The organism is Alistipes sp. AF14-19 (assembly GCF_003461645.1).
Taxonomy (GTDB): domain Bacteria; phylum Bacteroidota; class Bacteroidia; order Bacteroidales; family Rikenellaceae; genus Alistipes; species Alistipes shahii.
The window spans coordinates 57,672-115,342 of sequence record NZ_QTXM01000009.1 but is presented as its reverse complement, the minus strand read 5'-3'; the positions used below and the strand labels follow the sequence as shown (position 1 = coordinate 115,342).

The following is a 57,671-nucleotide window of genomic DNA, read 5'->3' as shown; positions in this document are numbered from 1 at the left end:
CTATCACGCGGCCGTCGTGGAAGGTCGAAATGTCGGGAAAAATCGTGTGTCCGATCAGGAGCCGGTCGGCGTCGTAACGGCGCAGCAGCGCGTCGGTCTGTTCCGGCGTCAGCGGATCGTATTTTTCATCCGTGCAGACCATCCCGCGGTACCAGACCGGCCCGGCCGAGCGGTACAGGAATTCGAGCGTCGGGTCCTCCCTGCGCTCCTTCGAGGTCCGGTAAAGCCCTTCGCTCATCCGGGCGTTGAGCGTATCCATTTCCAGATTGCGTTCGAGCAGTCGGGCGCTCAATCCCGCGTGTACGAAGAGGTTGCGGCCGATGCGCAGCATCGTGTTGCGGGTCGCGAGCCAGCGGCCGAGTTCCGTGTCGGGCGAAAACAGTTGGCGGTAATTCTCCATGCCGAGTTGCCGCGCCGTTTCGAGGTACTTCCCGCGCGTGTAGCGCACGTCGCCGGCCAGCACCATTCCTTCGTGATTGCCCAACAGCAACACGGCGGCGCCTCCCGCGTCGGCGGCCTCCTGTTCGAGTTTGTACATCAGCCACAACAGCGGCAGCACGTCGTAGCCGCGGTCGAAAATGTCGCCGATCACCGCCAGCTGGTTGTTTCCGTAGCTCCACCGGCAGTCGCCGTCGATCACGCCGTGGGCCTGGAGGAGCGTCGCAAAACTCCGGAAATCGCCGTGAAGGTCGGACGTGACGAACAGTTTCGGGGCCTGCGGGAGTTCCCGGGGACCTCGCTCGACGGCGTGCGGCGTGACGCTGAAGAGGTATGCGCCCCGGCTCGAACGGACCTCGACCGGGCCGCCTCCGTAAGGCATCACGCGGACGCGCCCCCGCTTGTCGGCGGTCGCTGCATAGGCGCCCTTTTCCGCGTCGTAGACGATATAGGGTCCGTCGGCCGGGTGTTTCCGGCAGAGGTTGTATTTCGTCGGTTTCGGCTGTGCTGCGGCGTCCGCCGCCGGGAGGGTGCAGAGCGCTGCGGCCAGAAGCGCTCCGAACAGCAGGGTCAGGCGTTTCATCTTCCGGTGCGATTCGGGGGCGTTATTCGGCCTCCGTCTTGAACAGGTTCACTTCGCCCCGCTCGACCTTGCCGTGCATGTCGGCCAACTCTGCGATTACGGGGGATATGTATTCCAGCGTGTCCGTCACGGCCGATTTGTCGCCCTCGCCCTTGATGCGGTAGAGCATCGCGGCGTAGAGCGCGCGGAAGCAGAGTTCCGTGTCGTTCATCCCCGGGTTGCCCAGAACGCTCCGCAGGCGCGGCAGCTCGGGTTCGAGGCGGGCGTACGTCTGGCGGTAATGCGCGCCGACGGGGAGTTTCATCAGCTGGAGATGCAGGTCGTGCAGGTCCTGAATCAGGTGGAGCGTATGTTCCAGATGCCCTTTCTCCTCCTTGCCTTCCTGACGGAGCAGGTTCGCCAGATCCATGTACCAGAGCAGGAAGACGTGCTTCTGCTCCTCGCCGATGTCCTTGCGCGGGGCGATCAGCGTCGAGAAGATGGCCTCGGGGCTGAATTGCAGCGCCCGGAGCAGATCCTCCAGCTGCCAGAGGTAGAGAATGTATTCGGCGATGTTCTCCCGCCGTTTTGCTTTTGCAATGTCCATAGTTAGAATTCATAATTCACAATTCATCATTCATAATTTTACTTTGCTGAAATAATCAGCATCCGCAAACTCAACAATTGTGAATGATGAATTGTGAATTTTGCATTATTTAATCCACGTTTTCGGTCCCGTGAGGTGCTTGAGGAAGTACTGCTGCGATTTGAGGAGGTTGCGCGACTGGAGCACCATGTTCTTGGTCTCGGTCAAGATCGTGAGGTACAGCATGCTCGCCTTGGTGTTCGAACGGGCCTCGTTGATACGCGTAAGCTCGGATTTGATGGCTTCGGCGATCGACTCGAACAGCTGGTCGCGCATCGTCAGCACCGTTTCGATCTCCGAGAAGTCGCCCTCGCGCAGCATCAGGTTGATGTGGCGGTAGATCGACTCCACGTCGTCGTTGATCGACATCAGGTCGCGGGCCTGCTCCTTCGAAAGCCCCTCGTGGTTGTTGTCGATATGTTCGAACGCCGGGCGGGTGATGTGCATCAGCGCCTTGGTCATTTCGTTGAGGTAATCGACCACCTGCACGTAGTAGTGGGCAGTGTTGACGTCGCCGCCCTGGAGCTTCTTGAGCGTGGGGAGCAGCGAGTATTTCCGTTCGCGCGACTGGTAGAACAGGTCGTTCGACTCCTTGACCATGTCGCGCAGCACCTTGCGGTTCTCTTTGAAGACGGCGATCAGCGTGCGGTCGTAAATCTTCGTGGCGCACTCCATCGTGCGGCACACCTCGTCGCGCAGGTTGGCGATGATGTCCTCGTTGGTGTCTTCATGCTCCTTGACGATGGCGCTCTCCTTGTTCTTTTTCAGGAAATTGCTGTGGATGAGCATGTACCCGCACAACAGCGTGATGACGATGAAGGCCGGGGTCCCGCCGTAGATCAGCGCCAGCCCCACCACGAAGGCGATCAGGAATCCGCCCAGCGCGGTGATGAACCACCCGGCCACGACGGTCATAACGCCCGAAATGCGGTACACGGCGCTTTCGCGTCCCCACGCGCGGTCGGCGAGCGACGAACCCATCGCCACCATGAAGCAGACGTAGGTGGTCGACAGCGGGAGTTTGAGCGAGGTGGCCATGGCGATCAGCAGCGCCGAAGTGGTCAGGTTGACCGTGGCGCGGATCATGTCGTAGGGCGCGCCGCTGTGTTCCACGTCCTCGTATTCGAAACGGCGCGAAATGCTCTCCCGGAGGTGTTTCGGGACTACGCGCTCGATGCCTGCGCTGACGTTGAGGGCTGCGCGGACGATCGTCCGCGAGAAGACCGACGAGCCGTACTGCTGCTGGCCGGCGTCGTCCTGCGCCGAGAGCGAAAGCTCGGTTTCGGAGACGTGCATGGCCTTCTTCGAAGTCCACAGCGTGAGGATCATCAGGATGCCCGCCGTCAGCAGGATCAGGAAATTGGCCGGGACATTCTCGTTCAGCGCGCCCATGAGCATCTGCGTGTCGCCCGCTTCCCGGGCGATGGTGTAGGCGTCGAACCCGGCCACGGGCACGCCGATGAAGTTCACCAGGTCGTTGCCCGCGAAGGCGAGGGCCAGCGCGAAGGTTCCCGAAAGGATCGTGATGCGCAGGATGTTGACTTTGAAACGCTGGATGAAGAACAGCAGCAGCGAGCAGACCACCCAGCAGATGGCGATGGCCGAGGGCAGGTGGTTGTCGATCAGCTGGATGAAGGCATGGTCCGCGAGTATGGATTTGAGACCCTTGAAGACGGCGAAATAGACGATCGCCGTCAGCGAGGCCCCGCACCAGAGCGATCCGTAGCGGCGGAAAAGCGCCGTGTAGCGGAACGAAAAGATCATGCGCGAGACGTACATGACCAGCGTGCCGCAGGTGAAGGCGATCACCACCGACAGCAGGATGGCCGAAACGATACCCATGGCGCGCGAGGTGTTGATGTAGTGTCCGAGCGAGGAGACGCTCTGTTCCGGGTCGTTCGAGATTTTGTAGATAGACACGGCGATCGCTGCGCCCAGCAGGCAGAAGATCAGCGATACGGTGGTCGAGGTCGGGAGTCCCCACGAATTGTAGAGGTCCAGCAGGATGACGTTGGCGAACATGACGCCCAGGTAAAGCATCATCACTTCGTGGAAGGTGAACAGTCCGGGGTTGAACATGCCGCTGCGGGCGACCTCCATCATGCCGCTCGACGTGACCACGCCGATGATGATGCCGACGGACGCCACGGTGAGGATAATCTTCATCGAGGCGGCTTTGGAGCCGATAGCGGAGTTGAGAAAATTGACTGCGTCGTTCGTGACGCCGACGAAAAGACCTGAAACAGCGAGGATTCCCAGAATGCCGACAATGACGGTGTAGATTTCGCTCATGTTGGGGTTTTAGTGCAAATTGTGAACAAATTTACGCCATTTTTTCCGATGAAATGGTTATGACATGGATTGTTAACATTAATTTAACACAGCGTCCCGGCGGAAGATGCCGGATGTTCCCCTGACTGCCGGCCCGCTGTCTGCTGCGGGGCCGTTTCCCCTCCTTTGCTCGGGGCTTTCCCTATTGCCGGAGCCTGTTCTCGCGGCCGCTTCTGTTCCGCCTGTTTTGCCTCTTCGGGTTGCGCGTTCGATTCGCCCGGCGCCCGCGATCCGCAGGTCGTGGACAAACTTGCGGCCCTGCGGCGAAACCTTGCCCCCCCGGCTGACGCAAAAAAGCGGCGGACCGATGATTCGGTCCGCCGCTTTTGCATTATCGGGCGCAGCGCCGGATGGCGACATCCGAAGCCTGTGTGCCGCCTCCGGACCCGGCTCTTTGCGGGGGGCGTGGAACCGGACGGTACGCGGAGGGCCTGCTGCGGTCCCTGAAGCCGGTCTTTTAAGCGGGGCCGGGCGCAGAATGGGCTGTGCCGTTCCGACTGGCCTCTCGCCTCCTGAAGCCCGGCCTTTGCCGGGTTATTCGTCGTCGGTGTCGGTGTAGGCCTTGAGCAGTTTTTCCTGCACGTCGGCGGGAACCTGCTCGTAGCTGCCGAATTTCATCGAGTAGGTGGCCGAACCCGACGTCAGCGACGAAAGGGTCGTCGAGTAGCGGTACAGTTCAGCCAGCGGAACCAGCGCGTTCAGCCGGTCGAATCCCTTGTCCGACTCCATGCCGGCGATCATCGCGCGGCGGTTCTGGAGATCCGACATCACGGCGCCCATGTATTCGCTCGGCACGAGTACCTCGACGCTGTATATCGGCTCCATGATCTTGGGTCCCGCGTTGCGGAAAGCCTCCTTGAAGGCGTTGCGGGCCGCCAGCTTGAACGAGATTTCGTTCGAATCCACCGGGTGCATCTTGCCGTCGTAGATCACCACGCGGATGTCTCGGGCGTACGATCCGGTCAGCGGGCCTTCGTCCATCTTCTCCATGATACCTTTCAGGATGGCGGGCATGAAGCGCGCGTCGATGGCGCCGCCCACGATCGCCGAGTAGAATTGCAGTTTGCCGCCCCACGGCAGGTCGTATTCCTCCTTGGTCTTGGGGTTCAGCACCATGTCGCCCTTGCCGGGTACCTTGTAGTTCTTCGGTTCGCCGATGCCCTCGTAATAGGGTTCGATGATCATGTGCACCTCGCCGAACTGGCCTGCGCCGCCCGACTGCTTCTTGTGGCGGTAGTCGGCCTGCGCGACCTTGGTGATGGTTTCGCGGTAGGGAATCTTCGGCGCGATGTATTCATAGGCGAGTTTGTTCTCCTTCTCGATGCGCGAGCGCAGGATGTTCAGGTGGTGTTCGCCCTGACCCTGGATGATGGTCTGCTTCAGCTCTTTGGAGTATTCGACCAGAATGGTCGGGTCTTCGAATTTGGCGTCGTTGAGCACCTTGCCCAGTTTCTCCTCGTCGGCCTGGTCCTTGCATTTGATGGCGGCGCGGTAGCGGGGCTCGGGGAAGACGATCGGTTCGATCGTCACGGGAGCCGACGGGGCCGAAAGCGTGTCGTTCGTCCGCGTGCCCTTCAGCTTCACCGTGCAGCCGATGTCTCCGGCCATGAGTTCCGTGACCTTGATCCGGTTCTTGCCCGCCACGGCGAACAGCTGCGAGAGTTTTTCCTTGTTTCCGGTGCGGGTGTTCACCAACTCCGCTCCCTCGGCGATCCTGCCTCGGATGACGCGGAAATAGGTGATCTCGCCGATATGCTGTTCCACCTGGCTCTTGAAGACGAATGCCACGGCGGGTGCGGTCTCGTCGGCCGTGATCTCCTCGCCTTCGGTCGAAAGGAATGCCGGGGCCTTCTGCGGACCGGGCGCCACGTTGATGATGAACTCCATCAGACGCTTGGTGCCGATGTCGCGCTTGCCCGAGGTGCAGAAGATGGGCATCACTTCGCGTTTCGAGACGCCGATCTTCAGGCCCGAGCGGATGTCGTCCTGCGTGAGCGTGCCTTTGTCGAAGTAGAGTTCCATCAGCGCCTCGTCGTGTTCGGCGGCCATCTCGACCAGCTCCTTGTTCAGCTCCTGGGCCTTTTCAAGCTCTTCGGCCGGAATTTCCAGCTCCTCGCGGTGGCCGTCGTTGTCCTTGAAGCGGTACATCTTCATCAGCAGTACATCGATGAAGGCGTTGAACTCCGGACCCTGGTTGACGGGATACTGCACGATGACGGGTTTCACGCGCGACGAAGCCCGGATCGACTCGACCGTGGCCTCGAAGCTGGCCTTCTCGGCGTCCAGCTGGTTCACCACGCCGATCACGGGTTTTTGCAGCAGCCGGGCGTAGCGGGCCTGAATCTCGCTGCCCACCTCCCAGCCGTTCTGGGCGTTGAACAGGAAGACGCCCACGTCTCCGACCTTGAAGGCCGAGAAGAGGCTTCCGCAGAAGTCGTCCGAGCCGGGGCAGTCGATGATGTTCAACTTGCGGTCCATGAATTCGGTGAAGAGGATCGTCGAATAGATCGAGCGTTTGTATTCGTGCTCGATATCCGTGTTGTCCGAGAGCGTGTTGTTCGCCTCGATACTACCCCTGCGGTCGATGACCTTACCCTCGAAGGCCATCGCTTCGGCAAGGGTAGTTTTACCCGTGCCGGGCGCGCCGATGAGTACGATGTTCTTGATCTCTTTAGCTGAATAATTTTTCATATTCTCGTATGGTTTTAAGGTTTTTCGGTTAGCCGACTATAAATATACAAATTATTCGTGAAAAACAACTTCGGGAATGAAAAAATCGCCCTTTGAGGGCGATTTTTCGGTCTGTCGGAACCGCGGATTCACTTTGCGGCCGCGGGACAGTAGTGCGCCAGCGCGGGCAGAACGATCCGCTCCATGACGTCGTATCCTTCGGACGTGGGATGCACGCCGTCTTTGGTGTACTCGCTGCGCATCGAGCCGTCTCCGGCGTCCATCGCCGTGTAATAGTCGACCCAGATCAGCCCGCGGTCGGAGGCGTACCGGTGCAGCCGTGCGTTCAGGTCCCGGATTTTTTCGGGAACCGACTCGATCTCGGTCCTCCAGGGGTATTTTCCGGCCGGGAGCACGGAGCAGATGATCGGCCGGATGCCTGCGGCCATTGCCAGCTCGGCCATCGAGATGATGTTTTCGACGATGTGCTGGGTGGCGATCGGCCCGTTGTTTTGCGCCAGGTCGTTCGTCCCGGCGAGGATCACCACCGCCTGCGGATGGAGGTTGATCACGTCGGCCCGGAAGCGGCAGAGCATCTGGCCGGTGACCTGCCCGCCGATTCCGCGGCAGGCGAAATTGTTCGCCGTGAAGAATTCGGGATGGGCGTTGTCCCATCCGTCGGTGATCGAGTTGCCCATGAACACCACCGCGGGCGGGGTCGTGAGCTGCGCATTGGCTTCGGCATAGCGGCCGTAGTTGGCCCAGTCGCGCTGTTGGGCCGTCAGCAGGGCCGGAAGTGCGAGCGCGATCAGCAGAATCAGTTTTTTCATGGAGGTCGTTACTTTTTTTGAGCTTGGGTGATGTTGCGTGCGTTGCGTTCGTCGTCGCTGCGGCGGCGTTTGCCTCCGAAACGGCCGAAGAGCCATCCCGCCGCGAAGGCGGCCAGCAGGAGAATGATGTCCACGAAGACGCTCGCCAGCCACCGCTGGATGGCCGGAGCGAAATTCCAGAGCAGCAGGAAGACGATCAGGATGCCCAGCAGGCCCAGGCCGATTGTCCATTTTTTGTCCATAGTCGTATTATTGAGATTATTCTTTTTCCGCTCCGGCTAAAAGCCGGGTTTTAAAGAGGACCGAAGCGCGGTACAGGCTCCGATATGCAATTCCTGCCGTCGCCCCTAAAAAAGGCTTTTTAAGCCTTCCAGTTCTTCGACTGTGACGGGGATTTTCCGGTCGCCGATGATGCGGCTGCCCGACTCCGTCACGAGGATGTCGTCCTCGATGCGGATGCCGCCGAAATCGCGGTAGGCCTCCAGCGCGTCGTAGTCGACGATGCCCTTGTATTTCCCTTCGGCGCGGCACTTGTCGATCAGCGCGGGGATGAAGTAGAGACCCGGTTCGTCGGTCATCACGGTCCCCGGTTCGATCCGCCACGCCGCGCGGTAGACGCAGGTTCCCGACTCGGCGGCCCGTTCGGCGATCGAGCCGTAGTCGAACGACCTCTCGCCCATCGCCTCGCAGTCGTGCACGTCCATGCCCAGCCCGTGGCCCAGTCCGTGGGGCATGAGCATCGTCATCGCCCCTGCGGCCACGGCGTCGGCGGCCGGGCCTTTCAGCAGGCCCAGTCCGACAAGCCCTTCGGCGAGGGTCATGTAGGCGGCATTGTGCACCTCGGTGTACATCATGTGGGGCTTCACGATGCGCGCCACGTGGTCGTGCGCGGCCAGTACGATGTTGTAAATGTCTTTTTGCTTTTGGGTGAAGCGTCCGCTCACGGGATAGGTGCGCGTGTGGTCCGAGCAGTAGCCTTCGACGGTTTCGCCGCCGGCGTCGCACAGCAGCAGCCGGCCCTCCTCCAGCACGCCGTCGGCGTTGAGATTGTGGAGCGTCTCGCCGTGCTGCGACACGATCGACGGGAATGACACGCCCTGTCCCTGCGATTTGGCGACGCCTTCGATGGCTCCCGCGATCTGGCGTTCGACGACGCCCGGGCGGCACATCCGCATGGCCGTCGTGTGCATCTCGTAGCCGATCCGGAAGGCGCGTTCCATCTCCTCGACCTCTTCGGCGCTCTTCTTCTCGCGCATCTCCGCCACGGCGAACATCAGGTCCACCGACTTGTAGTCGTGCAGCAGCGCGGGTTTGATGCCCAGCAGCGCCGACAGCTGGAGCTTGGTTTCCCCGCGGTAGGGCGGCAGGTAGTGGACCCTGCGGCCCAGGGAGATCGCCCTGCGCAGCCGTTTTTCAAGCTCCGCCATCGGGAACGTCGCCGTGACGCCCGCTCCGGCGCCCATTTCGCGCAGCGTGGGCTGCGGTCCGGTCCAGATGATGTCCTCGACGGTGAAATCGTCGCCGTACAGCGCCTCTTCGCCCGTGTCGGCGTCGATCACGCCGACGACCGACGGCACGTTCAGCCCGAAATAGTAGCGGAACGAGGAGTCCTGCCGGAAGTAGTAGGCGTTGTTGGGATAATTGTTCGGCGAGAGCGAATTGCCCGGGAGCAGGATGATGCCGCTTCCGATCTTCGTGCGCAGCTCGTGGCGGCGCGCGGTATAGGTTTTTGCTGAAAACATAGTGTTGCTGTTTTCAGCAAATATACGAAAAACTAATTTTTAATTCTTCATTTTTCATTTTTAATTCTCTTCAGCCCTTCGGGCAGGGGCAGGCGGATGCGCGCGAGGCTGACGGCGGCCCCTGCGACGGCGAATCCGCCCGCCAGCAGCAGGGCCGTGTGGGTGCTGTTTTCGGGCACGACGTGGAACAGCAGGGCCATCAGCGCGGCGCCGGTCGTTTGTCCCGCGAGGCGTGCGGTGGCCAGCATGCCGCTCGCCGAACCGCTTCGTTCGGGCGGGGCCGAGGCGATCAGGATGCTGTTGTTGGGCGATTGGAACAGTCCGAATCCCGCGCCGCAGAGCACCAGCCGCCAGATGATGTCGAAATCGGTCGGATGCTCCGGCAGGAAGGCCAGCAGGAACAGTCCCGCGGCCATCATCGTAAGCCCCGTGCCGCCCAGCAGCCCGGCGTGAATGCGCTCGACGAGCAGCCCGGCCGCCGGGGCCACGACCATGATCACGGCGGGCCAGGCCGTCAGCAGCAGTCCCGTCTCGACGTCGTTGTAGCCGCAGGCCTGTTGCAGGTAGAAGGGCAGCGCCACCATGGCGAGCATCTGCCCGAGGAACGAGCAGACCGACGTTGCGACCGAGACCGAGAAGATCGGGATGCGCAGCAGGTCGAACGGCAGGATCGGATACGGTTCGCGCAGCTGGCCGCGGATGAAGAAGAAGCCGACGACGATGAGCGCCGCGACGCCCAGCGAGAGCACGCGCGGGTCCAGCCCGTGGGAGAAACCCTCGACCGAGGCCATCATCAGTCCGAACGTCAGGGCGTTCATCACTGCGTCGCGCCAGTCGAAGCGGTGTTCGCGCACCCGTACGGGATTCTCCGGCAGGAACCGGCGGCTGAGCGCCAGGGCGGCCAGCCCTATCGGGACGTTCACGGCGAACAGCCACGGCCAGTCGGCCGCGGAGAGGATGCCCGCCGCCAGCGTCGGCCCGGCCACCGACGAGGTGGCGACCACCGTGGCGTTGACGCCCATGCCGCGTCCCAGCCGGGCCTTGGGGTAGATGAAGCGGATCAGCGAGGTGTTGACCGAGGTGATGGCCGCGGCTCCGAACCCCTGCATGACGCGCGCCAGCACGAGGGCCTGGAGCGACCCGGAGAGCGAACAGCCCACCGACGCCACCGTGAAGAGCATCAGCCCGCCGATGTAGACCTTGCGGTAACCCACCACGTCGCCCAGCGCCGAGAGGGAGAGCAGCGAGACCATGATGGCCAGCTGGTAGGCGTTGACGATCCAGATCGAATCGGCCGCCGAGATGCCCAGCTGCTGCCCGATGGTGGGCAGGGCGACGTTGGCGACGGTCCCGTCGATCACCGAGAGCGATACGCCGAAGGCCACGGCCAGAATGGCTCCGAGCCGTTGGGGCATGGGCAGTCCGTCCGCAGGACGCTGGGGTATGTGGGGCGCGGCGTGCATTGCGACAGCAAAAGTAGGGATTTTTCCGGGCTTTTCCGGCAAAAGGCCCGGAAATTCCGGGCCTTCGTCGCACAACTGTCATATGGGCTTTTCCGTCGCGGCGGCCGGTAAGAGAGCCGTCTTCCGGGTCGGCCCGGGTTTGAACTTTTTATTTTGAATGGTTGTGGTTCACAGATTCTGTTTCCGCTGCCTTTATCGGCGGCAGCTTTCGGGGACGATGTCGCCCTCGGGCCGGACGCCCTTGAGGTGCTTGCCGAAGAACTTCTCCATGGCGCGGTAGAAGTCGAAGCGGTTCTCCTCGTTGTGGAATCCGTGGCCTTCGTTGTCCTTGACCATGTAGTCCACCTCCACGCCGCGTGCGCGCAGCGCCTCGACCATCTGGTTGCTCTCGTTGATGTTCACGCGGGGGTCGTTGGCGCCCTGAACCACCAGCAGCGGGGTCTTGATCCGCCCGGCGTTGAGCGCCGGGGAGTTTTCGCGCAGCATTTCCTGCTGCGTTTCGGGATTGCCGACCATTTCGTACATCTGGTCGAGCAGCGGCTTCCAGTAGGGAGGAATGGTGTTCAGGAACGAGAAGAGGTTCGAGACGCCTACATAGTCGATGGCGCAGGCGTAGAGGTCGGGGTCTTTGACGATGCCTTGCAGCGTGGCGTAACCGCCGTACGAGCCGCCGTAGATGGCGATCCGGGCGGGATCGGCGATGCCTTTCCCGATCAGCCAGTTCACGCCGTCGGTGATGTCGTCCTGCATCTCCTGCCCCCACTTGCCGAAGGCGATCTCCGTGAAGCGGCGGCCGAAGCCCGTCGAGCCGCGGAAGTTCATCTGCAATACGGCGTAGCCGCGGTTGGCCAGGAACTGCGCCTCGGGGTTGAAGCCCCACGAGTCGCGCGCCCACGGACCTCCGTGGGGATTCACCACCACGGGCAGGTTTTTGGCGTTGCGCAGGGTCTTGCCCACGGGCAGCGTGAGGTAACCCTCGATGCGCTCGCCGTCGCGCGCGGTGTATTCGATGGGGAGCATTTCGGCCATCTCCTCCTGTTTGATCCACGGACGCAGGTCGGCCAGTTTGGTCATCGTGTCGGTGGCGACATCGTAGATGTAGTAGGCGCCCGCCGTGCGGTCGCTGCCGGCGTAGACGATGTATTTGTCCTCGGCCTTGTCCGAACCGACGATGCCCAGTTCGTAGCCGCGCAGGTGGCGCTCCATGCGGCCGAACAGCTCGCCGGCCTCACGGTCGAAGAAGTGGCGCGTCGTCCCCTTGTGTCCTTCGTACGATACGCCGAGCAGTTTTTTCTCCTTTTCGCTGTACCAGACGCCCGCCAGGTCGTAGGTGTCGTTCGTATAGAGCACCTCTTTCTCCTCGCACGTCGCGGGGTCCATCAGCACGAGGGCGTCCTTGTCGCGTCCGAGGTTGGTGATGGCGTACACCATCCTGTTGTCGGGGGTGAACGTCGCGAAGCTGACCCCCTCCTTGAAATTGGTCGTCAGCACGGGGCGGAACTCTTCGGCCTCGCTCTCGCGGTAGCGGATCTGGGTGTTGACGCCGTCGACGATGGCGTAGGCCACGCGCAGCTTGCCGTCGTGGTCGGTCTGCCAGCCCTGCACGTCGCCGGGATTCTCGCAGAGCAGGGTTTTCTCCCCGGTGTTGAGGTTCAAACGATAGGGGTCGAATATCTGCGGGTTGCGCTCGTTCGTGCCGATGATCATCAGCGAGTCGATCTCCTCCAGCGGGTCGATGATCGTGGTCCGCACGCCCGGAACGGCGGTGTAGGCCTTCGGGTCCGTGCCGTCGATGTTGACGCCGTAGAGCTGGAAATTCTCGTCGCCGCCCGTGTCCTTGAGGTAGAGGATGCGGCTGTCGTTGGCCCAGAAGTATCCGGCCAGGTCGCGTTCTCTCTCCGAGGTGATGCGCACGGCCTCGTCCGACCCGACCTGCTGTACGAAGATGTTGCGGCGGCTCTCCCAGGGGGCCATGTAGGAGAAGTATTTTCCGTCGGGCGAAATCTGGTAGTCCGACTTTTCCGAGTTGCGGAAGAAGGTCTCCATCGGCAGCTCGGGGGCTGTTTTCGGGGCGCAGGCGACGGCCGTGGCGGCCATTGCGGCGATGATCAGGAGTTTTTTCATGGGATTTATTCGTTTGAGTTCTCTTCTTGTTTTCCGGTTTTGCGCCAGATGTTCGTCAGGCAGAGGAGCAGGCCGATCGCGATCGGCAGGTTGAACCCGTGCGGCGACTGGGGGAACATCAGATGTGTGGCGACCTTCACGGCGAAAGCCGCGACGACGAGAAAAACGGTCAGAATGCGGATGACTTTTTCGATTTCCATGGGGTGTCTTTTTTGTTTTCGACACTGCAAACATACGAAACAATTTTTGAAAAACAAATAATATTTATTGAAATTCGATAAATAATTTTCGATAGTTGGCCGTTTTCGGTTTTCGTGTCACGAAAAAAGGCGCACCTTTCGGATGCGCCTTCCCGTCATTGGGGGGGGGACGGTCAGATCTTGAGGTATATCTTTTTCCGGTCGAGGAACCACAGCAGCAGCCAGCAGACGGCGACGTACCCCGCCGAGAGAACCACGGCGGCCGCCTCGGGCGAGAGTTTCGAAGCCAGCCCGCCGAAGAAGAACTCCGAGGTGTAGCTCACGCGGACGATCCGCTGGACCATGTAAATCGTGATCGAATTGACGCCGATGACCTTGAAGAAATAGGTCCACCGCCGCCATTGGCACACATCTATTATATAATAGAACAGCGCGAACATGCCCAGCGAGTAGGCTCCGGCGGCGAATACGAAGGCCGGAGTCCAGAGCTTCTTGTTGATCGGCTGTAACGGGTCGAGGCAGAGCGCCAGCGCCAGCAGCGCGACCGCCCCGGCGGCCATCCAGAGCGTCTTGCGGCTGCCGGAGGTCCGCTCTTCGGAGCGGCGGACGAACTCGCCCGTGAACATGCCCAGCATGGCCGTCACGATGGCCGGGAGGGTGCTCAGCAGTCCTTCGGGGTCGAATCCCCTGCCGCCCAGCAGGTGCGAGGGCATGACGATCCGGTCGACGTAGCCCACGATATTGCCTTCGAGGGTCAGCGGCCCGGCCCCTCCGGCGTCGGGCGCGGCGACGAATTGCAGCAGCAGTCCGTAGCCGAGGAGGATCGCGGCGGCGATGACTGCGCGCGTGCGCACGTTGAAATTGACGAACAGCAGCGCCGCGAACATCCACGCCAGACCGATCCGGCCCAGCACGCTCGGCAGGCGCAGCGTGGCGAAGTCGAGCTTGAACAGTCCGCTGTAAACGAATCCCAGCGCCACGAGGGTCAGGCCGCGGCGGATGACTTTCAGGTAGATGCTTCGTTCGCTCATCCCTTTTTCGCGCTGTTTGGCGAGCGAGAAGGGGAACGAGATGCCCGCGATGAAGAGGAACAGCGGGAAGATCGTGTCGTGGTGGAAGAATCCGTTCCAGTCGGCGTGACCCATCTGGGCGGTCATCCAGTCGGAAAATTCTCCGGGACAGAGCTTGCACAGGGCTGTTACCAGTCCTGCGAATCCCATGATGAAGAGCATGTCGAAGCCCCGCAGGGCGTCGAGCGAAAGAAGCCGCTGCGAGGCGGCCGGTTGGGTCGGTTGAGGTTTCATCGGTATTGGGTTTCAGGTTGTTTCGGCGGGGACGAATTTGTAGAGCTGGTCGCCGCGGCGGACGACGCCGGGCGTGCGGATGGCGCAGAGTTCCCCCTGGGCGACCGACTCTGCCGGCTGTCCGTCGGGTCCGTGCAGTTCGGTGAGCGTCTGTTCGGCGACGCCCGTGGTCGCGCCGAGAAAGAAGATCGGTTCCCCGACAGCGAGCGGAGCCGCTTCGACCGACACCTCGGCTACCGAGAGCTTTCGGTAAAAGTTCGTCACCTTTCCCACATACACTTTGCGTTGGGTGGCCGACGATCCGTAGGCGGGGCTGTGCTCCACGACGGGGCGTCCGGCGTAGTAGCCTTCCCAGAAACCGCGGTTGAAAACCGTGCGGAGCCGCTCTTTCAGCTCCGCAGTTAAAGCGGGAGTGTAGGTCCCGGACTCCATCGCCTTGAGCGCCTGGTCGTAACACTCCACCACGCGTTTCACGTACTCCGCGCCGCGGGCGCGTCCCTCGATCTTCAGCACCCGGACCCCCGCGGCGATCATTTTGTCGAGGAAGTCGATGGTGCATAGGTCTTTGGGCGACAGGACGTAGCGTCCGTCGATGTCCAGCTGCGCGCCCGTCTCCTTGTCCGTGACGGTGTATTTGCGGCGGCACAGCTGGCGGCAGGCGCCGCGGTTGGCCGAGCAGTTGGTTTCGTAGAGCGAGAGGTAGCATTTGCCCGAGACGGACATGCACAGCGCGCCGTGGGCGAACATCTCGATCTCGACCAGTTCGCCCCGCGGGCCGCGGATGTCGTCCTCGACGATCCGGCGGCGGATCGCCGCCACCTGCTCCAGCGACAGTTCGCGCGCCAGCACCACCGTGTCGGCCCACTGGGCGTAGAAGCGCACCGCCTCGGAGTTCGAGATGTTGCTCTGGGTCGAGATGTGCACCTCCTGCCCGATCCGGCGGGCGTAAAGGATCGCCGCCATGTCCGAGGCGATCACGGCGTCGACGCCCTCCTTTTTGGCGCGGTCGATCACGGCGTGCACGTCGGCGATCTCGTCTTCGTAGACGATCGTGTTGACCGTCAGGTAGGTCTTCACCCCGGCCTTGCGGGCCGAGGCGACGATCCGTCCCAGGTCGTCGAGCGTGAAGTTGGCCGCCGAGGCCGAACGCATGTTGAGTTTCCCGACGCCGAAATAGACGGCGTCGGCCCCGGCCCGGATGGCGGCCGCGAGCGATTCGTAACTCCCGACGGGAGCCATTATTTCAATGTCGTAGCGTTTCATCGTTCAGTTTTTCCGGTCCATCAGGCTCATGGCGTAGTCGCGCATGCGCTGCGTCCGCGAAGGGGCCACCGAAAGGGTGTCGAGGATCGACAGCGCACGTTCGAAACGCAGCTGGATCTGCTGCTCGGTCAGGCGCGGCACGTCCAGTCGGTCGTAGATCGACTTCACCTTGCCGATCTTCTCGGCGTCGGAGAGCGCCGGGTCGCGGTAGGCCGTGCGCAGCATCTCGCGCGTCGCCTCGTCGGCATGGCTCATCGCCGTGATCATCAGGTAGGTCTTCTTGCCTTCGAGGATGTCGCCCCCGATGGCTTTGCCCAGCCGCTGGTCGCCGTAGCTGTCCAGCAGGTCGTCCTGCAACTGGAATGCCAGCCCCAGCTCGACGGCGAAGCGCCGCAGGCGGCGGCAGTCCTCGTCCGAAGCGCCGCCCAGCATCGCGCCGATCACGACCGATCCGGCCAGCAGCACCGAGGTCTTCAGCTCGATCATGTGCATGTATTCGACCACCGAGACCTTGGGTTTCTGTTCGAAATCCATGTCGTACTGCTGTCCTTCGCACACCTCGAGCGCCATGGTGTTGAAGGTCGAGAGCACCTGCGGCAGCAGGTTGGCCGGGACGCTGCTCAACAGGCGGTAGGCGTAGATCATCATGGCGTCGCCCGAGAGGATGGCCACGTTCTGCCCCCATTTGGCATGGACCGAGGGCTTGCCCCGGCGCACGGCGGCGTTGTCCATGATGTCGTCGTGCAGCAGCGTGAAGTTGTGGAACACCTCGACGGCCGCAGCCGCGGGCAGCGCCTGTTTCACGTCGTCGGAGAAGATGCCGCAGGAGAGCGTCAGCAGCATGGGGCGGAGGCGTTTGCCGCCCCCGGCGAGCGAATAGCCGATCGGGGCGTATAGGAGTTCCGGTTCGGCCGGAAATTCGGTCTGGGCGAGGTAATTTTCGATGGCGGAGAGCATCTGCTCGTTGGTCTGCATAGTCTTGAATGGTACTTTTGGGTCGGAAACTGTCCCAAAAATAGGAAAAAACTTTGGAGTAGCCGAATTTTCGATTAACTTTGACAGGATAAAACTAACTTTTAACCTGAAACACGATATGAAAAAACTCGCGATCGGCGTGGACATCGGCGGCATCAACACCGCTTTCGGCCTCGTGGATGAAAACGGCGACCTCTATGCCGAATCGGTCATCTCGACCAAGAAGTACCCTTATGTTGACGACTATCCGGCTTATGTCGAGGACCTTTGCGACTCGATGCGCGCTCTGGCGCAGAGCCTTTCGTTCGAGTACGAACTGACGGGCATCGGCATCGGCGCGCCCAATGCCAACTACCACAAGGGCACGATCGAAACCCCTGCGAACCTTTGGAAGTTTAAGGAGGGCGACCCCAATCCCGACGAGTCGCGCCGCGTGTTCCCGCTGGCGGACGATATTTCGAAGTGTTTCGGCGGCGTGAAGACGCTCATTACCAACGACGCCAACGCGGCGACGATCGGCGAGATGATTTACGGCAACGCCAAGGGCATGCGCGATTTCATTATGATCACCCTCGGCACGGGGCTCGGTTCGGGATTCGTCGCCAACGGCGAGATGGTCTACGGCCACGACGGCTTCGCCGGCGAGTTCGGCCACGTGATCGTCGAGCGCAACGGCCGTGAGTGCGGCTGCGGGCGCAGGGGCTGTCTGGAGACCTACGTGTCGGCGACGGGCATCAAGCGCACGGCGTTCGAGCTGATGGCGAAGATGAACGCCCCCAGCAAACTGCGCAGCATCGCCTTCGACGACTTCGACGCCTCGATGATCTCGGCCGCCGCCGAGCAGGGCGATCCCATTGCGCTGGAGGCGTTCCGCTATACGGGCGAAATGCTGGGCCGCGCGCTGGCCGACGTGGTGACGGTGACCTCGCCCCAGGCCATTTTCCTCTTCGGCGGACTTTCGAAGGCCGGCAAGCTGATCTTCGAACCGACGCAGTGGTACATGGAGGAGAACATGCTCTTCGTCTTCAAGAACAAGGTGAAACTGCTTCCCAGCGGCATTCAGGGCAAGAATGCCGCCATCCTCGGCGCCTCGGCGCTGATCTGGCAGGAAGCCGCCAAATAGCCGGATACGGCTTGTGCCGCAAGGGCGAAGTTTCCGGACTTCGCCCTTTTTTGAAAACCGAAAACTTTAAATTCACAGCAATGAAACGTTTCTTTCTTCTGACCGTCGCGCTGCTGACGGTCTGGGCCGCGGCCGCACAGATGCGGTTCGTGGATGCCACCGAGTTGAACCTCATCGGCAAGGCCCTGCCGACGCCGCATCCCTACCACCGGATCGACACGGTCGCCTACAAGGGCTTCACCAAGGGCGAGAACCAGCAGGTGCGCTGCTCGGCGGGTCTCGCGCTGGTCTTCAAAACCAACTCCACGCGCATCGACCTGGAGCCGCAGTACACCTCGTTCGTCTACGCGGGGGCAAGCACCCCGCGGGTCGCTTCGGAGGGTTTCGACCTCTACATCCGCAAGGACGGCGAGTGGCTTTACGCCGCGTCGCGCGCCCCGAAGAAACGCGGCGAGGCCTACACGATGATCAGCCGCATGGACTCTTCGGAGAAGGAGTGCCTGTTGTACCTGCCCAATTACAGCGAGCTGACGTCGCTCCGCGTCGGGGTGGACGAGGGGGCGACGATCACCCCGATGGAGAATCCCTTCCGGCATAAGATCGTGATCTTCGGGTCGAGTTTCACGCACGGCGTCAGCACCAGCCGCGCGGGCATGAGCTACCCGATGCAGATCGGCCGCAACACGGGCCTCTACTTTTGCAGCATCGCGTGCAGCGGCAACTGCAAGCTGCAACCCTATTTCGCCGACTACCTCGGCGACGTAAAGGACGCCGACGCGATGGTTTTCGACGCCTTTTCGAATCCCGACGCGAAGATGATCGAAGAGCGGCTGATTCCCTTCATCGAACGCATCCGCGCGAAGCTGCCTTCGACGCCGCTGATCTTCGTGCAGACGATCTACCGCGAGAGCGGCAATTTCGACCTCCGTTCCCGCAAAATCGAAGAGGACAAGCGCGACATGGCCCGTCGGCAGATGGCCGAAGCCATGAAGCGTTTCGACAACGTCTATTTCGTCGACAAGGCGGACCTCACGGGAACGGACCACGTGACCTCGGCCGACGGCACGCACCCTTCGGATCTGGGCTATTGGCGCTGGGCGCAGAACCTCCAGCCCGAGTTGCTGAAGGTATTCAGGAAGTGCGGCATCCGCTGATACGGCGGGTTTTACCGGAAACAAGAGGAGGAGGCTCGCAACGAGCCTCCTCCTCTTGTTTTGCACGTGTCGGAATCGCTTTTGCTGCGACACCTTGAACCCGTCGGTCCGCAGGCGGCAGTCGGTCTCTTCGCCGACCGGCGTCGGCCGGGTGTCGCGGGGCGCTCCCGCGGCGGTTGCGGCGGTTGCGACGGTTGCGACGGTTGTGACGGTTGTGACGTTGCGGCGCCGCAACGTCGCAATGCGGTCCGCTCCGGAAGTTCTCCGCTCCGGCGGTCCGGGATGCTCCGGCGGGCAGCTCTGAAGCGAAAAAGCCGGACGACACGACTGTCGCCCGGCTTATGAACGGAGGTGCGCCGACGTTATTTCATCACCACCTGCGTCTGGCCGATCAGGCGGCCTTCGCAGTAGAGCTGTATCTGGTAGGTTCCGGCGGCGAATCCCGTCGAGTTGTAGTAGATGCCCACTTCGAGGTCCTGGTTCTGGTAGTCGACCTCGCGCATGGCCGAGTAGCTCAACCGTTCGCCCTCGAATTCGAAGGTCGGCATGGCCTCGGTGGTCAGCACGTAGCCGTCGGGCGAGGTGATGCGCACGTAGACGGCCTTGTTGCCCGGGGTGGCCAGCTCGTTGGCCGCGAGCGCGAAGTCGACGCGCAGGCGTGCGGCGTTCTTGACCCGCGAAACGGGCTTGCTGCGGTCGTTGAGCGCCGAGAGGCGGATGTCGCGGGCGCGGAGCACCGAACCCACCTTGACCTTGTTGTCCAGTTCGGCGGCCTTCTCTTCGGCCATGTCGGCGCGCAGCTTGGCCGACGAAATCTCCTTGCGGAAGCCGACGTTCTCCTTGATGAGCTTTTTGTTGAGCGTATTGAGCGAGTCGATCTGCTTCACGTAACCTTTCATAATCGTGCGCAGCGTGCCGACCTCCTTTTCATACTGTTTGATCTTCGCGAGGTTCCACGAACGCTCCTTCTTGAGACGCGTCATCAGCGAGTCGGCGCGTTCGCGTTCGAGGGTCAGCCCGGCCGAAATCGAGTCGTTCGAGATGCGCAGCCCGTCGTAGTCGGTCATCAGCCGCCCCAGGTCGTTCTGGATCGAGTCGCGGTCGGCCTGCAACAGCTCGTTGTCGAGCATCTGCTGGCGGTGGATGCTGAAGTAGAGCACCGAAAGCGCAGCCAGGATCACCGAGAGGATGATGATGACGATGCGGTAGCCGCGGATGGATTTGCCCGCATCGGGCTGCGGGGTGGTGTAGTCGTCGTCTTCGAATTCCGAAGGATCGTATCCCTGTTTGTTTTCCATAGTGATCCGTTTTTATTACAAAGATAGTACGAACCGGGGTGCAACGCAAATTTATTTGCTATGCCGGGAGCGCCTATCCAGGCAGGTGGTTATCTTTGGCAAAGATAGGAAAAAATATGAAAATCCAATGCGGGATAATGACATAACCTTATTGTTTTCGGTCTCGTCCGATGATGGTCTCGTAGTTTCCGGCGGGTTCGAACCCCATCAGCAGCGGTCGGGGGCGGGTGGTGTCGAAACGCTCGCCGATCAGGCTGCGCGCCGGGTCGTACCATCGGCATCGGATACCCGCCAGGTCCAGCAATAGATGGGAAAGGTCGTCCGCCGAGAACGGCCGGTCGAGCGCCCCGGCGACCTGTGCCGCTACATCGGGGCGGTTGCGGCGGTAGGTGTCGGACATCCAGATCATAAACGGGATTTCGAACTGGTATTTGCAGACCTCGGGGGTGAGCGGCAGGTCGTGCGAGCGGCAGAAGAAATCGCGGTAGTCGTAGACCTCTTCGCCGTGGTCGGAGAGGTAAACAGCGATGGCGTCGCGGTCGGTAAAACGTGCCAGGATCGCATCGACGACCTGGTCGTTGTAGCGGGTAGCGTTGTCGTAGTCCGCGACGACCTGGCGTTCCTGCTGCGTCAAATCCTCGCGGCGAATATCCCCGGGCGTGAAATACGCCTCCTCCTTGGGGTAGCGGTCGGAATAGCTGACGTGCTGTCCCATCAGGTGGAAGACGACCAGTTCGGGGGTGTCGTCACGGGAGGTGAGCCGGTCGTAGTCGTCGAGCAATTCCAGGTCGTAGGGATGGCGGTTCTCATTGTGGACCGTGAACAGGAGCGGTGTGCTGCGGGCATTGAAAAGCGCTTTCAGTCCGAGATCGTGGTAATCATAGTCGTTTCCGGCGGCCTGGTTGTCCAGGTGACAGGTGGTGTATCCGGCTTTTTTGAAGAGGGCCGGGAAAAGGGGGCTGTCTTTCCAGGACTGTCCGGAGCCGAGGCTTGCAGGCGAAAAGAGGTTTGACAGCACGGACGTGGTCAGATTCGCCGGGGAAACGACATCCCGGAAAACGAAGAGTTCGCCCCGCCGAAGCCGCTCTTCGAGCCGGGGGTTGGTCGGCAGCGGATAACCGTAAAGGCTCGAATGGTGCTTGCTGAACGACTCTCCGATAATGATGACGATGCAGGGCGAGCGGAAAGAGCAACTCTCTATTTCGACCGATTCGAGCGTGCGGAGCAGTTGCTCTGCGTTTTCGGCGGAGAACTCATGCCGAAACCAGAAGAGCGATGTGTGAAGCCGTTCGAAGGGGGTGAGGGTTGCGGTTTGGCGCATCATCTCTCCCGGAAAATCGCCGGTCCGGGTGAGCGCATACTGAAAGTGCAGCCGGCTGACATAGAAGGCACCGCTGCCGGCCAGCAGGAATAGGAGCGATATGCGTACCTTGCGGCTGTGCAGTTCGAACCGAATCTTCCGGTGTTCCGCCAGCAGATACCCTGCGGTCAGCAGGACGCATGCGGCGGCCGGAAGCAGGAATGCCGGAGTCGTACAGTAGGTTTTCAGAAATTCGAGGCTTTCGCGTCCGTCCGTTTCCCAGAGAAGCTGGATGACGGAGAACGAAAAGGGCGTTCCGAAACGGATCAGCAGAAAACTTTCAGCCAGCGAGAGGAGGCCGAGGCACGACAGGACAAACACGCGATAGATCGCTTCGGCGATCCGGACTGCGAGAATCTCCCCCCCCCTGTCGTGCTGTCGCAGGCATAGCGGCAGTACCAGCAGCCAGGCCCGGAAGAGGGACAGCAGGGTTCCGTAGAACAGGTTTCTTCCGGGCACGAACGACATTTCGTTCAGGAAGAAACGAATGATGTCCGGGACCAGCGGCAGGAGTGCCGTGAGGACCAGAAATGCCGGGTACTCGCCGAAAGGCCGCACGAGAAACGCGGCAATATGTTTTGCGAAACAGGAGGTTGCGGAGCGTTGCATGGAACAGTGACGTTTTTCTCCGCAAAGATAGGGGAAATTTCCCGTGTTGGTGCCCGATGAAAATCCGGCGTCTATTTCATCAGGCTCGACACCGGGTATTTAAGTCCCTTGTAGCCCGAAATGTAGGCGTTGATGCTGCCGATCTTGACCGGCGATTCGATGTAGAGGGGGATTTTGTTGTCGTCGTCCGAAATCCAGATCGTGAAGATCGTGCCGTCGGTGAACGAGTAGCCTTCGGTCGTCCCTAACTGGCACTCGAACTTGAGCGTGCGGAAACGCCCCATGTTGCGGATCTTCTTGTTTTCGCGCCCCAGGTAGCGGTAGTGCAGGTGGCGGATGGTGTCTTGCAGGACCATTTGAAGCGTCGCCGGCTCACCGACGCGGAAATTCTCCGCTTGGGCCGACCGCAGGTTGAAGAAGAGCGCGATGGGGTCCATGCTCTCGGCCGTCAGGGCCATCTGCTTCTCGCTGAAGGGGTTTTTGCGGCTCCGCCAGCGGGTGTGGATGGTCGAGTCGGGCCAGAGGTAGGTGTAGTAACTCTGGAAGGTGTAGTCGCCTTCGCGGATGTCGCTCTCGAAGCGCACGGGGCGCAGCGACGCGGTGTCGATCCACACGGTGTAGACATCCTCCAGGTTGAAGAACCAGCGGTAGGTGGGCAGCGTGCGCCCTGCGCCTTCGACCTTGTAGTAGGACTTGCCGTCGGCCGTATCTTCCGAGGTCTTGACCTCCACGGTCCCGACCTCCGTATTGGGGAACATCTTGGCCTTGTAGCTCACGCGGTAGAAGAGCTGTTCGCCCGGATGGTAGAGCTGCGCGGCGAGGGGCGAGAGGGCGCCGAGCAGGAATATGGTGAATAGAAACCGTTTCATCGGACAGGGTTTTAATGGGTTAACGTTTTTTCGGGACGGAATATTACGAAATGCGTGAAAAATCAATCTCTTCGCGGCCCGAGTAGCGTCGCCGCAGAGCTTCGAGCCCCCGGTTCTGCGGGTGCGCCAACGCCGGGTCCGCGGCGAGTATTTCTGCGGCCGCCTCGCGCGAGACGGTGAGTATCTGCACGTCGGCCGTGGGGCTGGCGATCTTCAGATCAAATGCCATGCCGCTCTGCAACGTGCCGTTGATGTCCCCCGCGCCCCGCAGCTTGAGGTCGAGTTCCGCCAGGCGGAACCCGTCGTTGGTCTCGCACATCGCTTCGAGCCGCGCCCGCGACTCGCGCGAGAGTTTTTCGCCCGACATCAGGATGCAGTAGGACTGCTCGCCGCCGCGGCCCACGCGCCCGCGCAGCTGGTGGAGCTGCGAAAGCCCGAAACGCTCGGCCGACTCGATGACCATGACCGTCGCGTTGGGCACGTCGACGCCCACCTCGATCACCGACGTGGCCACGAGAATGTGGGCTTCGCCCTGTTTGAACTGGCGCATCGACTCCTCCTTGTCGGCGGGCTTCATCTTGCCGTGGCAGATCGCCGTGACGTACTGCGGCAGCGGGAAGTCGCGCGAGATGGCTTCGTAGCCGTCGGTGAGGTCCTTGTAGTCCATCGCCTCCGACTCCTTGATGAGCGGATAGACGACGTAGACCTGCCGCCCTTTGGCGATCTCCTGCCGCATGAAGCCGAACAATTTGAGCCGTGCGGCGTCGGTGTAGTGGAATGTCTTGATGGGCCGCCGTCCCGGAGGCAGCTCGTCGATCACCGACACGTCGAGATCGCCGTAGAGGGTCATCGCCAGCGTGCGGGGGATCGGTGTGGCGGTCATCACGAGGATATGGGGCGGCTGGAGGTTCTTGGTCCAGAGCCGCGCGCGCTGCTCGACGCCGAAGCGGTGCTGTTCGTCGATCACGACGAAGCCCAGGTTCGAGAACTGCACGCGGTCCTCGATCAGCGCGTGCGTGCCGATGAGTATGTCCACTTCGCCCGAGGCGATGCCTTCGAGCGAAGCCCGGCGTTCCCTGGCCTTCGAGGCGCCGGTCAGCACGGCTACCTTCACGTCCATTCCGTCGAGCATCTTGCAGACGGTGGCGTAGTGCTGGCGGGCGAGGATTTCCGTCGGGGCCATCATGCAGGCCTGGAAGCCGTTGTCCACCGCGAGCAGCATCGACATCAGCGCCACGAGGGTCTTGCCGCTGCCCACGTCGCCCTGAAGCAGGCGGTTCATCTGGAATCCCGTCACGGTGTCCCGGCGGATCTCCCTGATGACCCGTTTCTGCGCCCCGGTGAGCGGGAAGGGGAGTTTTTCGGTGTAGAAGGTGTTGAACACGCCCCCGACCCGGGTGAAGAGGAAGCCGTTGCTTTTCGCGAGGCGTTCGGTGCGCCGTTGCTGGATGTTGAGCTGCACGCCCAGCAGTTCGTCGAACTTCAGCCGGTACTGCGCCTGCCGCAGGGCCTCCTGCGATTGCGGGAAGTGGATATTGTAGATGGCGTCGCGCAGGCCGATCAGTCCGTACCGGGTGCGCACGGCCTCGGGAAGCGGGTCCGCGATGCGGTCCTTCACGAGCGTCCAGGCGTTGCAGATGATCTGGTACATGCCCTTCGCACCCAGCACATTGCCCAGCTTCTCGGTCGAGGGATAGATGCCCTGCATGCCGCTTTCGGCCTTGCGCGAGAGGGCCTGCTCCATGGTTTCCAGCTCGGGATGGGCGACCGACAGTTCGCCGCGGTAGAACGACGGGCGGCCGAAGACGAGGTATTCGCGTCCGACCTCGATCCGTTTCTCGATCCACTTGACGCCCTGAAACCACACCAGCTCGGCCTGTCCCGTGGGGTCCTGCGCGAAGGCCGTGAAGCGGCGTTTGCGCCCTGTTCCGGCATAGGCGACGCCCGTTATGCGGGCGCGGAACTGGACGTAGGACAGGCCTGCGGCCTCGGTGATCTCCGAGATGCGGTAGATGCGTGTGCGGTCGATATAGCGGAACGGATAGTGGCTGAGCATGTCGCCCAGCGTGCGGATGCCCAGCTCCCGTTCGAGGAGTTTTGCCCGGGCCTCGCCGACGCCCGCTACGAATTTGATGTCGTTATCGAGTGTATCCACCCGGCAAATATAGTGAAAGTAGAGCGCAATGCCAAACTTGTTTGGGCATTGCCGAGACGCATCCTATGTTCTGTAAATATAGTGAAAGCCGGGCGCAATGCCAAACTTGTTTGGGCATTGGCGGGGTGCGTTTTTCCGTCCCGGGAGACGTGCTGGTCGGGAGCAGGGGCTACTCCTTCTCCTCGAGGGCGATGTCGACGCCCGATTTGGCGAATGCCCCTTGATCCCAGTCGCCGTCTCCTTTGGCCGTGCGTTCGGCCTCGGTGAATTCGATGTCGACGGTCTTTGCGGCGAAGTCGCCGCCGTTGGCCGGGCCGTCGGTGTCGGTGAGGGTGACTCTTGCCGTGTTGCCGACTCCCTTGCCCGAAAGATCATAGGTCCCGTCGGCTGCGGTCGTCGCCTCCGGTGTCGGCAGGTAGGCGTTGCTCCGGACCTCGATGCCCTTGATCGGCCGTCCGGCCTTGTCGGTCACCTTGCCCTTGATCTTGTAGTTGTTGTACGGGACCCCGTACATAGATACCACCTTCGGTTGATCTTCCTCGTTGTTGCATGCCGTTGCAAATCCGAGCAGCGCGGCGGCTGCCAGCAGTAGTTTCTCTTTCATGGCGTTCGCATTTTAGAGATGTCCCGAAATATAACGATTATTTCGCCGTTCGCCAAATCGTTGCTATCTTTGTACACTGTACCGGCTGTCGAGAGCGTTCATTTTGCCGCTGCTTCCTGAATCTGTTGCGGGGTGATAACGGCTCTCGGTAGTGGGAGGCAGTACGTTGTACTGCTGTCCGATGCGTACGCCATCTCCCTCCCTGGGGGAGGGCTGGGGTGGGGTCGGATTTGTAAACGTCGCCGAAGGCGGCGATAACGCCGCCCGACAGCGGAAAGTGATGTGAGGAAGTGCGTAATTACCTAATTGATAAACCGATGAATCTTTCGAAATTCATGCGCCGGACAGCGAGCGAAGTGCGCATCGGGCGGACGACGATCGGCGGCGGGCATCCCGTCGCCTGCCAGTCGATGACCAATACCGACACCAACGACACCGCCGCGAGCGTGGCCCAGATCGAGCGGATCGACCGCGCCGGGGGAAAGATCGTGCGCCTTACGGCGCAGGGCCGGCGCGAAGGTGAAAATCTGGAAAACATCGTCCGGCAGCTGCGTGCCGACGGTTTCCGGACAGCCGTTGTGGCCGACATCCACTTCGTGCCCGAGGTCGCGGCCATCGCCGCCAGGTATGTGGACAAGGTGCGTGTCAATCCGGGAAATTACCGCCTCGACCGCGGTGATCTTCAGGCGCTGATCGCGCAGTGCCGCGAGCGGGGCGTCGCCCTGCGCGTCGGCGTCAACCACGGGTCGCTGGCGAAGCGCGTTTTCGACGAGTGGGGCGACACGCCCCAGGGCATGGTGGTCTCGGCCATGGAGTTTTTGCGGGTGTGCCGGGAGTGCGATTTCGATCAGGTGGTGGTCTCGATGAAGTCGTCGAACACGCGCGTCATGGTCGCCGCCTACCGTCTGCTGGTCGAGGCGATGGATACCGAAGATATGCACTATCCGATCCATCTGGGCGTCACCGAGGCCGGGAACGGCATCGAGGGGCGCGTGAAGAGCGCCGTGGGCATCGGGGCGCTGATGGCCGACGGCATCGGCGACACGATCCGCGTCTCGCTGACCGAGGCCCCCGAAAATGAAATCCCCGTGGCGCAGCTGTTGGTCGAACACTTTGCCGACCGTCCCGGCGAGTTCGAGGTGCTCCATCCCGAGCGTTATACCCCGACCGAATACCGCCGCCGTTCGAAGGTGACGGTTCCCGTCGTGCACACCGAGCCGCTGGAGGGTTTCCGGGTGCTCGAAGCCCTTTCGGGCAACCCGACGGCCGAGTTGCGCGCCGCGATCCTGAATCTCGACATCCCCGACGAACCGGTGGTCGTGAAACGCCGCTACGAAGAGCGTTCGCTGGAGACGCTCGCCGTGAAGGGCGCCGCCGACCTGGGGCCGCTGCTGCTCGACGGCCTGGCCGACGGCATCTGGATCGACGCTCCGGGATTTGCCGAAAGCGAAATCCGCGACATCGAGCTGATGATCCTGCAAGCTGCGCGCGTGCGTTTTTCACACACCGAATACATCGCCTGCCCTTCGTGCGGGCGCACGCTCTACGACATCGAGAAGGCCCTCGCCGACATCAAGGCCCGCACGTCGCACCTGAAAAACCTCCGCATCGGCGTGATGGGCTGCATCGTCAACGGTCCTGGCGAGATGGCCGACGCCGACTACGGCTACGTGGGCGCCGGACCGGGCCGCATCACCCTCTACAAGGGCCGGACGGTCGTCGAGCGCAACATTCCGCAGGAGGAGGCCCTCGACCGGCTGGTGGAGCTGATCAAAAAGAACGGGGACTGGACGCCCGCCTAAAAGGCGCCGGCGTAAGCCGCCGGTTTTAAGAGGCGGCAGGAAGTTTCGTTCTGCTTCCGCTCCTGTTCTGCGCTCACACGCATAAAAACGGTGTTTTGCGTCGGCAGGACGCAGCTCCGTCCTGCGGAGGTCTGCTACGCGTCGCTCCATAGCAAAGCCCTGCGCGCTGCCGCCCGCCCGAGAGGCGGGGTTCATCCGATTCGACCGCTTCGTTTCAGGTGATTTTTAATTTTGAATTTTTACTTATGTCTACTATACTGCCTCTTGCATACCTTCCTTCGGTGGAGTATTTCACGCACCTCCTGCGCGGCGGCTGCGTCGTGGACCTCGGCGAGCACTTCGTGAAGCGTTCCGAACGCAACCGTGCGCGGATACTGGCCTCGGACGGCGTGATGGAGCTGACCGTGCATGTCCGCAACGCCAACCGTCCCCGGCAGCCCGTGTGCGACGTGCGTCTCGACTATTCCAAACGCTGGCAGCACCAGCATTGGGGCGCGCTGGTGGCCTCCTACCGCTCGTCGCCCTATTTCGATTTCTACGCCGGGCGGTTCGAGCCTTTCTACTGCCGGGAGTGGGAGTTCCTCGCCGATTACAATCTGGGTCTGCTGGAGGTGTTGTGTTCGCTGGCCGGAGTGCCGATGCCCGAACTCTCCCGGACGTATGTCGAGGCGGCCCCCGGAGACCTCGACCTGCGCCCCAAACGCAAAGAAGGCCCGGCGCTGATCGCCGAGCCTTATTTCCAGGTCTTCTCCGAAAGGATGCCTTTCGTCCCTAATTTGTCGTTTGCGGACCTGCTGTTCGCCGAAGGACCTGCGTCTGTTTCGGTTTTAGGACGTTGCCGACAAGGATAGTCACGCTGTCGCGCAGATCCCCCGCCGCCGCTTTCACCTCAATCATCCCGTGTATGGCCACCGAATCGGACCGGTACTGGAAGGGGGCGTATTCGCTCATCGCCAGCGTGTCCCGGCCGACGATGAGCGTCGGCGTCCCGGCCGACGAGTAGACGCGGAACGCCTGCTTCTCATAATCGCGCAGACGCCGCCGTTTGTCGACGATATGCAGCGTCGGCTCTGCGCCGTTCCACATCGCCTTGTACAGATAGTAGGCGTCCTTTTTCTCGCGGCGGTTGAGCGTCACGAGGCCTGCGCCGTTGATCCCGTAGGGACGGCGCGAGGAGCCGTAGTCGAACATGTTGTCGATCCACGCGCCCCAGAACAGCGAGTCGTTTTGCAGGTTTTTGGCATACTCCTCGTGGAAACGCGTCTGCTTCTCCTCGGGCATCCAGTTCGAACGAGGCTCGGACTGCGCCGTGTAGCTCTTGTGTCCGAGGAATCCGCTGCCGCCGTAGCAGACGCCCGAACGCAGGTGGGACCAGTTTTTTTGCAGCTGGTCGCGCCATACGATCACGTCGTCGGTCGAGCCGCGCCGCCAGCCGACGTCCTGCTGCCAGACGATCAGGTCGGTGATGAAATTGATGTCGCCGTTCTGGTCGCTGCAAGCGACCGTCGGGCGCGAGGGGTCCATCGTGCGGGCCGTCTCGTTCAGCCGCCGGATGTAGGGCGTCACGTCGTCGCCGCGCATCCAGAGACGCGAGAAGATACCCCACATCACCACCGACGGGTGGTTGATGTTCTGGGCTACGATCTCCTGCAACTGGTCCAGTCCGTTCTGTTCGAAGGCGGGCGTGGCGAAATAGGAGACGTCGCCCAGGAACGACGAGCGGTGCAGCGGGGCGTCGATCCAGACGAGCATTCCCTGTTCGTCGCAACGGTCGTAGAGGTACTGCGCGTGCGGCATTACCGCCGAGCGCAGGGCGTTGGCTCCCATCGTGCGGATGATCCGCAGGTCGGCGTCGTAATCCTCCGGAGTCAGCGTGCCGCCCGAAAGGGCGTTGTCGTGGTAGAGCGTGACGCCGCGGACGGGGGTGCGTTCTCCGTTGATCGTCAGCCCTTCGGCCGTGCTGGCACCGATCGAGCGGAAGCCCGTGCGGACGGCGACGCGGTCGGTGATGCTGTCCTCGCCGATGGAGGCCGTCACGGTGTAGAGCGCCGGGTCGCGCAGGCTCCACAGCGTCGGATTGTCCACCGAGAAGGCCACGGAGACGGGTTTGCCGTCGAGGCGCGCCTTCTGGCGTTTCGAGAAGACCCGCTCTCCCCGCGGACTGGTGATGTCAACGTTCAGCGTGCAGCTGTTGTCGCCCTTCGAGGTGATGTGCACCTCGATCTCGCCCTCGACCTTTTCGGGACCGACCGTCTGCGGGTGTACGAGCACGCCGTCCGACCCGAGGTAGAGCGGCGAAATGGCCGTGCGCTCGGTGAGGATCAGTTCCGCCTCGCGGTAGATGCCGCCGTAGAGGTTCATGTCGGTCGAGGTGGGCAGCACGTCGTCGCGGCTGCTGTTGCTGACCACCACGAGCATCGAGTTGTCGCTTCCGAAACGGATTTTGTCGGTGATTTCGAACGTGAAGGCCGTGGCGCCGCCGCGGTGCGTGCCGACGTGATAGCCGTTGACGAAGAGGTCGGCGACCGACTGTACGCCGTAGAATTTCACGAAAAGGCGTTTCGAAGCCCATTCGACGGGGATATACATGCCGTTCTGGTAGCTGCCCGTGGTTTCGAGCCAGTAGCCCTGGGCCAGCGGATCGGTGTTCCAGCTGTGGGGCAGGGTTACGTGGCGGGCGTTGTCGGAGGTTTTCTCCGACTTGAAGAAAAAGCGCCACCCTTCGTTGATCGGGAAGACCTCGCGGGCGCTGGCCGTCATTGCGACGACGTTCAGCAGCAGGAGAATCGTTAGGTATCTTTTCATGGCAGAGCTGGTTAAATGCTGTATGATGCAAAGATAGTGCAAGCCGGGTGCAGAACCAAGCGTTGCTTGGGGTTTGCCGTGGCGCCGCCTATCCGTGCGGGGGTTTATCTTTGGCAAAGATAATACAAGCCGGGCTGAAAATCAAACTTATCTGTCTTTGCCGTTGCGCCGTTTGTGTTCCGAAGGGGAAATGCCAGCCGGGCGCAAAGCCGGAACGGGGTCCGGTTTTACGCCCGGCGGGCATCGGGGCGGCAGGTACGAAAAAATGGCGGACTGCGCCTCTTCGGTCCGCCAAAAAGCAGGGGATGGGTGTGAAACTTGTTAACTAAAAAACAACTCCTTGGGGGTCATCCCCTGCCGAGGATCGCTTTTGCGGAGCCGGCACAGCCGGTTGCCGTGCCGGACCGCGAAGCGTGTGAACTTTAGCGTTTGATGGTAATCGTCATCTCCTCGCCCGTGATCTCGCCGTACTGGTAGGTGAAGCTCGGCGTTACCTTGATGATGATGTCCTTCAGCAGCGTGGCGCTGTTGTTCTCGTAGGTCAGCGTATTGTCTGTGATTTTGATATATGCGGAAGCATCCTTGTCGCTGGCAGGGGTATCGGCATACTCGGCCGATTTCATCTTGAATACGATACCGGCGGTATTTTTCGCTGCTTCGGGTTTTGCCTGGAATACGTCGTAGGCCGTCTTGCCGTTGCCTACCGTAACGGCTTCCCAGGCCTTCGTGTCTTTGTTGTATTCGATCCACGACTTACCGTCGGCGTCGATCAACTGGAGGTTCTCGAACATATTGGCCGTAGTCGCCTCGTTGGTCTTGTAAGCGACCTCGATAGCCTTGGTCTGTGCCAGCGTCTTGATCGGGGTCTGGATCTCCACGCGCAGCGGCAGGGAAGCTACCTGGATGTTCGTGTCCTTGATCTTAACGACAGTCTTGATGTCGACATAGTTGCGGTTTGCTGCGCTCCAGTCGAGTTTGTCGCCCTTGACGACGGCGTATTTGTCGCCCTTGTTCGGTTTGTCGTCTTTGGAGGTCACTTCGAACGTAAAGTCGTACTTCTCGGCGTCCACCTCGTTGAAGTAGGTCGGCAGTGTGATGTTGGGCCACTCCCAGAGGTTGGTCGTCCCGTTGACCAGACCTTCGACTACGGTCGTCATCACGCCTGCGATGTCGGTTACGTGTCCGACATTGTACCTCAAGTCGAAGTCGGGGATCGTGACATTGTAGTTGAACGTTACGGAAATCTTCTGGCCGTACCAGGTCGTCCATTCGGCTTTCTGCTCGAACTTGTCGCCCGTCGCGGTGATGTCCTTGGCATTCAGCACGCCCTTCAGGGTCGATGCGGTGACGGTCATTGCCGTGCCGTTGGTGTTCTCGATCACCGTGCCCTTCTCATTTGCTTTGTTGAAGAGTTTCGTTACGCCTGCGGGCGTTGCGGGATCGGTCGTAGCTGCGAAGATAGCCTCGGCGAACTCCGCTTCGCTGGCGAATCCGGCCTTGTTGGCTGTGTAAACGTCCTTCCACGTCTTGCTGACGCTCTTCGTCTCGTAGCCGATGGCGTTGTCGACGATGTAGTTGACGGGCGCCGGGGCGGCTCCGAAGGCGATCTGGCCCTTCAGTTTGTAGTCGACGTTCTGGTATACATAGACATACTCGATGTCATAGGCCTTGCCCCACTCGTATGCATCTGCCTGAACGGAGGCTTTCACGCCCATGGCGATCTGGCTGGCGAATGCGGTGAATCGGATGCCGAGATCGTTGTCGACCTCCTTGCCGGCGACCTTGACCGTCGAACGGTCCGTGTCGAGGTTGCCCAGCGTGATAATATCCTCGATGGTGACCTCCTTCGGCAGGTCGATGTCGTTCACCAAAGCGATTTCGCCGAAGATGTTATCGGAGATTTCCGGAGTGGCGGTCTGCCCGGTGATGCCGTTCTTGACGAACGCATAGCTCCATGCCAGCGGTTTGGGAGTCTCCTTGAAGGTGAAGGTCGCGCCGGCCTGGTTGGTGATGATGTAGGTCTGCGGCGCCTCGATCGTTGCCGTCGTGGCTTTCCCGTCGACGTTGATCACGATTTTGTGTGCGCATACGACGTTCTTGCCTACGTCGCCGGAAACGCCTGCTGCACGGAAGTCCACCGTAGCGAGTTTCGTGTCGTAAACGAGTTTCGAGTTGTCGACGCGCAGGATGAATTTGCCGATCTCGGTTTTGTCCGTAATCTCGGCCGACTGGCTGGCGTCGGCGTAGTATTTGGGCGTTACGGTGTAAGCGCCGATGCTGATTTTCGAGCCAAGCAGTTTGTTGACGTTGTCCAGCGTCATCAGGGTCTTGCCTCCGTCGAGCGAAGCCAGCAGCTGCGTATTCTCCAGCAGCGTCTTCTTGCTGACGGCCTGCTTGTTGAACGGCATTTCGATGGTGGCGTAGTCGTAGGCGACCGGCTCCTCGTCCTTGGTGTAAACGCCGAGTTCGATCTCTTGGGCTTCGTCGGGCATGATGCTGGCGAAGTTCGACAGCACGTTGTTCGTTACCTCCGAGGCGGTTTCGTCCTCGGCGCCGGTTCCGGGATTCACGGTGTTCTCGATCGAAAGGGCCAGCGTGATCCATTTCTCCTCTTTCTCGTAAAGCTCACCAAGCTCCTCCGCCGACATGGTGGCGGTTACGGCGAACTTACCCTCCTCGATAAACCGAACGTCGGTGATGGCGGCTGCGGGAGTTGCCGTTGCGGCACGGGTTTTTATCTGCTCGGAGACAATAGCGAACGTCGCTTTTCCGTTAGCATAGGCATCTACGAGGTCTTTGGCCAGCGAGGCCGGCGTGACGCGGTAGGTCAGCGTGACCATTCCGTTGCCGATGGGGGTGGCTCCGACCTTGTAGAAATCCATCGTAGTATAGGATCCGCCACTGCCAACATACATGGTTCCGGGAACGTTTACCAGCGACTGGATGCGGTTGATCAGCGCAGCGACATCGGCCTGAAGTTGGGCGATGGCCTGCTTGAAGGCGCCGAGTTCCGCAGTCAGGTCGCTCTTCTTCAGGTAGCCCTGCGTCGAAATGAGGCTGATGATCTGCCTGCTCAATGCGGATTCGGCGTTCTTTACCGCTTCGGCGGCTGCCGAGTTCACGTTCTCGATCCAGGCTTTGTTGTTGACGTCCATGTATTCCTTGACGAATTCGGAGGCCTCCTCGCCGGCAATTTTGCTGATGGCGGTCTTGATGTCCTTCACGGCCGGGTCGTTGGTGATGGCGGCCAGGACGGCTGCGACAGCCTGATTCTTCACGGCAGTGGTCAGCTCGCTGTTTTTGGCCAGCTCTTCGAGGATGCCTTTTTTGACCTCGCCGCCGATTTTGGACCAGAGGTCAGCGGCTTTGAGCTGATTCTCGATCAGGGCCTTCACCTGCGCTTCGTTTTGCAGGCCTTTGATCAGATCCTGCACCTGTGTCACGGTCTGGAACCCGAGGTCTCCGACTTTCTTTTTGAGGTCGGCGTCCTTGACGTAGGCTGCCAGCTCCTGGCTCAATTCGGCATCGGTGACGAATTTCGAGAAATCGACATCCTTCAGTTTGTCTGAAATTGTCTGAAGGGCGGAAGCATCGGCCTTCAGTTCGACTTTCGCATTTAGATCGTCGATCTTTTTGTTGATGTCGTCGATGTCGTCGTCGTAGTCCTTACACCCGACACCGGCCAGCATGGTTCCGGTTAAGAACAATGCCAGGAATTTTCTAAACAAGTTGTTGTTTTTCATAGTAAAAATGGTTGAAATAAAGATGTGTTTGTATTTAGTTTTCAATTTGTTATTCGGACGACCCTCTTTTTGTTGGTATCATATATGATACGCATGGTGCAAATATATATATAAAAATTTGCACAGCAAAATTTTTGTCCAAATTTTTGAAATGGGAATGAACTATCAAGATGAAATCCTTTATATCTCTACGAGGATCAAGGAGTTGAGGAAGGAACGCAAGCTGACTGTACAGGAGCTGGCTTACCGGTGTGACATGGAAAGATCCAACTTGAGCCGCATCGAGGCGGGGCGGACTAATCTTACCGTAAAAACCATTTGCAGCATCTGTAATGCGTTGAGTGTTAATATGCGCGATGTAATACGTTAGGACGATATACCTATATTTATATATATTGCGCCTAATCGTTCGTTGTATGCTTTTTTGGGCCGTTTCTTTAAAATTCGTATCTTTACGGTGATAATTTAACGGCTTATTGAACACGCTTGATTTAATCGTCTGCCTCGTGCTGGCGCTGGCCGTCTGGAACGGATGGCGCCAAGGCTTCGTCGTGCAGATATGCTCCCTTGCAGGGATTGTGGCGGGCATTTGGATCGCGGCGCGTTTCGGCGCGCAGGTCGGCGGATGGCTGCGGCTCGATGACGAAGTGGCCGCCGCGGGCGGTTTCGTCACGGCGCTCGTCGTCGTGATCCTCGTCGTGGCGATCGCCGGCAGGGTGGTGCGCAAGGTCTTTCACTTTGCGGGACTGGGCGTTGCCGACACGCTGCTGGGCATTGCCGTATCGGTTTTGAAGTACCTGCTCGTGTTGAGCGTGCTCTTCTCGGCCTTCGATGCGCTGAATGAGGATTATTGCCTCGTGGGGCCGCGGACGATCGAGCAGTCGAAAAGCTACAAGCCTGTCCGGTGGCTTTCCGAATCCATTTTCCCTTTTCTGGAGTGGGTCGGCGAGCGGGTTCCCCGGCAGGAGGAAAAAACGGAGACCGATGGATAGAAAGTTTACAGCCACAGTGGTCCGGGCGACGGGCAGTTGGTACGACGTGCTGCACGACGGTGAGACGGTGCGCTGCCGCATCCGGGGCAGACTGCGCCTGAAAGGGGTGCGTTCGACCAATCCCGTGGTGGTGGGCGACGAAGTGGCGTGCGAGGCCGACGAGGGGGGCGACTATGTGATCGCCGACATCTTGCCGCGGCGCAACTACGTGATCCGCCGGGCTTCGAACCTTTCGAAAGAGTCGCATATCATCGCCGCCAACGTCGACCAGGCGCTGCTGATGGCGTCGCTGCGTTCGCCCGAGACGCCCACGGAGTTCGTGGACCGGTTTCTGGTGACCTGCGAGGCCTACAAGGTCCCGGTGACGATCCTCCTGTCGAAGCTCGACCTGCAGGACGCGGAGGCCGTCGCGGAGTTCCGCGCGGTCTACGAGGGGGCCGGCTACCGGGTGCTGGAGGTGTCGGTCCGGGAGGGCCGGGGCGTGGAGGAGGTGCGCGAACTGCTTGCGGGGCGCACGACCCTCGTTTCGGGAAATTCGGGCGTCGGGAAGTCGACGCTGATCCAGGCCATCGACCCCTCGCTGGACATCCGCACGGGCGAAATCTCCGAAAGTCACCACAAGGGCCGCCATACGACGACATTTTCGACGATGTACCCCCTGGCCGGAGGCGGCGCGGTGATCGACACGCCGGGCATCAAGGGGTTCGGACTGATCGACATCGACGAGGCCGAGCTGTGGCACTATTTTCCCGAGATGATGCGCGTTGCGCCCGCCTGCCGCTTCTACAACTGCACCCACACCCACGAGCCGGGCTGTGCGGTGACCGAAGCCGTGAAGGCGGGCGAAATCGCCTGGCCGCGTTACGAAAGCTACCTGAAAATCCGCGATGAAGATGAAAAATACCGCAAATAACGACTCCCCGGGACCGGACTTCGATTTCGGTCCCGATGCCGCACACGCCGCTGAGCGCATCGCCTGCCTCGCCGGGTTTATGACGCCGGAACGGTATGCCGTTTTGCGGAAGACGGTCTCCATGCGCACGCGCTACATGACGGTGCTGGCCGAGAACATGTACCACGGGCAGAATGCCGCGGCGCTGATCCGCCATTGCGAGGCGTTCGGCGTGCAGGAGATGCACACCGTGGAGACGCTCTGCCCGTTCGAACCCAATCCCGACATTGCGCGCGGCACGCACCAGTGGGTCGACGTGCGCCGCCACGCCTCGACGGGCGAGGCCGTCGCCGCCCTCAAGGGGGCGGGCTACCGGATCGTGGCCACCACGCCCCACCGCGAGGACGCGACGCCCGAGACGTTCGATGTCGGGCGGGGACCTTTCGCGCTGGTCTTCGGGACGGAACACGCCGGGATTTCCGACGAGGTGATCGCTTCGGCCGACGAATTCCTGCGCATCCCGATGTGCGGCATGGTCGAGAGCCTGAACGTCTCGGCCTCGGCGGCGATCCTGATCTACACGCTCTCCGAGCGCATGCGCCTCACGGTCGGCAACTGGCGGATGTCCGACGCCGAACAGGCCGAAACGCTCTGCCGCTGGATGCGGCGCAGCGTGAAGGATTCCGAAGCGATTTTGCAACGCCGGGGTATGGTCCCGGATTTATAGGCGGCTTCGGCGCTCCTGGCCCGAATCCGCGCAAATGGATAAAATAGTATGATTCTCCGCAAACAATTTCTGGCGCATGTCGCCCAGACCTCCCCGTCGCCGATGCTGGTGGAGGTCGCGCGCGCCGAAGGCTCGTTTTTCTATACGCCCGAAGGCAAGCGTTATTTCGACCTCGTGGCCGGGGTTTCGGTCAGCAATGTCGGTCACGGCAATCCGGCCGTGGTGCGCGCCGTGCAGGAGCAGGCTGCGCGCTACATGCATGTGATGGTCTACGGCGAGCTGGTCGAGACGCCGCAGGTGGAGTATGCCGCCAGGATCGCGTCGCTGTTGCCCGCGCCGCTCGAAAGCGTCTATTTCGTCAACTCGGGCGCCGAGGCGGTCGAGGGGGCTTTGAAACTGGCGAAACGTTTTACCCGGCGTACGGAGATCGTCTCCATGCGCCGCGCCTACCACGGGTCGACGCACGGCGCGATGAGCATGATGGGTGCGCCCGAGGGCGAGGAGTGGAAGGGGGCGTTCCGGCCCCTGCTGCCCGACGTGCAGGCCGTGGAGTTCAACGATTTCTCCGAACTGGAGCGCATTACGCGCCGCACGGCCTGTGTGCTGGCCGAGCCGGTGCAGGGCGAGGCCGGCGTCCGTCCGCCCCGTCCGGGTTATCTGGAAGCGCTGCGCAGACGCTGCGACGAAGTCGGCGCGCTGCTGATTTTCGACGAGATACAGACCGGCATGGGCCGCACGGGCCGCCTGTTCGCCATGCAGAAATACGGCGTCACGCCCGACATCGTCTGTCTGGCCAAGGCCTTCGGCGGGGGCATGCCCCTCGGGGCGTTCGTCGCGCGTCACGAGGTGATGGACACCCTGCAGGAAAATCCCGCGCTGGGGCATATCACCACTTTCGGCGGCCATCCGGTCTGCTGTGCGGCGGGACTCGCGGCGCTGAATTACCTGGTGGACAACAAGGTGGTCGAAAGGGTCGAAACGAAGGGCGCGTTGTATGAAATGCTGCTGAAGGATCATCCCGCCGTGCGGGAAATCCGCCGCAGCGGCCTGCTGCTGGCCGTCGAGCTGGGCGAATCGGCGAAACTTTACCGCATCATGGAACTGTTCCGGGAGGCGGGCATCTTGAGCGACTGGTTCCTGTTCTGCGATACGGCGTTCCGCATTTCGCCGCCCCTCACGATCTCGGAGGACGAAGTGCGCGAAAGCGCCGCGCTGATCCGCAGTTGTCTGGACCGGTTGTAAAAACAAAAGGGAGGCTTCGAAGCCTCCCTTTTCTATGCCTCTTCGGCAAACGCCTTCAGTTTGGCGATCTCCTCGCTCCAGCGCGCTTCGTCGGGGGTTTCGAGGATCAGCGGAATGCCGTCGAAACGCTTGTCGGAAGCGATATAGCGGAAGCATTCCATGCCGATCATGCCCTCGCCCAGCGGCGTGTGGCGGTCGACGCGGCTGCCCAGAATCTTCATCGCATCGTTCAGGTGCATGCCTTTCAGGTATCCGAATCCGACGACGCGTTCCAGTTCGGCGAACGTGGCGTCGCACGCCTCGCGCGTCCGGAGGTCGTACCCCGCCGCGAAGGCGTGGCAGGTGTCGATGCAGACGCCCACCCGCGATTTGTCCTCCACGCGCTCGATCAGATAGGCGAGGTGCTCGAAGCGGAATCCGAGGTTCGAACCCTGCCCCGCGGTGTTCTCGATCACCGCCGTCACGCCGTGCGTGCGGTCGAGCGCCATGTTGATCGACTCGGCGATCCGGTCGAGCGACTCCTGCTCGGTGATCTTCTGCAGGTGGCTGCCGGGATGGAAGTTCAGCCGGTCGAGGCCCAGCAGTTCGCACCGCTGCATCTCGTCGAGGAACGCCGCGCGCGATTTTTCGAGCGGTTCCTTCTCGGGATGTCCGAGGTTGATCAGGTACGAGTCGTGGGGCAGAATCTGTGCGGGCGTGTAGCCGTAGCGTTCGCACGCCTCGCGGAAGGCGTCGATCTCGCCCGCGGCGAGCGGTTTGGCGACCCACTGCCGCTGGTTCTTGGTGAAAAGGGCGAAGCCCTCGGCTCCGATAGCGTGTGCGTTGGCCGGAGCGTTCTCCACGCCGCCCGCAGCGCTTACGTGCGCTCCGAAATATTTCATAGTTGGTCCTTTCCGTTTAACTTTCAGACAAAGTTAAAGTTTTTATAAATAAATTCATAAATTTGTAGATTGAAAATCAAATACAATCGCTTCGTTATGAAACATTTTTACCTGATTCTCACGCTGGCGTCACTCGTCGGGGCCTCCGTTCCGGTCTCGGCCCAGATTTCAATCGACGAAGTCAATGCCGAACGGCGGAACGTGACGTTCCGCGACCGGCTGAAGTCCACGTCCGTCGATGCCGATTATTTCAGCCTCGCCCGCTACAAGGCCGAGCGCGCCGCAATCCGCAAGGAGCGCAACTACCTCGAATTGGGCGGCGGCCTGCAGGGAACGCTGACTTCGTACAACGATCCCTGGATCTCGGTGTCGGGCGGTGACAACTCCATTGCGCTGGTGGCGACCTTCAACCTGCGGCATATCTTCAAGAAGAACCTCTTTTCCATCGAAACCAAGTTCAATGCCAAGCTGGGTTACAACCGCATGAAGGTCGAGACGCAGCGCGTGGGGCCGGACGGCAAGCCGATGGTCGACGAGAGCGGCAACAAGATCATGGACAGCGAAGGCGTATGGTTCAAGAATCAGGACGAGTTCGTCATCTGGGTGAACCCGGCGTTCGAAATGGCGAAGAACTGGACTTACGGTTCAATTCTGCAATTCCGCAGCCAGTTCGTCAACGGTTACAAATCGCGCTCCGAGCAGGAGAAGAAGCACCTCAAGAGCAAGTTTATGACTCCGGGTTACCTCGACATTTCGCTGGGTATCACCTACAAAAGCCCTCAAAAGAAATTCCCCATCACGGTCAACATGTCTCCGCTCGCCTTGAACGCCACCTTTGCCGAAAGCGACTGGATCCGCATGCGGCAGGTCGACGGCGACGGCAAGGAGATCAAACCGGCCTATCCCTATGGTATCGAGGACCCCGAGAAGACCTCGAAATACGAGGGCGGTTCGTCGGTCGAGATCGGTTTCGACCGCACGTTCGGCAAGACGGGCTACCTGCGTTACATCACGACGATCTTCTCCTTCTACGGCTGGATTACCGACATCGGCCAGAAGAACAAGATCAGCGACTACACCAAGTACCTGGAGGCCTACGACAAGTGGGCCGACAAGGAAGATACCAGCGTCGGGCATGACATCAAGGACAAGCCCCGCCTGCCGATCCATCCCACGGTGCGTTGGGAAAACACGCTCGAAATCAAGGCGACGAAATACCTCTCCACGAAGGTTAGTTTCCAGCTCTACTACAACCGGGCGCAGAACGTCGACGTGCAGACCCGTACGCTGTTGCAGGTGGGTCTCACCTATACTTTCAAGAACAAGCCGAAACCCTGATAAGTTTTAAATACCGAACCGGCGTCTTTGGCGCCATCATACGATGTACAAAAACTCGAAACACACCGTCCTCTTCCCGCTGCTGCTGGCCGCGGGAGTCGTTCTGGGCCTCGTTCTGGGCCAGTATCTGGGCCGCAACACCACCACGTCGCAGCTCAAGGGCATGCTCAGCCGCATGGCGCTGCCCGACAACAAACTCTCCTATACGCTCTCGCTGATCGAGAACCAGTATGTCGACTCGGTGTCGATGGACTCGCTCGCCGAACACGTCATTCCGATGCTGGTCAAGGAGCTGGACCCCCATTCGGTCTATATCCCCGCCGCGGAAATGCAGGCTCTGAACGAACCTCTCGAAGGGGAGTTCGACGGCATCGGCGTGGTCTTCAACATGGCCACCGACACGGTCATCGTGCTGAACGTCATTCCGCAAGGCCCGAGCGACAAGGCCGGCGTCAAGGCCGGGGACCGCATTGTCGAGATCGGCGATTCGCTTGTCGCCGGGCGTAAGATTCCCCAGAACAACGTCGTCAAAATGCTGCGCGGACCGCGCGGCACGACGGTCCGTCTCGGTCTCGAACGGCAGGGCATCTCCGATCTGGTCGAGGTCGAGGTCGTGCGCGGCGTCATTCCCATCAGGAGCATCGAATCGGCCTTCCGCATCGCCGACGGCGTGGGGTACGTCAAGCTGGGGCAGTTCGCGCGGACCACTTTCGACGAATTCCGCAAGGCGCTGGCGTCGCTGCGCGCCGAAGGGGTGACGAAACTGATTTTCGACCTGCGGGGCAATTCCGGCGGGTTCCTCGATCAGGCGATCGCCGTGGCCAACGAGTTTCTGCACGAGGGCCAGTTGATCGTCTACACCGAGGACCGCCGTCACGAGCAGCTGCGCGAATACGCCGACGGCAAAGGCTCGGCGCAGGACATGGAGGTCGTGGTGCTGATCGACGAGGGAAGCGCCTCGTCGAGCGAAATTCTCGCCGGAGCGTTGCAGGACAACGACCGTGGTACGATTATTGGTCGTCGTTCGTTCGGCAAGGGTCTCGTACAGCGTCAGATACCGTACAGCGACGGATCGGCCCTGCGGCTGACCACGGCGCGCTACTATACGCCCACGGGCCGCTCGATCCAGAAGCCCTACACGATCGGGGATGACGCGGACTACGAGGAGGATCTTTGGAACCGTTACCGGAACAACGAGTTTTTCTCGGCCGACAGCATCCATTTCGCCGACTCGCTCAAGCGGGTGACGCCGGGCGGAAAGGTGGTCTACGGAGGCGGCGGCATCATGCCGGACGTGTTCATTCCGGCCGATACGACCGACGTGACGAAGTATTTCGTCGAGGTGGCGGGCCGCAACATCCTCTACCGCTATACGATCGAGTATGCCGACCGTCACCGTGAGGCGCTCAATGCGGTGAAGACCATTGATGAGTTGCAGACGCTGCTCGACAGCGACAAGACCCTTGTGGATGATTTCGTCCGCTATGCCGCCCGGAAGGGCGTTGCGCCGCGCTATGGCGACATCGCCCGTTCGCGGAGGCTGATCGAGGCCCAGCTCCGGGCCTATATCGGCCGCAATACGGCGTTGGAGGACAATGGTTTTTACGCAAACATCTATCCCGTGGACAACGTCGTCGTACGCGCCATCGGGATCTTAAAGGAGGAGAATGAAAATGATTAAAAAACTGATCGGTATTATCGTGGCTGTGGCAGTAGTCGTCATTATCGTCGTTGCGGCCATCCGGCGCGACAACTTCCAGTCGATGGTGCGGCGCGATGAATTGTTGAACGGCGTCGAGCCGGCCGCGGAACCTCCGCACCTGATCTCGCCCGCCGAACTCGACGTTCCGGCCGAAGGCGTCCCGGCCAAGGACGCTCCGGCTGCGGGGACGGTCGATTCGTTGAGCGTCGAAATTACGGATTCGCTTCCGTAAGCCGGGATCGGTATGTATGCAACGGCGGCCCCGTAAGGGGCCGCCGTTTTTCGTGCGTCGGGGCGGGGCGGTCCGAGAGAAACGGTCCCGCAGATCTCCGCCAGCCGGTTTCGCGCCGGTTAGAAGTATTTGACCTCCGAGCCTTCGATGGCCGAAAGAATGTTGTTCGCGGCCGAAGAGGCTCCGATGCGGAACAACTCCGTCGTGAGCCACTCTTTGCCGAGTATCTCCTCGACGATCGTGTAGTAGAGCGCGGCGTCTTCGGCCGTGCGGACCCCGCCTGCGGCCTTGAAGCCGACCTTGCGGCCCGTTTTGTCGTAGTAGTCCCGGATCGCCTGGCACATCACCACGGCGGCCTCGGGCGTTGCGGCCACGTCGATCTTGCCCGTCGAGGTCTTCACGAAATCGGCCCCTGCCAGCATCGACAGCAGCGACGCCTTGCGGATCAACTCGGGGGTTTTCAGCGCTCCCGACTCGATGATCACCTTCAGCACCACATCGTCGTCCATCTCCGTGCGGATCACCTCCACCTCGTTGGCCGCCTCGTCGTATTCACCCGTGAGCATGCGCCCCACATTGAGGACGATGTCCACCTCGTCGGCGCCGTTCTCCACGGCCATCGCCACTTCGAGGGCCTTCACTTCGAGAAAGGTCTGCGCCGCGGGAAATCCCCCGCCGACGCTCGTGATCTTCATCGGCGTGCCGTCCACGGCCAGCCCCACGGTCTCGACGAACGAGGGATAGATGCAGATCGAAGCCACGTTGGGAATGTGGGGGTATTTTTGGTAGAACTCCGCGGCCTTGCGGGCGAATTCCGTGACGGATTTCACCGAATCGTTGCACGACAGCGTCGTGAGGTCGATGGCCGAGTAGCAGAATTTGTAGACCTCGGTGTTGTGGTTGCGGGCCTCTGCGGCCTTGCGGATGCGTGCGACCTCTTCGTCGACTTGCGATGCGCTCCACGCCGGGGCGTATTCTTTCAGATGGTTGGCGTATTCCATACGATCGTGTTTTTTACAAAATTAGAAAAATTATTCGATCCCGCATCGTTTCCGGATCAATTATTTTAACGGTGTCCGACATCGGCCGCCGCCCGGACGCGGCACCGGGGATGGCGCCGGGCCGTTTCTCCGAAAAACGGATACACCTGCGCTTTTGCTGCGGGGCACACGGGGCAGGATGCAAAAAAAGAGCCTGAACCCTCTCGGGCCAGACTCTTTTTTATCCGATGAAGCCGATTACTTCTTCAGCGCCTTCAGGTTGATGTCCTTGGCGGCCTTCTGGGCCAGCGCGGGATTCTTCGAAACAGCGCTCTTCAGCTGGGCCTCTGCGGTCTTCAGGTCGCCTTCCTTGGCGGCGATAACGGCGCGCAGGTAGTCGGCGTCAGCCGAGTTGTCCTTGGCGATGGCCTTCTTGGCGCCGGCCAGGTCGTTCGACTGAACCAGGGCGATGGCTGCGTTGTAGCCTTCTAGGTTCTTGGCGGCAGCCTTGTAGTCGCCTTCGGCGGCAGCCATGGCGGCCTTGGCCTGGGCGTCGGCGGCAGCGGCGTACTTCTTGGCCTCTGCCGTGTTGCCGTTAGCCAGGTTGGCGAGCAGCAGGTTCTTGCTCAACTCCTTCGACGAATCCAGCTTGGCAGCCTTCTCGAACGATTTCAGAGCGGCGGCCTTGTCACCGGCCTGCGTCTGGGCAACGCCGAGGTTGTTCCATACGCGGGCGTCGTTGAACTTCTTCGAAGCGGCGGTCAGGATGGCAACCTGCTCCTCGGCTCCGTTGGCCAGCTCCTGGGCGGCATAGAGGTACTGCTCTACGGTCAGGTCGCCGCCGTTGCGGTATGCAGCCATGATCTCGGCGTCGGTCAGACCCTGGAGGTCGGTGCTGTTGACGATCTGCGAGCGGCGCAGTTCGGGAAGGATGTCCTTCTTCAACTCGTTGAATACGGTCGACATGTTCTTGATCTCGGTCTCACGCTCTGCGGGCGAGTTGTAGAGGCTCAACACCTGGAGAATGAGGTTCTTGTCCTTGATGTCCGACTTCTCGACCAGCTCCTTGAAGCCGTCCCAGTCTTCGCCGTAAGCGGCGGCGTCGATGTCCAGACCGGCGTCCTTGAGCAGCTTGGCAACGACCTTCTTACCCGATTCGCTGCGCTTCTTCGAAAGCGTGTCGTTGAACTTCACCGGACCGTCGGGCGAAGCGTAGCCCTTCACGGCGATGTTCTGCGTGGCGCGGTCGTTCGTGAGGTTCTTGTCCACGTTCTCCTTGAATGCGCCGAGGTTGGCGTTCTTCTCGTTCTTCTTCGTCACGACCGACGAGTTGATGGCGTAGAGCAGGTCGGTCTTGTCGACTACCGTGGTGACCTTCTTGTAGTTGTTGGCCATCTGATCCATCAGGTCGCCGTACTTGAGGTCCTTCTGCAGGGTGTTCAGACCGTAAGCTACCGTCAGGCCGAATTCCTTGGCGATGGCAGCCTTGGCAGCGGCGTCGTTGCCGGCCAGCACGGCAGCCTGCTCCTTGGTGGGGATGGCGCCGGTGTTCAGGTTGACGAGCACGAACTCCTTGGCCTTGCCTTTCGGGCATTTGATCTCGGCGCGGAGCTGCAGGGCGCACTGGTCCATGCGGGGATCGTACGGGAACTCGACGTGCTGCGTGTAATTGCCGCCGTTGCTCATGTCTACGACTGCATAGTTCTCGTCTACCTTCGAACCCTGGTAGTATTGGGTGGCGCCGGCCACTTCGCCGCCTTCGAATACGATGACGGGAGTAACTTTGATGATGGCTTTCTTGTTGAAATACTCAACGGGGAAGGTTACATTGATGTCTGCGGCAACCGTGCCGTTGTTCAGCGTCAGGATCTCGGGGGTGACCGTCAGCTTGATGTCGTCCCGGTTCTTGGCCATCTTCTTGAAGCAGTTGCAACTCGAGAATGCCAGTGCGGCAGCTACGAGCACAACGCTCAATTTCATTAAGTTTTTCATAATAGGTAAAAGTTAATGTGTTTATTTTGAATTTGTTTGCCTCTTTCGTTCGTTCCGCCGCCTCTCTGTCCGCCCGCTGTCCGTTCTTCGTTGTCCGTCCGTGCAGGCGCTTGCCGGGCTGCGGAACAGTGCAAATATAGAAAACTCTTGCTGATTATGCAATATTCCGGACGGAAATCAACGCTTTTTTCCGTCCGAAATATCCACATTAACAGTCTTTTTATTCCTCTTTGTGCTCGTGGCGCTCCCGGCGTTCGCCGCGGTCGCGGCGTTCGCCACGCTCACCGCGCTCGGGACGCGGGCGGCGCTCACGCTCCACATAGCCTTCGGGCTTGGGCAGAAGCGCCTTGCGCGACAGTTTGAGCTTGTTGGTCTTGGGGTCTACGCCGATCAGCTTGACGTCGATCTCGTCGCCCTCTTTCAGACCCGTCTCCTCCATGGTCTCGAAGCGCTTGTAGTCGATCTCCGAGATGTGGAGCAGGGCGTCCTTGCCCGGCATGATCTCGACGAACGCGCCGAAGGCGACGATCGAGCGGACTTTGCCGTGGTACGTCTCGCCCACTTCGGGGATGGCTACGATGGCCTTGATGCGGGCCAGCGCTCCGTCGAGGGCCTCCTTGTCGATGCCGAAGATGTCCACGATGCCCTTGTTGTCCACCTCCGTGATGGTGATGGTGGTGTTGGTGGTCTTCTGGATGTCCTGGATCACCTTTCCGCCCGGGCCGATAACCGGACCGATCATATCCTGCGGAATGACGATCTGCACGATGCGCGGCACGCAGGGCTTGTAGTCCTCGCGCGGCTCGGCGATGCACTCGGTGAGTTTGCCGAGGATGTGCATGCGGCCTTTGCGTGCCTGCTCCAGCGCGGCGGCCAGCACCTCGTAGGAGAGTCCGTCGACCTTGATGTCCATCTGCGTGGCGGTGATGCCGTCTTTGGTTCCCGTCACCTTGAAGTCCATGTCGCCCAGGTGGTCCTCATCGCCCAGGATGTCCGACAGCACGGCCCATTTGCCGGTTTCGGAATCGGAGATCAGCCCCATGGCGATACCCGACACGGGTTTGCGGAGCTTCACGCCGGCGTCCATCAGCGCGAGGGTTCCGGCGCAGACCGTGGCCATCGACGACGAGCCGTTCGACTCGAGGATGTCCGACACGACGCGCACGGCGTAGGGGTTGTCCTCGCCCAGCGGAATCATCGGCTTCAGGGCGCGCCATGCCAGGTGGCCGTGGCCGATTTCGCGGCGCGAGAGGCCGCGGGCGGCCTTGGCCTCGCCCGTCGAGAAGGGCGGGAAGTTATAGTGGAGCACGAACTGCTCGGTACCCTGCACGAGCACCTCGTCCTTGACCTTTTCGTCGAGTTTCGTGCCGAGCGTAACGGTCGTCAGCGACTGCGTTTCGCCGCGGGTGAAGATCGCCGAGCCGTGGGCTGCGGGCAGGTAGCCCACCTCGCACCAGATCGGACGGATCTCGTCGGTCTTGCGGCCGTCGAGACGGACGCCTTCGTCGAGGATCATGTTGCGCATGGCCTTCTTCTGCACGTCGTCGTGGAAATATTTGTGGATCAGCGGCGCCTTCTCGATCAGCTCCTCTTCCGAATAGCGGGCTGCGAACTCGGCTTCGAGCGCGTTGAACTTGTCTTCGCGCTCGTGCTTCATCGTGCCGCTCGTGGCGATGGCGTAGGCCTTGTCGTAAAGCTCTCTGATGATCGTCTGGCGCAGTTCTTCGTCGTTGACCTCGTGGCAGTAGGTGCGTTTCACGTCCTTGCCCAACTCCTTCGACAGCTCGATCTGTACGGCGCAGTGCTTCTTGATCTCCTCGTGCGCGAACTTGATGGCGCCGAGCATCACCTCTTCCGAAACCTCCTTCATCTCGCCCTCGACCATCAGGATGTTGTCGATCGTACCGCCGACCATGATGTCCAGGTCGCATTCGGGCATCTCCGAATAGGTGGGGTTGATGGCGTATTCGCCGTTGCGGCGTACGACGCGGACCTCCGAGATGGGGCCGCCGAAGGGAATGTCCGATACGGCCAGCGCCGCCGAGGCGGCCAGACCGGCCAGCGCGTCGGGCTGAATATCCTTGTCCGCCGAGATGAGGTTGACCGTCACGTAGACTTCGGCGTGGTAATCCGCGGGGAACAGGGGCCGGAGGGCGCGGTCGATCAGGCGGGCGACGAGCACCTCGCTGTCGTTGGCGCGCGCTTCGCGCTTCATGAAACCGCCGGGGAAGCGGCCTACGGCGGCGTACTTCTCCTTGTATTCGACCTGGAGGGGCATGAAATCGGTGTCGGGTTTTGCATCCTTTGCGGCCACGACGGTTCCGAGCAGCATCGTGTCGCCCATCTTGACGACGACCGAGCCGTCGGCCTGCTTGGCCAGTTTGCCCGTCTCGATCTCGATCTGGCGACCGTCGGCCAGCGTGATGATCTTGCGGACTGCGTTGTACAGCTTCTTTTCTTCCATAAAAATTTTAAACCTATAATGTTTTCGAATTGTTTTTCGCAACGAAAATGAAGGCAACCCCTCTCGGGAATTGCCTCCATTTCTTCCTCGGGACTACTTGCGGAGATTCAGCGTCTTCACGATTGCGCGGTAGCGCTCGATGTCGACCTCCTTCAGGTATTCCAGCAACGCGCGGCGCTTGCCGACCAGGCGCAGCAGTGCGCGCTGGGTTCCGAAGTCGTGCTTGTTGCTTTTGAGGTGTTCCGTAAGGTGGCTGATACGGTAGGAAAACAACGCGATCTGACTTTCGGGCGAACCCGTGTCGGTGTTAGACTTGCCGTACTGGCCGAAAAGCTCCTGCTTTTTCTCAGCTGTTAAATAAGCCATTGTGTAAATTTATTTTACGTTCCACTCTACGACGCATCCCCCTTACCGTGGATAACGCCAGAGCGTTCCGCAAAGGTACGAAATAATTCATAATTCATAATTCATAATTCACAATTATTTTCAATTTGGCGTCTAAAAATAACAAATTAATCGAGAAAATCGTATTTTTGCGGCTAAACAAGTGAAAATTATGGGGAAAACGGGTGTGCGCGGAACTTTCGCCGCGCTTGTCGCCGCGGTGTTGTGCGGCTGCGGGAGCGAGCCGGATTTCGTCACCGTCGACGGGACGATGCTCGGCACGACGCTGCATGTGGTGGCCGACGTGAAGGGCGTCTCGCGGCAGCGTCTCTATGCGGCCGTCATGGAGCTGGACCGCGAGGCCAAGGCGTCGATGTCGATTTACGATTCGACGTCGCTTGTGAGCCGTCTGAACCGCAACGAGACCGACAGCGTCGACCGTCATATCGCCTTCAACCTGCATCTGGCCGACAGCATCGGCGCGTTGAGCGACGGGCGTTACGACGTGACCGTCAAGCCGCTGGTCGAGGCGTGGGGCTTCGCCGGCCGGGAGCGCGTCGAAAACCCGAACGTCGATTCGATCCTCGAATTCGTGGGCCGCGAAAAGGTCCGTGTCGAGGGAGGGCGGCTGGTGAAGGACGATCCGCGCGTGCAGCTGGACTTCAACTCCGTGGCGAAAGGCTATACGGTCGATCTGCTGGCCGGACTGGTCGAGAAATACGGGGCTGAAAACTACATCGTCGACATCGGCGGCGAGGTCCGCTGCCGGGGACTCAACCGGCAGGGCCGGGCGTGGCGCATCGGCGTCGAAACGCCTTTCGACGGCAACATGTCGGACGGTGAATACCTCCAGAAACGGATTCAGATGACCGGCGGCGGGCTGGCCACCTCGGGCAACTACCGCCGTTTCTACCTCGACGGGGAGGGCAACAAGGTCGCCCACACCATCGACCCCCGCACGGGGCGCAGCGCCCTGTCGCGCCTGCTGTCGGTGACCGTCGCGGCTCCGACCTGCGCCGAGGCCGACGCGCTGGGGACCATGTTTCTGGCGATGGGCGCCGACGATGCGCTGGCGGCCGTGGAACGGATGCCCGGCGTGAAGGCGTACTTCATCCTGGCGGGTGACGGCGGAGAGTACGAGGAGTACGTCTCGCCGGCCATGGAAGCGTTGATTCTGAAATAGCGAGATAAATGAAAACAGCGGTATTCCTCTACAATCCCGAATCGGGCAAGGGCAAAATCGCCCGCAACGTCGGGTGCATCAGTACGATTTTTCAGGCCTACGGCTACGACGTCACGCCGCAGCGGATCGACTTTACGGCCAATCCGTTCGACGGCAACGAGACCATCGACCTGATGGTCGTCGCCGGCGGCGACGGCACGGTGAACTATGCGGTCAACGCCATGAAACGCAAGGGGCTGGACATTCCCATCGGCGTGATTCCGGCCGGTACGGCCAATGATTTCGCCGGGGCGGTCGGCATGTCGCGCGAGCCGCTCGAAGCGGCGCGGCAGATCGCTTCGGGGGCTGTGGACCGGGTCGACGTAGGCCGGGTGAACGACCTGTATTTCGTCAATATCTTTTCGTTCGGAATCTTCACGACCACCTCGCAGCGCACGCCCGACGAACGCAAGCACAAGATCGGCAAGCTGGCCTATATCATCGAGGGGGTCAAGGAGTTCCGCACGATGCACGCCGTGCCGCTGGAGATCGAGGCCGACGGCGAGCGGTTCGACCTGCGGTCGCTGATGGTGCTGATCTTCAACGGCGAGACGGCGGGCGGTTTCCACCTGGCGCGGCGGTCGTCGATCAAGGACGGGCTGTTCGACTGCATCCTGCTGGAGAAGAAGAATTTCTTTCGTTCGACGCTGGCCATGTGCCGCTATCTGGCGGGCGGCAGCCCGAAGATCGTCCGCCACCTCCGGGCGCGGCGGATCGACATCCGTTCGTCGGTCAACGAACCCACGGACGTCGACGGGCAGAAGGGCGCCGAATTCCCGCTGCACATCGAGTGTCTGGCGGGCGGCCTGCGCGTGATGTGCGCCAAACAGGCCTCGGGCAATTTCTGATTTTTACGGTCCGGCTTGTTTGATTCTGCGAAAATTCATACTTTTGTCGGAAAAATTACGACGATATGGCGGATAACGGCAAAACGGCGCGCAGCGGAGGACGCGAAAGTTTGCGCAAGGTCTCCATCTCCCGGATCAAGAAGGAGATGAGTGACGTCTTTTACCTTTCGGACGATCTGGTGATTTCCGCACTCACGGCCGACAAGAATACTACGGCCGATTATCCGACCTCGATCGACGGCTTTACGGCCATCATTATGATGACGGGCGAGGCCACCGTGTCGATCGACATGCAGAATTACAGCATCAAGCCCAACACGATCGTCTTTTTCAACCCCGATTCGATCATCCGCACAATCAAGTGTTCGTCGAACGCCGCGGCCTACCTGCTGGCCTTCTCGAAATCGTTCGTCAACGAGATCCAGATCGACCTCTCGACCTCGCTGCCGGTCTACATGCGCTTCGGCAAGGCCCCCGTGCTGGAGGTCACGCCGCAGGACGTGGACGAAATCCGCCAGTTGTTCCAGCTCATCAAGACCATGCTGCGCAGCGACAAGGAGCGTTACCGCCACGAGATCATCCGCACGCTCTTCACCACGGCGTTCTACATCATCACCGAGATCAACCAGCGCGAGCAGCCCGGCGAGATGAAGCAGGGGCGCTGCGAGGTGCTGTTCGACGAGTTCATGTCGCTGCTGCAACAGTACAACAAGAGGGAGCGCAACGTGAGCTTCTACGCCAAGCAGCTCAATATCACGCCCAAATACCTCTCGTCCGTGGTGAAGGAGGTGAGCGGCAAGACCGCCGCGCGGTGGATCGACGAGTCGGTGATCCTCGAAGCCAAGGCCCTGCTCAAGTATTCCGGAATGAGCATTCAGGAGATCGCCTACCACCTCAATTTCTCGACGCAGTCCTTCTTCGGCAAGTATTTCAAACAGCACACCGGAACCTCGCCCTCGCGTTACAAGCGGAAAGGATAGTTTTCGATTTTACAGGGCCTCTTCCGTCCTGCCTTGTCCGGCCCGAACGGAAAATACGTTTGTATGTCCCGTCCGGGTCGAACTGTGTCAGGATAAAATCCGCTCCTCTAAAATCAAAAAACCGAACCTTGTTTTTCAGGTGGCGGCTCGCGGGTGTCCGCTATGACACGCCGCTATTTCAGCGCTTCGACCACGCGGCCGATCATCGCCGGGATGGCGTGCTCCTCCTGCGCGGTGAAGAAATTGCCGTCGATTTCGAACGGGGCGTCCGTCGCCACGGGGCCCGTCACGGCGGCCTTGGCCATCGGGTGCACGGCGACGCGCCGTCCGGCGGCGACGCCTGCGAATCCGAACATCATCCCTGCGGCGCAGTGGCCGATCATCGGTTTGCCCGTCTCCCCGAAGGTTTTCAGCACCTCCATCAGGTCCCTGTTCCAAGGCTCGCCGGCATGCTGCGCGAAGACCGGCACGGCGTCGCCGCAGGCGAACACCAGAGCGTCGTACTCCTCTTCGTGACCCTTGAGGTTGGCGATCACGTCGTCGGCCGTCAGGCCGATGCCCGAGTTGGTGCGGATCTCGCGGCTTTCGGCCACGGCGAACACGGTGCAGGGAATCTTGTTTTCGAAAAACGTTTCCAGATACTGGAACAGGCCCATCCCGTTCACGGGATTCACGGCCACGACAGCTGCTTTTTTTGCCATGATTGCAATTCGTTTAGTGATACAATGGTTATTTTCGGTAAGTTTGTTATCTTTGCGTACAAAGATAGGGCAAACAGCCCGTAAAAACAATAACGCACTTAAAAATGAGATGGTTACATACGTGTAACCATTGCTGGATACCAAACGGATGGAGCCGGAGAAAAAATTGAAAAATTTCACGCCCACGGGTTCCTGCCCGGTCCGGGACGTGCTGTGCCGCCTGGGGGACAAGTGGTCGATGTTGGTGTTGCTGACGTTGAATGCCAACGGCGTGATGCGTTTCAGCGAGATCCACCGCACGCTGGGCGACATTTCGCACCGCATGCTGACCGTCACGCTGCGGATGCTCGAAACCGACGGAATGATCCGCCGCGAAGTCTACGCCGAGGTTCCGCCGCGGGTGGAATACCGTCTTACGGAGCGGGGCGGGAGTCTTCTGCCGCATATTTTCGGACTGGTGGAATGGGCCGAGGCGAACAAGGAGGCTATTCTGGACGGCCGCAGGAGGTCTTGAACGACATCCGCCGGGCGTCCGTGCCGTCGGGGTAGTAGCCGCGTAGCAGTTTTCCGGGGCGGAAGCCGTTGCGGGCGTAAAGCCTTATGGCAGAGTCGTTATCGGTGCGCACTTCGAGCGTCACTTCACGCAGTCCGAGCCGCCGGGCCAGCGCGATAGCGGCGTCCAGCAACGCCTGTCCGGCTCCGCAGCCGCGCGCCGCGGGGTCCACCGCCACGGAGTAGATGCGGAGGTTTTGCGCCGTGCGCCGCATCAGCAATGAAATGTAGCCGACGACCGCACCGTCGCGGGTGGCGGCGTAGGACGCTCCCTGCGCATGCGTCAGCAGGTAGCGCAGCTGCCGCCGCGTGAAGGCCTCCCCTTCCGGGAATGAACGCCGCTCGACGCACTCCACGGCGTCGAGGTCCCCGGCCGTCGCGGGACGTATTCCGACTGCGGGGTTCATTGCGCGTGGAGGCGGTTGAGGCAGTGGACGAAGTGGTTGAGGATGCGGTAGTAAAGTTCGTCGCCCAGCACGGCGTCCTCGACTTTGTGGTCGATCGACGGGTTGTCGTTGATCTCGATCACCACGGCCCTGCCGTTGATGAGTTTCAGGTCCACGCCGTACAATCCCTTGCCGATCAGCGCCGCGGCCTTTACGGCGGTGTCGAGCACTTTCTGCGGCGCCTTGTAGATGGGTACGGTCTCCCATGCGCCGCACAGGTTGCGGCCTGTGTCGTCGTGGGCGTGGTTGTAGATCTGCCAGTGGCCCTTGGCCATGTAGTATTTGCAGGCGAACAACGGTTCGCCGTCCAGGAGGCCGATCCGCCAGTCGAACTCCGTGGGGATGAACTCCTGGGCCAGCAGCACGGACGAGTGGCGGAACATCTCGTCGAGCGCCGCGCGCAGCTCTTCGTCGCTGGCCACCTTGTGCATGCCCACCGAGAACGATCCGTCGGGAATCTTGAGGATGAAGGGCGCGCCGAGGCGTTCGCTGATCTCGCCGAAGGAGTATTCGTTGCTGCGGAACAGCAGCTGCGAGGCCGGGGCCGGGATGCGGGCCTTTTCGAAAAGCTCGCAGAGGTAGACCTTGTTCGTGCAGCGGATGATCGACTCGGGATCGTCGATCACGGCGATGTCGTTCATCGCGGCACGCTGCGCGAGGCGGAAAGTGTAGTGGTTGAGCGCTGTGGTGGCGCGGATGAACAGCGCGTCGAACTCCATCAGCCGCGTGGCTTCCTCCTCGGTGATCAGCTCCGCGTGGATGTTCATTTTCCGGGCCACTTCGAGGAACTTGTTGAGGGCGTCCTTGTCGCTGGGCGGGAATTTTTCGTCCGGGTCGTAGAGGATGGCGAGGTTGTAGCGTGCGGGCTTGGCCGAGCGCGGCGAGCGCCATACCTTCTTGTTGAAGCAGTCGAGCGCATTGGCGAAATCGTCCTGCCCGCTCTCCGAGAGCTGGCGCAGCGAAAGGGCCTGCACCGACTCGATCTGGTTGCGGGCGTGGTTGTTCATCGTCACGCGCAGGATCGGGCAGGGGTAGTGGTCGAAGATGAACCGCGCGATCTTCTCCAGACCCTTCTCGCGGCAGGTTCCGAAGTAGATGTTCAGCTGCCAGGTTTCGTCGGTGATGCGGTTGCGTTCGATCCACTGTTGGCAGAGCTGTTGCAGGTTGCGGTTCATGCGGATTCCGGCGCCCGATTCGAGCTTGTTGAGCGTCTCGACGCCCGGCAGCACCCGGTGTCCCCGGGCCTGGGCCAGCAGCGAGCAGTAGTAGCCTTCGGAGTTGTAGCCGTATTCGTCGCTCAAGTTGATGACCAGCTTGGGCGTCCGCTCCCCGTAACGGTGTTCGAGGTAGTCGGTGACGGTCATCAGCGAATCGGTTTCGCAGTAGGGTTTCCAGTCGTTGAGGCTGTTCAGCAGGATGAAGACGCTATTCATGCATGTGTGTTTTCGATGCGCCAAATGTAAGCAAATAAAGCATCCGTTGTACATGCCGCGCGCCGTTTTGCGAAATAAAAAAACGGGCCTCCGCAGAGACCCGTTTTCTGGTTGTCCGTCGGGGCGTCAGGCCCGTTTTTTCGCCGCCTTGGCAGCCACCGCCTTGTCCAGCTCGATGATGAAGTCCGAGAGGACGTTCATGTAGTTGATGAAGGCGTCGTAGGCCGAATCGTAGGGGTTGAAGTAGGAGTGCACGTCGCCGTCCGACAGCCACTTGGTGGCCATGTAGTAGAAATGGTCGGAGGTCTGCATGAAACTCCAGACATAATCGAAATCGGGATTTTTCAGCGCCGCGACCTTCTCCTTCTGGGCATAGAGCTTCGAGAAAGCCTCGTTCTGCAATTCGTTGCCCAGCCAGGCCGTCACGTCGCGCTCCTCGTCGGCCCACGACATCACGTGCGGACAGTGGAGCACGGCGACGGGCTGGTGCTTCTTCGCGGCCTCGGTCACCGTGGCGAACTCCAGGCCGTTCTTCCTGGCGAGGATCGCCTTGGGCAGCGCGCGCATGAATTCGAAGATGCCCGTGTCGGCGTTCTGATGCTCGCCGAAGGTCTCGTAATCCATGAACAGGTTGATGACCTCGCCCGGCGTCTCGTCCGAGGCGAGCCACTGCACGTACTTGTCGGCTGTCAGGGGCCACTGGTCCCAGCTCTTGTTCGAGAAGCGGAAAGCGATGTCGTCCGAGAGTTTGTAGTTGCGCAGCAGCAGGCGCAGTTTCTGGTCGATGGCGTTGGCGTAGACGTAGTTGGGCGATTTCCACCCCAGCACGTGCTTGGCTCCTTCGGCCAGCATCGTGCGGAAGCCCATGCCGGCGACCATCGCGCCGATCTCGTCCGAATAGATCAGCTCCGTGTTGCGGAAAGCGGTGGGTTTCATCCCGAACTCCTTTTTGATAAGGTTCGTGTGCAGTTTGACCTGCTCCGTGAAATCCTCCTTCGAAGCCAGCGAGGCCAGCGAGTGGGAGTAGGTCTCGGCGAGGAACTCCACGCAGCCCGTCGCGGCAAGCTCCTTGAACGAGTCGAGCACTTCGGGGGCGAAGGCGCGGAACTGTTCGATGGCGATGCCCGTGATCGAGAACGAACAGCGGAACTTGCCCTTGTTCTCCCTGATGAGCTTGAGCAGCAGGGCGTTCATCGGCAGGTAGCACTGGCGGGCGACCTTCTGCATGATCGAACGGTTCATGAGGTCGTCCAGGTAGTTGTGGTCCTTGCCCATGTTGAAGAAGCGGTATTTCTTCAGACGCCAGGGCTGATGCACCTGAAAATAAAGACAGACGGTTTTCATGCGGGTTGCTATTTTAATTGTTTCTTATTCTCTTCGATCACGGCTTCGTACACCGATTTGATCTTCGCCGCGGCGTCGTTCCACTTGAGGTTGGTCACCTCTTCGAGACCCTTCGAGGCGAACATGCCCGACAGGGCGGGGTATTTGATCAGTCCGTAGATGGCGTCGGCCAGGGCGTCCACGTCCCAGTAGTCCACCTTCACGGCGTAGTCCAGCACTTCGGCCACGCCGCTCTGCTTGGAGATGATCACCGGGACGTTCGAGCGCATCGCCTCCAGCGGCGAGATGCCGAAAGGCTCCGAGACGGAGGGCATCACGTAGACGTCCGACAGCTGGAACATCTTGTGCACGTCCTCCCCGCGGAGGAACCCCGTGAAGTGGAAACGGTCGGCGATGCCGAGCCGCGCCACGCGGCGGATGACGTGGTTCATCATGTCGCCCGAGCCGGCCATCACGAACCGCACGTCGGGAATCCGCTTGAGGACCTTGGCGGCCGCCTCGACGAAGTAGTCGGGGCCTTTCTGGTAGGTGATGCGTCCCAGGAAGGTCACGACCTTGTCGGTGACGCCCCGCTCGGGAACCTTGCCGCTGTTCTGGGCGAAGCGCACGGCGTTGTGCACCGTGACGATCTTTTCGGCGGGAACGCCGTAGCGGTTGATGACGATGTTGCGCGTGAGGTTCGAAACGGCGATCACGCGGTCGGCGGCGTGCATGCCGGCCCGCTCGATGGCGTAGACCTGCGTGTTGACGTTCTCGCCCGAGCGGTCGTACTCCGTGGCGTGCATGTGCACCACCAGCGGCTTCCCGGAGACGCGTTTGGCGGCGATGCCCGCGTAGTAGGTGAGCCAGTCGTGGGCGTGGATCACGTCGAACTGTCCTTCGAGGTCCCTGGCCACCTGCGCGGCGACCACGGCGTAGCGCGCCACCTCCTCCATGAGGTTGGCGCCGTACTTGCCCGAGAAGGTGTAGCGCTGTTTCCAGGCATCGGTCGTCGACCAGGTCTTCCGCCCCGACTTGACGTACTGCTCGTGGTAGGACTCGTACTCCTCGGGGGAGATATAGGGGACCATGTTCGAGTCGATGTGGATGAACGACATCTTCTCCAGAATGTCGTCCGCGCCGCTGCCCGTCGAACCGTACAAGGCCTCCACGTCGCTGGCGTTCACGACGTGCGTGAAACGCTGGTCCTCGTCGCCGTAGGCGTGCGGGACGATGAAAGTGACGTCTACGCCGTTGCGCGCCAGTCCGCGGGTCATTCCGTAGCAGGCCGTTCCCAGCCCGCCTGCAATGTGGGGCGGAAACTCCCATCCGAACATTAAAACTCTCATACCTTATCTTTTTGTTGTTTCATTTTGCCGCCTGTGCGCTTCCTCTCCGCATCCCTTCACGGCGCCCGGCCGTGTCCGTAAGTCAGATTCCGCTTCGAACCCCTCCCCTCGGAAGGAGCCTCGCCATCCGGCACAACTCTCTTTCACATTGTGCGCCCGGGCCGTATTCGTTATTTCGTTTTTTCCGTCGTTTTCTTCTTCGTTGTCTTTTTGGCGGCCGTCCTCTTCGCGGCGGCCTTTGCCGCGGGTTTCACGGCCTTCGCGGCCTTCGCGGCAACCTTCTCCTTACCAACGTTTTTTGCGGCCTTCGCAGTCTTCGGATTCGCTTTTTTTGTGGGTTTTTCCGACTTTCCGGGCGTCTCTTTCGGTTTGCGTGCGAGGATCATGCCGTAGATGTCCAGCACGGCCGCGACGCTCCACGCCTGCGAAATGGCTCCGCGCGGCGCGAACGGAGGATCGGCGTCGAACAGTTCGCCGATCGAACCGATGCCGTAGGTCTGGATGTCCTCCTCGAATCCGGCGAGAATCTCCTCGGCCTGCGGCAGAAAGGCGTCGCCGTCGATGTCGAAGCAGGCGCTGACGTAGAACGACAGCAGCCACGGCCATACCGACCCGTTCTTGCCCGCGAAGTCGCGTTCGGCGGGCGTACCCTCCTGCGAACCCTTGTAAAGCGGGTTGCGGGGCGAGAGCGAGCGCAGGCCCTTCGGCGTGAGGAGGTGCTGCCGCACTGTGCGGATCACCTCCAGCTGGGTCTGCTCGTCGAGCATCTTGTAGGGCAGCCCGCAGGCGACGATCATGTTCGGGCGGATGTCCGTGTTGGCGCCGTCGCAGCCCACGCAGTCGGCCAGGTAGCCTTTGGGCAGGCGGAAGAGTTCGTTGAACGACGCCGCGGTGCGTTCGGGCAGTTTCTCCCACGCCTTC

Annotated in this window: 47 protein-coding genes (2 of these 47 cut by a window edge); 16 read left to right on the top strand and 31 right to left on the bottom strand. The window is 60.8% G+C overall.

Going from position 1 to position 57,671, the window contains the following annotated elements; genetic code table 11:
- The 13 genes from DWW03_RS09545 to DWW03_RS09485 form a co-directional block, all read right to left on the bottom strand.
- Nucleotides 1-1,021, bottom strand: partial view of a metallophosphoesterase gene (locus DWW03_RS09545; RefSeq protein WP_022061920.1) — the 5' portion only. It extends 119 nt beyond the left edge of the window; 1,021 of the gene's 1,140 nt are visible here — the first part of the coding sequence; its start codon is at nt 1,019-1,021; the stop codon falls past the left edge of the window.
- A gap of 22 nt (nt 1,022-1,043) precedes the next feature.
- Nucleotides 1,044-1,607 (bottom strand): DUF4924 family protein, encoded by a 564-nt coding sequence (locus tag DWW03_RS09540; RefSeq protein ID WP_015547694.1) that lies wholly within the window; start codon nt 1,605-1,607, stop codon nt 1,044-1,046.
- Between the two features lie 105 nt (nt 1,608-1,712).
- Nucleotides 1,713-3,938 (bottom strand): inorganic phosphate transporter, encoded by a 2,226-nt coding sequence (locus tag DWW03_RS09535; RefSeq protein ID WP_022061921.1) that lies wholly within the window; start codon nt 3,936-3,938, stop codon nt 1,713-1,715.
- Between the two features lie 573 nt (nt 3,939-4,511).
- Nucleotides 4,512-6,668: an elongation factor G gene (locus DWW03_RS09530; protein WP_022061922.1), complete on the bottom strand. Its 2,157-nt coding sequence runs from the start codon at nt 6,666-6,668 to the stop codon at nt 4,512-4,514.
- Nucleotides 6,669-6,796: 128 nt separating this feature from the next.
- Nucleotides 6,797-7,477: an SGNH/GDSL hydrolase family protein gene (locus DWW03_RS09525; RefSeq protein ID WP_022061923.1), complete on the bottom strand. Its 681-nt coding sequence runs from the start codon at nt 7,475-7,477 to the stop codon at nt 6,797-6,799.
- Between the two features lie 8 nt (nt 7,478-7,485).
- Complete coding sequence (locus DWW03_RS09520) at nt 7,486-7,719, bottom strand: hypothetical protein (protein ID WP_015546532.1); 234 nt, start codon at nt 7,717-7,719, stop codon at nt 7,486-7,488.
- 105 nt (nt 7,720-7,824) lie between these two features.
- Nucleotides 7,825-9,219: an aminopeptidase P family protein gene (locus tag DWW03_RS09515; protein WP_118406658.1), complete on the bottom strand. Its 1,395-nt coding sequence runs from the start codon at nt 9,217-9,219 to the stop codon at nt 7,825-7,827.
- A gap of 47 nt (nt 9,220-9,266) precedes the next feature.
- Nucleotides 9,267-10,634: an MFS transporter gene (locus DWW03_RS09510; protein ID WP_015546530.1), complete on the bottom strand. Its 1,368-nt coding sequence runs from the start codon at nt 10,632-10,634 to the stop codon at nt 9,267-9,269.
- Nucleotides 10,635-10,874: 240 nt separating this feature from the next.
- The gene (locus tag DWW03_RS09505) at nt 10,875-12,779 is read right to left on the bottom strand and encodes a S9 family peptidase (protein WP_229096023.1); all 1,905 of its coding nucleotides are present in this window, start codon (nt 12,777-12,779) and stop codon (nt 10,875-10,877) included.
- Between the two features lie 32 nt (nt 12,780-12,811).
- The gene (locus DWW03_RS09500; protein ID WP_022061927.1) at nt 12,812-13,006 is read right to left on the bottom strand and encodes a hypothetical protein; all 195 of its coding nucleotides are present in this window, start codon (nt 13,004-13,006) and stop codon (nt 12,812-12,814) included.
- A 173-nt stretch (nt 13,007-13,179) separates the two neighbouring features.
- Nucleotides 13,180-14,310: an acyltransferase family protein gene (locus DWW03_RS09495; RefSeq protein ID WP_015546527.1), complete on the bottom strand. Its 1,131-nt coding sequence runs from the start codon at nt 14,308-14,310 to the stop codon at nt 13,180-13,182.
- A 12-nt stretch (nt 14,311-14,322) separates the two neighbouring features.
- On the bottom strand, nt 14,323-15,573 hold the full coding sequence (locus DWW03_RS09490) for a peptidase U32 family protein (protein ID WP_022061928.1): 1,251 nt from the start codon (nt 15,571-15,573) through the stop codon (nt 14,323-14,325).
- Between the two features lie 3 nt (nt 15,574-15,576).
- Nucleotides 15,577-16,548 (bottom strand): polyprenyl synthetase family protein, encoded by a 972-nt coding sequence (locus DWW03_RS09485; RefSeq protein WP_015546525.1) that lies wholly within the window; start codon nt 16,546-16,548, stop codon nt 15,577-15,579.
- Between the two features lie 118 nt (nt 16,549-16,666).
- On the opposite strand from DWW03_RS09485, the gene DWW03_RS09480 reads away from it, so the two are divergent.
- Together DWW03_RS09480 and DWW03_RS09475 are read left to right on the top strand one after the other, a co-directional pair.
- Entirely contained in the window at nt 16,667-17,671 is a 1,005-nt protein-coding gene (locus tag DWW03_RS09480) for an ROK family protein (protein WP_015546524.1), read from the top strand.
- An 80-nt stretch (nt 17,672-17,751) separates the two neighbouring features.
- A complete protein-coding gene (locus tag DWW03_RS09475; RefSeq protein WP_015546523.1) occupies nt 17,752-18,825 on the top strand; it encodes an SGNH/GDSL hydrolase family protein in 1,074 nt (357 codons plus the stop codon).
- Between the two features lie 362 nt (nt 18,826-19,187).
- Here DWW03_RS09475 and DWW03_RS09470 read toward each other — a convergent pair whose 3' ends face one another.
- The 5 genes from DWW03_RS09470 to DWW03_RS09450 form a co-directional block, all read right to left on the bottom strand.
- Nucleotides 19,188-20,123: a hypothetical protein gene (locus tag DWW03_RS09470; RefSeq protein ID WP_015546522.1), complete on the bottom strand. Its 936-nt coding sequence runs from the start codon at nt 20,121-20,123 to the stop codon at nt 19,188-19,190.
- 148 nt (nt 20,124-20,271) lie between these two features.
- Nucleotides 20,272-22,092, bottom strand: coding sequence for a phosphoethanolamine transferase (locus DWW03_RS09465; protein WP_022061929.1), 1,821 nt, complete (start codon nt 22,090-22,092; stop codon nt 20,272-20,274).
- Nucleotides 22,093-22,163: 71 nt separating this feature from the next.
- Nucleotides 22,164-22,961, bottom strand: coding sequence for a DUF3108 domain-containing protein (locus tag DWW03_RS09460; protein WP_022061930.1), 798 nt, complete (start codon nt 22,959-22,961; stop codon nt 22,164-22,166).
- Nucleotides 22,962-23,004: 43 nt separating this feature from the next.
- Entirely contained in the window at nt 23,005-25,116 is a 2,112-nt protein-coding gene (gene recG / locus DWW03_RS09455) for an ATP-dependent DNA helicase RecG (RefSeq protein ID WP_022061931.1), read from the bottom strand.
- A 169-nt stretch (nt 25,117-25,285) separates the two neighbouring features.
- Nucleotides 25,286-25,720 carry a radical SAM-associated putative lipoprotein gene (locus tag DWW03_RS09450; protein ID WP_022061932.1) on the bottom strand — a complete coding sequence of 145 codons (435 nt, stop codon included), beginning with the start codon at nt 25,718-25,720 and terminating at the stop codon, nt 25,286-25,288.
- 317 nt (nt 25,721-26,037) lie between these two features.
- On the opposite strand from DWW03_RS09450, the gene ispG reads away from it, so the two are divergent.
- Together ispG and DWW03_RS09440 are read left to right on the top strand one after the other, a co-directional pair.
- Entirely contained in the window at nt 26,038-27,522 is a 1,485-nt protein-coding gene (ispG, locus tag DWW03_RS09445) for a (E)-4-hydroxy-3-methylbut-2-enyl-diphosphate synthase (protein ID WP_022061933.1), read from the top strand.
- 245 nt (nt 27,523-27,767) lie between these two features.
- A complete protein-coding gene (locus DWW03_RS09440; RefSeq protein WP_022061934.1) occupies nt 27,768-28,373 on the top strand; it encodes a WbqC family protein in 606 nt (201 codons plus the stop codon).
- On the opposite strand, the gene DWW03_RS09435 is transcribed toward DWW03_RS09440, so the two are convergent.
- Together DWW03_RS09435 and DWW03_RS09430 are read right to left on the bottom strand one after the other, a co-directional pair.
- Nucleotides 28,294-30,327 carry a glycoside hydrolase family 2 protein gene (locus DWW03_RS09435; RefSeq protein WP_022061935.1) on the bottom strand — a complete coding sequence of 678 codons (2,034 nt, stop codon included), beginning with the start codon at nt 30,325-30,327 and terminating at the stop codon, nt 28,294-28,296. The genes DWW03_RS09440 and DWW03_RS09435 overlap by 80 nt on opposite strands.
- 422 nt (nt 30,328-30,749) lie before the next feature.
- Nucleotides 30,750-34,070 carry a hypothetical protein gene (locus DWW03_RS09430; protein WP_147344297.1) on the bottom strand — a complete coding sequence of 1,107 codons (3,321 nt, stop codon included), beginning with the start codon at nt 34,068-34,070 and terminating at the stop codon, nt 30,750-30,752.
- 151 nt (nt 34,071-34,221) lie between these two features.
- Here DWW03_RS09430 and DWW03_RS09425 point away from each other — a divergent pair, with 151 nt between their 5' ends.
- The 5 genes from DWW03_RS09425 (at nt 34,222) to DWW03_RS09405 (ending at nt 37,923) form a co-directional block, all read left to right on the top strand.
- Entirely contained in the window at nt 34,222-34,440 is a 219-nt protein-coding gene (locus DWW03_RS09425; RefSeq protein ID WP_050794808.1) for a helix-turn-helix domain-containing protein, read from the top strand.
- 106 nt (nt 34,441-34,546) lie between these two features.
- Nucleotides 34,547-35,062, top strand: coding sequence for a CvpA family protein (locus DWW03_RS09420; RefSeq protein WP_022061939.1), 516 nt, complete (start codon nt 34,547-34,549; stop codon nt 35,060-35,062).
- Complete coding sequence (rsgA, locus tag DWW03_RS09415; RefSeq protein WP_022061940.1) at nt 35,055-35,975, top strand: ribosome small subunit-dependent GTPase A; 921 nt, start codon at nt 35,055-35,057, stop codon at nt 35,973-35,975. The genes DWW03_RS09420 and rsgA overlap by 8 nt, the downstream gene beginning before the upstream one ends.
- Entirely contained in the window at nt 35,956-36,681 is a 726-nt protein-coding gene (locus DWW03_RS09410; RefSeq protein ID WP_022061941.1) for a TrmH family RNA methyltransferase, read from the top strand. Before rsgA ends, DWW03_RS09410 begins: the two co-directional genes overlap by 20 nt.
- A gap of 48 nt (nt 36,682-36,729) precedes the next feature.
- Entirely contained in the window at nt 36,730-37,923 is a 1,194-nt protein-coding gene (locus DWW03_RS09405; RefSeq protein ID WP_022061942.1) for an aspartate aminotransferase family protein, read from the top strand.
- Nucleotides 37,924-37,955: 32 nt separating this feature from the next.
- On the opposite strand, the gene nfo is transcribed toward DWW03_RS09405, so the two are convergent.
- On the bottom strand, nt 37,956-38,804 hold the full coding sequence (nfo, locus tag DWW03_RS09400) for a deoxyribonuclease IV (protein ID WP_022061943.1): 849 nt from the start codon (nt 38,802-38,804) through the stop codon (nt 37,956-37,958).
- A 96-nt stretch (nt 38,805-38,900) separates the two neighbouring features.
- On the opposite strand from nfo, the gene DWW03_RS09395 reads away from it, so the two are divergent.
- Genes DWW03_RS09395 through DWW03_RS09385 form a run of 3 tightly spaced genes read left to right on the top strand, consistent with a single transcriptional unit; the run spans nt 38,901 to nt 42,076 of the window.
- Complete coding sequence (locus DWW03_RS09395; RefSeq protein WP_022061944.1) at nt 38,901-40,142, top strand: DUF3078 domain-containing protein; 1,242 nt, start codon at nt 38,901-38,903, stop codon at nt 40,140-40,142.
- A gap of 43 nt (nt 40,143-40,185) precedes the next feature.
- Nucleotides 40,186-41,823 carry a S41 family peptidase gene (locus DWW03_RS09390; RefSeq protein ID WP_022061945.1) on the top strand — a complete coding sequence of 546 codons (1,638 nt, stop codon included), beginning with the start codon at nt 40,186-40,188 and terminating at the stop codon, nt 41,821-41,823.
- A complete protein-coding gene (locus DWW03_RS09385) occupies nt 41,816-42,076 on the top strand; it encodes a hypothetical protein (RefSeq protein WP_022061946.1) in 261 nt (86 codons plus the stop codon). The genes DWW03_RS09390 and DWW03_RS09385 overlap by 8 nt, the downstream gene beginning before the upstream one ends.
- Nucleotides 42,077-42,195: 119 nt before the next feature.
- Here the strand turns inward: DWW03_RS09385 and deoC are convergent, their stop codons facing one another.
- From deoC to rpsO, 4 genes are all read right to left on the bottom strand, one after another.
- A complete protein-coding gene (gene deoC, locus DWW03_RS09380; RefSeq protein ID WP_015546510.1) occupies nt 42,196-43,077 on the bottom strand; it encodes a deoxyribose-phosphate aldolase in 882 nt (293 codons plus the stop codon).
- Nucleotides 43,078-43,314: 237 nt separating this feature from the next.
- A complete protein-coding gene (locus DWW03_RS09375) occupies nt 43,315-45,036 on the bottom strand; it encodes a hypothetical protein (RefSeq protein ID WP_015546509.1) in 1,722 nt (573 codons plus the stop codon).
- 232 nt (nt 45,037-45,268) lie between these two features.
- Complete coding sequence (gene pnp, locus DWW03_RS09370; protein WP_015546508.1) at nt 45,269-47,512, bottom strand: polyribonucleotide nucleotidyltransferase; 2,244 nt, start codon at nt 47,510-47,512, stop codon at nt 45,269-45,271.
- A 93-nt stretch (nt 47,513-47,605) separates the two neighbouring features.
- Nucleotides 47,606-47,878 carry a 30S ribosomal protein S15 gene (rpsO, locus tag DWW03_RS09365; RefSeq protein ID WP_015546507.1) on the bottom strand — a complete coding sequence of 91 codons (273 nt, stop codon included), beginning with the start codon at nt 47,876-47,878 and terminating at the stop codon, nt 47,606-47,608.
- Between the two features lie 190 nt (nt 47,879-48,068).
- Between rpsO and DWW03_RS09360 the strand changes: the two genes are divergently transcribed.
- From DWW03_RS09360 to DWW03_RS09350, 3 genes are all read left to right on the top strand, one after another.
- Complete coding sequence (locus DWW03_RS09360) at nt 48,069-49,079, top strand: FAD:protein FMN transferase (protein ID WP_022061151.1); 1,011 nt, start codon at nt 48,069-48,071, stop codon at nt 49,077-49,079.
- A gap of 8 nt (nt 49,080-49,087) precedes the next feature.
- Complete coding sequence (locus tag DWW03_RS09355; protein ID WP_015546505.1) at nt 49,088-49,966, top strand: YegS/Rv2252/BmrU family lipid kinase; 879 nt, start codon at nt 49,088-49,090, stop codon at nt 49,964-49,966.
- A gap of 65 nt (nt 49,967-50,031) precedes the next feature.
- Entirely contained in the window at nt 50,032-50,946 is a 915-nt protein-coding gene (locus DWW03_RS09350; RefSeq protein ID WP_015546504.1) for an AraC family transcriptional regulator, read from the top strand.
- A gap of 173 nt (nt 50,947-51,119) precedes the next feature.
- On the opposite strand, the gene DWW03_RS09345 is transcribed toward DWW03_RS09350, so the two are convergent.
- Nucleotides 51,120-51,647, bottom strand: a complete 528-nt coding sequence (locus tag DWW03_RS09345; RefSeq protein WP_022061152.1) for a DJ-1/PfpI family protein — start codon at nt 51,645-51,647, stop codon at nt 51,120-51,122.
- 166 nt (nt 51,648-51,813) lie between these two features.
- Between DWW03_RS09345 and DWW03_RS09340 the strand changes: the two genes are divergently transcribed.
- The gene (locus tag DWW03_RS09340) at nt 51,814-52,161 is read left to right on the top strand and encodes a winged helix-turn-helix transcriptional regulator (protein WP_044054728.1); all 348 of its coding nucleotides are present in this window, start codon (nt 51,814-51,816) and stop codon (nt 52,159-52,161) included.
- On the opposite strand, the gene rimI is transcribed toward DWW03_RS09340, so the two are convergent.
- The 5 genes from rimI to DWW03_RS09315 all read right to left on the bottom strand — a co-directional run.
- Nucleotides 52,133-52,606: a ribosomal protein S18-alanine N-acetyltransferase gene (rimI, locus tag DWW03_RS09335; RefSeq protein ID WP_022061154.1), complete on the bottom strand. Its 474-nt coding sequence runs from the start codon at nt 52,604-52,606 to the stop codon at nt 52,133-52,135. The genes DWW03_RS09340 and rimI overlap by 29 nt on opposite strands.
- Nucleotides 52,603-54,078 (bottom strand): RimK family protein, encoded by a 1,476-nt coding sequence (locus tag DWW03_RS09330; RefSeq protein WP_022061155.1) that lies wholly within the window; start codon nt 54,076-54,078, stop codon nt 52,603-52,605. Before DWW03_RS09330 ends, rimI begins: the two co-directional genes overlap by 4 nt.
- Nucleotides 54,079-54,204: 126 nt before the next feature.
- Complete coding sequence (locus tag DWW03_RS09325) at nt 54,205-55,422, bottom strand: glycoside hydrolase family 57 protein (protein ID WP_022061156.1); 1,218 nt, start codon at nt 55,420-55,422, stop codon at nt 54,205-54,207.
- Nucleotides 55,423-55,430: 8 nt separating this feature from the next.
- Nucleotides 55,431-56,750 carry a glycosyltransferase family 4 protein gene (locus tag DWW03_RS09320; protein WP_022061157.1) on the bottom strand — a complete coding sequence of 440 codons (1,320 nt, stop codon included), beginning with the start codon at nt 56,748-56,750 and terminating at the stop codon, nt 55,431-55,433.
- Nucleotides 56,751-56,920: 170 nt separating this feature from the next.
- A protein-coding gene (locus tag DWW03_RS09315; protein WP_022061158.1) for a glycogen debranching enzyme N-terminal domain-containing protein crosses the window boundary here: on the bottom strand, nt 56,921-57,671 show its 3' end. 1,373 nt of this gene lie beyond the right edge of the window; 751 of the gene's 2,124 nt are visible here — the last part of the coding sequence; its start codon lies beyond the right edge, outside the window — the gene reads right to left on this strand; it ends in the stop codon at nt 56,921-56,923.

Coding starts and splice junctions, on each gene's coding strand:
- DWW03_RS09515 (WP_118406658.1), bottom strand. CDS start 9,219: ATGTTTTCAGCAAAAACCTATACCGCGCGCCGCCACGAGCTGCGCACG.
- DWW03_RS09480 (WP_015546524.1), top strand. CDS start 16,667: ATGAAAAAACTCGCGATCGGCGTGGACATCGGCGGCATCAACACCGCT.
- DWW03_RS09530 (WP_022061922.1), bottom strand. CDS start 6,668: ATGAAAAATTATTCAGCTAAAGAGATCAAGAACATCGTACTCATCGGC.
- DWW03_RS09505 (WP_229096023.1), bottom strand. CDS start 12,779: ATGGCCGCCACGGCCGTCGCCTGCGCCCCGAAAACAGCCCCCGAGCTG.
- DWW03_RS09460 (WP_022061930.1), bottom strand. CDS start 22,961: ATGAAACGGTTTCTATTCACCATATTCCTGCTCGGCGCCCTCTCGCCC.
- deoC (WP_015546510.1), bottom strand. CDS start 43,077: ATGGAATACGCCAACCATCTGAAAGAATACGCCCCGGCGTGGAGCGCA.
- DWW03_RS09395 (WP_022061944.1), top strand. CDS start 38,901: ATGAAACATTTTTACCTGATTCTCACGCTGGCGTCACTCGTCGGGGCC.
- DWW03_RS09350 (WP_015546504.1), top strand. CDS start 50,032: ATGGCGGATAACGGCAAAACGGCGCGCAGCGGAGGACGCGAAAGTTTG.
- DWW03_RS09540 (WP_015547694.1), bottom strand. CDS start 1,607: ATGGACATTGCAAAAGCAAAACGGCGGGAGAACATCGCCGAATACATT.
- DWW03_RS09345 (WP_022061152.1), bottom strand. CDS start 51,647: ATGGCAAAAAAAGCAGCTGTCGTGGCCGTGAATCCCGTGAACGGGATG.
- DWW03_RS09330 (WP_022061155.1), bottom strand. CDS start 54,078: ATGAATAGCGTCTTCATCCTGCTGAACAGCCTCAACGACTGGAAACCC.
- DWW03_RS09525 (WP_022061923.1), bottom strand. CDS start 7,477: ATGAAAAAACTGATTCTGCTGATCGCGCTCGCACTTCCGGCCCTGCTG.
- DWW03_RS09520 (WP_015546532.1), bottom strand. CDS start 7,719: ATGGACAAAAAATGGACAATCGGCCTGGGCCTGCTGGGCATCCTGATC.
- ispG (WP_022061933.1), top strand. CDS start 26,038: ATGAATCTTTCGAAATTCATGCGCCGGACAGCGAGCGAAGTGCGCATC.
- rsgA (WP_022061940.1), top strand. CDS start 35,055: ATGGATAGAAAGTTTACAGCCACAGTGGTCCGGGCGACGGGCAGTTGG.
- DWW03_RS09390 (WP_022061945.1), top strand. CDS start 40,186: ATGTACAAAAACTCGAAACACACCGTCCTCTTCCCGCTGCTGCTGGCC.
- DWW03_RS09510 (WP_015546530.1), bottom strand. CDS start 10,634: ATGCCCCAACGGCTCGGAGCCATTCTGGCCGTGGCCTTCGGCGTATCG.
- DWW03_RS09450 (WP_022061932.1), bottom strand. CDS start 25,720: ATGAAAGAGAAACTACTGCTGGCAGCCGCCGCGCTGCTCGGATTTGCA.
- DWW03_RS09430 (WP_147344297.1), bottom strand. CDS start 34,070: ATGAAAAACAACAACTTGTTTAGAAAATTCCTGGCATTGTTCTTAACC.
- DWW03_RS09465 (WP_022061929.1), bottom strand. CDS start 22,092: ATGCAACGCTCCGCAACCTCCTGTTTCGCAAAACATATTGCCGCGTTT.
- DWW03_RS09495 (WP_015546527.1), bottom strand. CDS start 14,310: ATGAAACCTCAACCGACCCAACCGGCCGCCTCGCAGCGGCTTCTTTCG.
- DWW03_RS09485 (WP_015546525.1), bottom strand. CDS start 16,548: ATGCAGACCAACGAGCAGATGCTCTCCGCCATCGAAAATTACCTCGCC.
- DWW03_RS09490 (WP_022061928.1), bottom strand. CDS start 15,573: ATGAAACGCTACGACATTGAAATAATGGCTCCCGTCGGGAGTTACGAA.
- nfo (WP_022061943.1), bottom strand. CDS start 38,804: ATGAAATATTTCGGAGCGCACGTAAGCGCTGCGGGCGGCGTGGAGAAC.
- rpsO (WP_015546507.1), bottom strand. CDS start 47,878: ATGGCTTATTTAACAGCTGAGAAAAAGCAGGAGCTTTTCGGCCAGTAC.
- DWW03_RS09375 (WP_015546509.1), bottom strand. CDS start 45,036: ATGAAATTGAGCGTTGTGCTCGTAGCTGCCGCACTGGCATTCTCGAGT.
- DWW03_RS09320 (WP_022061157.1), bottom strand. CDS start 56,750: ATGAGAGTTTTAATGTTCGGATGGGAGTTTCCGCCCCACATTGCAGGC.
- DWW03_RS09470 (WP_015546522.1), bottom strand. CDS start 20,123: ATGGAAAACAAACAGGGATACGATCCTTCGGAATTCGAAGACGACGAC.
- DWW03_RS09475 (WP_015546523.1), top strand. CDS start 17,752: ATGAAACGTTTCTTTCTTCTGACCGTCGCGCTGCTGACGGTCTGGGCC.
- DWW03_RS09500 (WP_022061927.1), bottom strand. CDS start 13,006: ATGGAAATCGAAAAAGTCATCCGCATTCTGACCGTTTTTCTCGTCGTC.
- DWW03_RS09440 (WP_022061934.1), top strand. CDS start 27,768: ATGTCTACTATACTGCCTCTTGCATACCTTCCTTCGGTGGAGTATTTC.
- DWW03_RS09425 (WP_050794808.1), top strand. CDS start 34,222: ATGGGAATGAACTATCAAGATGAAATCCTTTATATCTCTACGAGGATC.
- DWW03_RS09325 (WP_022061156.1), bottom strand. CDS start 55,422: ATGAAAACCGTCTGTCTTTATTTTCAGGTGCATCAGCCCTGGCGTCTG.
- DWW03_RS09435 (WP_022061935.1), bottom strand. CDS start 30,327: ATGAAAAGATACCTAACGATTCTCCTGCTGCTGAACGTCGTCGCAATG.
- pnp (WP_015546508.1), bottom strand. CDS start 47,512: ATGGAAGAAAAGAAGCTGTACAACGCAGTCCGCAAGATCATCACGCTG.
- DWW03_RS09410 (WP_022061941.1), top strand. CDS start 35,956: ATGAAAAATACCGCAAATAACGACTCCCCGGGACCGGACTTCGATTTC.
- DWW03_RS09360 (WP_022061151.1), top strand. CDS start 48,069: ATGGGGAAAACGGGTGTGCGCGGAACTTTCGCCGCGCTTGTCGCCGCG.
- DWW03_RS09535 (WP_022061921.1), bottom strand. CDS start 3,938: ATGAGCGAAATCTACACCGTCATTGTCGGCATTCTGGGAATCCTCGCT.
- DWW03_RS09385 (WP_022061946.1), top strand. CDS start 41,816: ATGATTAAAAAACTGATCGGTATTATCGTGGCTGTGGCAGTAGTCGTC.
- rimI (WP_022061154.1), bottom strand. CDS start 52,606: ATGAACCCCGCAGTCGGAATACGTCCCGCGACGGCCGGGGACCTCGAC.
- DWW03_RS09405 (WP_022061942.1), top strand. CDS start 36,730: ATGATTCTCCGCAAACAATTTCTGGCGCATGTCGCCCAGACCTCCCCG.
- DWW03_RS09355 (WP_015546505.1), top strand. CDS start 49,088: ATGAAAACAGCGGTATTCCTCTACAATCCCGAATCGGGCAAGGGCAAA.